This window comes from Maribacter spongiicola (assembly GCF_004364165.1).
In the GTDB taxonomy this organism is placed as follows: Bacteria; Bacteroidota; Bacteroidia; order Flavobacteriales; family Flavobacteriaceae; genus Maribacter; species Maribacter spongiicola.
The window spans coordinates 461,098-518,768 of sequence record NZ_SOAY01000010.1 but is presented as its reverse complement, the minus strand read 5'-3'; the positions used below and the strand labels follow the sequence as shown (position 1 = coordinate 518,768).

General features: G+C 34.9%; 48 protein-coding genes and 1 pseudogene (1 of these 49 running past the window's edge). 22 read left to right on the top strand and 27 right to left on the bottom strand.

The window, feature by feature from the left end:
* Nucleotides 1–90 carry the 3' portion of a DUF6503 family protein gene (locus CLV90_RS02890; protein ID WP_133686012.1) on the top strand. It extends 630 nt beyond the left edge of the window, so only the last 90 of its 720 coding nucleotides appear in the window; its start codon lies beyond the left edge, outside the window; the stop codon is at nucleotides 88–90.
* Here the strand turns inward: CLV90_RS02890 and nadD are convergent.
* From nadD to CLV90_RS02860, 6 genes are all read right to left on the bottom strand, one after another.
* Nucleotides 87–671, bottom strand: coding sequence for a nicotinate (nicotinamide) nucleotide adenylyltransferase (gene nadD / locus CLV90_RS02885; protein WP_133686011.1), 585 nt, complete (start codon nucleotides 669–671; stop codon nucleotides 87–89). The genes CLV90_RS02890 and nadD overlap by 4 nt on opposite strands.
* Before the next feature lie 6 nt (nucleotides 672–677).
* Nucleotides 678–1,259 (bottom strand): guanylate kinase, encoded by a 582-nt coding sequence (gene gmk / locus CLV90_RS02880; RefSeq protein WP_133686010.1) that lies wholly within the window; start codon nucleotides 1,257–1,259, stop codon nucleotides 678–680.
* Entirely contained in the window at nucleotides 1,260–2,117 is an 858-nt protein-coding gene (locus CLV90_RS02875) for a YicC/YloC family endoribonuclease (protein WP_133686009.1), read from the bottom strand.
* A 131-nt stretch (nucleotides 2,118–2,248) separates the two neighbouring features.
* On the bottom strand, nucleotides 2,249–3,073 hold the full coding sequence (locus CLV90_RS02870; RefSeq protein WP_133686008.1) for a 3-keto-disaccharide hydrolase: 825 nt from the start codon (nucleotides 3,071–3,073) through the stop codon (nucleotides 2,249–2,251).
* Between the two features lie 12 nt (nucleotides 3,074–3,085).
* Nucleotides 3,086–3,826: a 3-keto-disaccharide hydrolase gene (locus CLV90_RS02865; RefSeq protein WP_133686007.1), complete on the bottom strand. Its 741-nt coding sequence runs from the start codon at nucleotides 3,824–3,826 to the stop codon at nucleotides 3,086–3,088.
* Between the two features lie 9 nt (nucleotides 3,827–3,835).
* A complete protein-coding gene (locus tag CLV90_RS02860) occupies nucleotides 3,836–4,888 on the bottom strand; it encodes a sugar phosphate isomerase/epimerase family protein (RefSeq protein WP_133686006.1) in 1,053 nt (350 codons plus the stop codon).
* Between the two features lie 161 nt (nucleotides 4,889–5,049).
* Here CLV90_RS02860 and CLV90_RS02855 point away from each other — a divergent pair, with 161 nt between their 5' ends.
* Nucleotides 5,050–6,753 (top strand): GMC oxidoreductase, encoded by a 1,704-nt coding sequence (locus tag CLV90_RS02855; protein WP_133686005.1) that lies wholly within the window; start codon nucleotides 5,050–5,052, stop codon nucleotides 6,751–6,753.
* A 64-nt stretch (nucleotides 6,754–6,817) separates the two neighbouring features.
* Nucleotides 6,818–7,279 carry an ASCH domain-containing protein gene (locus CLV90_RS02850; protein ID WP_133686004.1) on the top strand — a complete coding sequence of 154 codons (462 nt, stop codon included), beginning with the start codon at nucleotides 6,818–6,820 and terminating at the stop codon, nucleotides 7,277–7,279.
* A 70-nt stretch (nucleotides 7,280–7,349) separates the two neighbouring features.
* Here the strand turns inward: CLV90_RS02850 and CLV90_RS02845 are convergent, their stop codons facing one another.
* From CLV90_RS02845 to CLV90_RS02830, 4 genes are all read right to left on the bottom strand, one after another.
* Nucleotides 7,350–8,489, bottom strand: a complete 1,140-nt coding sequence (locus tag CLV90_RS02845; RefSeq protein WP_133686003.1) for a Gfo/Idh/MocA family protein — start codon at nucleotides 8,487–8,489, stop codon at nucleotides 7,350–7,352.
* Between the two features lie 165 nt (nucleotides 8,490–8,654).
* Complete coding sequence (locus CLV90_RS02840) at nucleotides 8,655–9,884, bottom strand: nucleoside permease (protein ID WP_133686002.1); 1,230 nt, start codon at nucleotides 9,882–9,884, stop codon at nucleotides 8,655–8,657.
* Nucleotides 9,885–10,328: a DinB family protein gene (locus CLV90_RS02835; protein WP_133686001.1), complete on the bottom strand. Its 444-nt coding sequence runs from the start codon at nucleotides 10,326–10,328 to the stop codon at nucleotides 9,885–9,887.
* A 15-nt stretch (nucleotides 10,329–10,343) separates the two neighbouring features.
* Nucleotides 10,344–11,336: a sugar phosphate isomerase/epimerase family protein gene (locus CLV90_RS02830; RefSeq protein WP_133686000.1), complete on the bottom strand. Its 993-nt coding sequence runs from the start codon at nucleotides 11,334–11,336 to the stop codon at nucleotides 10,344–10,346.
* Nucleotides 11,337–11,508: 172 nt separating this feature from the next.
* Here CLV90_RS02830 and CLV90_RS02825 point away from each other — a divergent pair, with 172 nt between their 5' ends.
* From CLV90_RS02825 to CLV90_RS02815, 3 genes are all read left to right on the top strand, one after another.
* Nucleotides 11,509–13,218: a GMC oxidoreductase gene (locus CLV90_RS02825; protein ID WP_133685999.1), complete on the top strand. Its 1,710-nt coding sequence runs from the start codon at nucleotides 11,509–11,511 to the stop codon at nucleotides 13,216–13,218.
* Nucleotides 13,218–13,865, top strand: coding sequence for a gluconate 2-dehydrogenase subunit 3 family protein (locus CLV90_RS02820; RefSeq protein WP_133685998.1), 648 nt, complete (start codon nucleotides 13,218–13,220; stop codon nucleotides 13,863–13,865). Before CLV90_RS02825 ends, CLV90_RS02820 begins: the two co-directional genes overlap by 1 nt.
* A gap of 78 nt (nucleotides 13,866–13,943) precedes the next feature.
* Nucleotides 13,944–14,864 (top strand): hydroxypyruvate isomerase family protein, encoded by a 921-nt coding sequence (locus CLV90_RS02815; protein ID WP_133685997.1) that lies wholly within the window; start codon nucleotides 13,944–13,946, stop codon nucleotides 14,862–14,864.
* Between the two features lie 1,008 nt (nucleotides 14,865–15,872).
* Here the strand turns inward: CLV90_RS02815 and CLV90_RS02810 are convergent.
* Nucleotides 15,873–16,430 (bottom strand): hypothetical protein, encoded by a 558-nt coding sequence (locus CLV90_RS02810; protein WP_133685996.1) that lies wholly within the window; start codon nucleotides 16,428–16,430, stop codon nucleotides 15,873–15,875.
* A 21-nt stretch (nucleotides 16,431–16,451) separates the two neighbouring features.
* Entirely contained in the window at nucleotides 16,452–16,574 is a 123-nt protein-coding gene (locus tag CLV90_RS19510; RefSeq protein WP_279586539.1) for a hypothetical protein, read from the bottom strand.
* Between the two features lie 325 nt (nucleotides 16,575–16,899).
* Between CLV90_RS19510 and CLV90_RS02805 the strand changes: the two genes are divergently transcribed.
* Both CLV90_RS02805 and CLV90_RS02800 read left to right on the top strand, forming a co-directional pair.
* Nucleotides 16,900–17,634 carry a LytR/AlgR family response regulator transcription factor gene (locus CLV90_RS02805; protein WP_133685995.1) on the top strand — a complete coding sequence of 245 codons (735 nt, stop codon included), beginning with the start codon at nucleotides 16,900–16,902 and terminating at the stop codon, nucleotides 17,632–17,634.
* A gap of 89 nt (nucleotides 17,635–17,723) precedes the next feature.
* On the top strand, nucleotides 17,724–19,625 hold the full coding sequence (locus tag CLV90_RS02800) for a tetratricopeptide repeat-containing sensor histidine kinase (RefSeq protein WP_243835250.1): 1,902 nt from the start codon (nucleotides 17,724–17,726) through the stop codon (nucleotides 19,623–19,625).
* On the opposite strand, the gene CLV90_RS02795 is transcribed toward CLV90_RS02800, so the two are convergent.
* The gene (locus CLV90_RS02795) at nucleotides 19,618–20,187 is read right to left on the bottom strand and encodes a DUF3109 family protein (RefSeq protein WP_133685994.1); all 570 of its coding nucleotides are present in this window, start codon (nucleotides 20,185–20,187) and stop codon (nucleotides 19,618–19,620) included. The two genes, CLV90_RS02800 and CLV90_RS02795, sit on opposite strands and share 8 nt — an antisense overlap.
* A 115-nt stretch (nucleotides 20,188–20,302) precedes the next feature.
* On the opposite strand from CLV90_RS02795, the gene CLV90_RS02790 reads away from it, so the two are divergent.
* Together CLV90_RS02790 and CLV90_RS02785 are read left to right on the top strand one after the other, a co-directional pair.
* Complete coding sequence (locus tag CLV90_RS02790) at nucleotides 20,303–20,881, top strand: MarC family protein (RefSeq protein ID WP_133685993.1); 579 nt, start codon at nucleotides 20,303–20,305, stop codon at nucleotides 20,879–20,881.
* Between the two features lie 35 nt (nucleotides 20,882–20,916).
* Nucleotides 20,917–21,120: a hypothetical protein gene (locus CLV90_RS02785; protein WP_133685992.1), complete on the top strand. Its 204-nt coding sequence runs from the start codon at nucleotides 20,917–20,919 to the stop codon at nucleotides 21,118–21,120.
* Here CLV90_RS02785 and CLV90_RS02780 read toward each other — a convergent pair.
* The 4 genes from CLV90_RS02780 to CLV90_RS02765 all read right to left on the bottom strand — a co-directional run bounded on the left by CLV90_RS02780 (nucleotide 21,117) and on the right by CLV90_RS02765 (nucleotide 24,630).
* Nucleotides 21,117–22,742, bottom strand: a complete 1,626-nt coding sequence (locus tag CLV90_RS02780; protein WP_133687003.1) for a S41 family peptidase — start codon at nucleotides 22,740–22,742, stop codon at nucleotides 21,117–21,119. The two genes, CLV90_RS02785 and CLV90_RS02780, sit on opposite strands and share 4 nt — an antisense overlap.
* 14 nt (nucleotides 22,743–22,756) lie before the next feature.
* Complete coding sequence (locus CLV90_RS02775) at nucleotides 22,757–23,194, bottom strand: deoxycytidylate deaminase (RefSeq protein WP_133685991.1); 438 nt, start codon at nucleotides 23,192–23,194, stop codon at nucleotides 22,757–22,759.
* Between the two features lie 85 nt (nucleotides 23,195–23,279).
* On the bottom strand, nucleotides 23,280–23,864 hold the full coding sequence (locus tag CLV90_RS02770) for a HupE/UreJ family protein (protein ID WP_133685990.1): 585 nt from the start codon (nucleotides 23,862–23,864) through the stop codon (nucleotides 23,280–23,282).
* Nucleotides 23,865–23,889: 25 nt separating this feature from the next.
* A complete protein-coding gene (locus CLV90_RS02765; RefSeq protein ID WP_133685989.1) occupies nucleotides 23,890–24,630 on the bottom strand; it encodes a TerB family tellurite resistance protein in 741 nt (246 codons plus the stop codon).
* A 130-nt stretch (nucleotides 24,631–24,760) separates the two neighbouring features.
* Between CLV90_RS02765 and CLV90_RS02760 the strand changes: the two genes are divergently transcribed.
* The 3 genes from CLV90_RS02760 (at nucleotide 24,761) to CLV90_RS02750 (ending at nucleotide 26,666) form a co-directional block, all read left to right on the top strand.
* A complete protein-coding gene (locus CLV90_RS02760) occupies nucleotides 24,761–25,171 on the top strand; it encodes a BrxA/BrxB family bacilliredoxin (protein WP_133685988.1) in 411 nt (136 codons plus the stop codon).
* A gap of 233 nt (nucleotides 25,172–25,404) precedes the next feature.
* Nucleotides 25,405–25,989: a lysophospholipid acyltransferase family protein gene (locus CLV90_RS02755; protein ID WP_341777672.1), complete on the top strand. Its 585-nt coding sequence runs from the start codon at nucleotides 25,405–25,407 to the stop codon at nucleotides 25,987–25,989.
* A complete protein-coding gene (locus tag CLV90_RS02750) occupies nucleotides 25,986–26,666 on the top strand; it encodes an HD domain-containing protein (protein WP_133685986.1) in 681 nt (226 codons plus the stop codon). The genes CLV90_RS02755 and CLV90_RS02750 overlap by 4 nt, the downstream gene beginning before the upstream one ends.
* 88 nt (nucleotides 26,667–26,754) lie before the next feature.
* Here CLV90_RS02750 and CLV90_RS02745 read toward each other — a convergent pair whose 3' ends face one another.
* The gene (locus CLV90_RS02745) at nucleotides 26,755–28,155 is read right to left on the bottom strand and encodes a glycosyltransferase (RefSeq protein ID WP_133685985.1); all 1,401 of its coding nucleotides are present in this window, start codon (nucleotides 28,153–28,155) and stop codon (nucleotides 26,755–26,757) included.
* A gap of 280 nt (nucleotides 28,156–28,435) precedes the next feature.
* Between CLV90_RS02745 and CLV90_RS02740 the strand changes: the two genes are divergently transcribed.
* Nucleotides 28,436–28,870 carry an endo-arabinase gene (locus tag CLV90_RS02740; protein ID WP_133685984.1) on the top strand — a complete coding sequence of 145 codons (435 nt, stop codon included), beginning with the start codon at nucleotides 28,436–28,438 and terminating at the stop codon, nucleotides 28,868–28,870.
* A gap of 2 nt (nucleotides 28,871–28,872) precedes the next feature.
* Here the strand turns inward: CLV90_RS02740 and CLV90_RS02735 are convergent, their stop codons facing one another.
* Genes CLV90_RS02735 through CLV90_RS02720 form a run of 4 tightly spaced genes read right to left on the bottom strand, consistent with a single transcriptional unit; the run spans nucleotide 28,873 to nucleotide 33,778 of the window.
* Nucleotides 28,873–29,946: a PA0069 family radical SAM protein gene (locus CLV90_RS02735; RefSeq protein ID WP_133685983.1), complete on the bottom strand. Its 1,074-nt coding sequence runs from the start codon at nucleotides 29,944–29,946 to the stop codon at nucleotides 28,873–28,875.
* A gap of 47 nt (nucleotides 29,947–29,993) precedes the next feature.
* Nucleotides 29,994–31,547: a hypothetical protein gene (locus CLV90_RS02730; RefSeq protein ID WP_133685982.1), complete on the bottom strand. Its 1,554-nt coding sequence runs from the start codon at nucleotides 31,545–31,547 to the stop codon at nucleotides 29,994–29,996.
* Between the two features lie 17 nt (nucleotides 31,548–31,564).
* On the bottom strand, nucleotides 31,565–32,347 hold the full coding sequence (locus CLV90_RS02725) for an enoyl-CoA hydratase/isomerase family protein (protein WP_133685981.1): 783 nt from the start codon (nucleotides 32,345–32,347) through the stop codon (nucleotides 31,565–31,567).
* Nucleotides 32,348–32,365: 18 nt separating this feature from the next.
* Nucleotides 32,366–33,778 (bottom strand): sensor histidine kinase, encoded by a 1,413-nt coding sequence (locus CLV90_RS02720; protein WP_133687002.1) that lies wholly within the window; start codon nucleotides 33,776–33,778, stop codon nucleotides 32,366–32,368.
* Nucleotides 33,779–34,015: 237 nt separating this feature from the next.
* Between CLV90_RS02720 and CLV90_RS02715 the strand changes: the two genes are divergently transcribed.
* A complete protein-coding gene (locus tag CLV90_RS02715) occupies nucleotides 34,016–37,267 on the top strand; it encodes a ligand-binding sensor domain-containing protein (RefSeq protein WP_133685980.1) in 3,252 nt (1,083 codons plus the stop codon).
* Between the two features lie 39 nt (nucleotides 37,268–37,306).
* Here the strand turns inward: CLV90_RS02715 and CLV90_RS02710 are convergent, their stop codons facing one another.
* From CLV90_RS02710 to CLV90_RS02700, 3 genes are all read right to left on the bottom strand, one after another.
* Nucleotides 37,307–37,858: a CopD family protein gene (locus CLV90_RS02710; protein WP_133685979.1), complete on the bottom strand. Its 552-nt coding sequence runs from the start codon at nucleotides 37,856–37,858 to the stop codon at nucleotides 37,307–37,309.
* A 181-nt stretch (nucleotides 37,859–38,039) separates the two neighbouring features.
* Nucleotides 38,040–41,165 carry a VPS10 domain-containing protein gene (locus CLV90_RS02705; RefSeq protein WP_133685978.1) on the bottom strand — a complete coding sequence of 1,042 codons (3,126 nt, stop codon included), beginning with the start codon at nucleotides 41,163–41,165 and terminating at the stop codon, nucleotides 38,040–38,042.
* A 169-nt stretch (nucleotides 41,166–41,334) separates the two neighbouring features.
* Nucleotides 41,335–44,478, bottom strand: coding sequence for a WD40/YVTN/BNR-like repeat-containing protein (locus CLV90_RS02700; protein WP_407943368.1), 3,144 nt, complete (start codon nucleotides 44,476–44,478; stop codon nucleotides 41,335–41,337).
* Between the two features lie 274 nt (nucleotides 44,479–44,752).
* Here CLV90_RS02700 and CLV90_RS02695 point away from each other — a divergent pair, with 274 nt between their 5' ends.
* Nucleotides 44,753–46,057 carry an alpha/beta hydrolase family protein gene (locus CLV90_RS02695; protein ID WP_133685977.1) on the top strand — a complete coding sequence of 435 codons (1,305 nt, stop codon included), beginning with the start codon at nucleotides 44,753–44,755 and terminating at the stop codon, nucleotides 46,055–46,057.
* Here CLV90_RS02695 and CLV90_RS19175 read toward each other — a convergent pair.
* Together CLV90_RS19175 and CLV90_RS02690 are read right to left on the bottom strand one after the other, a co-directional pair.
* The gene (locus CLV90_RS19175) at nucleotides 46,054–46,194 is read right to left on the bottom strand and encodes a hypothetical protein (RefSeq protein WP_166638524.1); all 141 of its coding nucleotides are present in this window, start codon (nucleotides 46,192–46,194) and stop codon (nucleotides 46,054–46,056) included. The genes CLV90_RS02695 and CLV90_RS19175 overlap by 4 nt on opposite strands.
* Before the next feature lie 72 nt (nucleotides 46,195–46,266).
* A pseudogene (locus tag CLV90_RS02690) lies at nucleotides 46,267–47,091 on the bottom strand (MATE family efflux transporter); the annotation flags it as partial.
* Between the two features lie 404 nt (nucleotides 47,092–47,495).
* Between CLV90_RS02690 and CLV90_RS02685 the strand changes: the two are divergent.
* The 6 genes from CLV90_RS02685 to CLV90_RS02660 all read left to right on the top strand — a co-directional run.
* Complete coding sequence (locus CLV90_RS02685) at nucleotides 47,496–48,236, top strand: hypothetical protein (protein ID WP_133685976.1); 741 nt, start codon at nucleotides 47,496–47,498, stop codon at nucleotides 48,234–48,236.
* A 3-nt stretch (nucleotides 48,237–48,239) separates the two neighbouring features.
* Nucleotides 48,240–50,087 (top strand): ATP-binding protein, encoded by a 1,848-nt coding sequence (locus CLV90_RS02680; RefSeq protein WP_133685975.1) that lies wholly within the window; start codon nucleotides 48,240–48,242, stop codon nucleotides 50,085–50,087.
* On the top strand, nucleotides 50,084–50,707 hold the full coding sequence (locus tag CLV90_RS02675) for a response regulator (RefSeq protein WP_133685974.1): 624 nt from the start codon (nucleotides 50,084–50,086) through the stop codon (nucleotides 50,705–50,707). The genes CLV90_RS02680 and CLV90_RS02675 overlap by 4 nt, the downstream gene beginning before the upstream one ends.
* Nucleotides 50,708–50,986: 279 nt before the next feature.
* Nucleotides 50,987–52,324, top strand: a complete 1,338-nt coding sequence (locus tag CLV90_RS02670; protein ID WP_133685973.1) for a DUF5723 family protein — start codon at nucleotides 50,987–50,989, stop codon at nucleotides 52,322–52,324.
* 276 nt (nucleotides 52,325–52,600) lie between these two features.
* Complete coding sequence (locus CLV90_RS02665; protein ID WP_133685972.1) at nucleotides 52,601–53,959, top strand: DUF5723 family protein; 1,359 nt, start codon at nucleotides 52,601–52,603, stop codon at nucleotides 53,957–53,959.
* 51 nt (nucleotides 53,960–54,010) lie between these two features.
* A partial coding sequence (locus tag CLV90_RS02660) for a receptor L domain-containing protein (RefSeq protein WP_166638523.1) occupies nucleotides 54,011–57,671 on the top strand: 3,661 nt, incomplete at its 3' end.

The window sequence follows — 57,671 nt, the reverse complement described above, 5'->3', positions numbered from 1 at the left end:
AAAATACCTAAAATACGTAAGTGGTATTATAACAAAGGTGATGTATTTCTTGCTACCGATGTTTTACGTAAAGCCAGCGTTTTAGATTAGCGGTAAAAATTCATTTCGTCCATATATTTCCACACTTCTGGTGGCAATAAAGGTTTAATGTTTTTACCCTTCTTATGCTCTCTTCTAATAAAAGTAGAGGAGATTTCCATAATGGGTGCATTTACACGATGAATCTTTTCATGAACCTTGAATTGGTGCTCAATAACACCTTCAGATATTCTTGGATAAACGTATAGATGATGAAGATCCAAGATAGCTTCATAGTTCTTCCACTTATGAAGTCCTTTCAAATTATCCTCGCCCATTATCAAAGAAAAATCATATCCGTCAGGATATTTTTCGCCTAAATGTACCAAGGTGTTTATGGTATAATTTGGTTGTGGAAGTTTGAACTCGATATTACTTGGCTTCAACTTCTGATAGTCTTTAGTAGCCTCGTATACCATTTCGAACCTTTGGTGATTGTCTAGAAGCGTTTTCTTGGTCTTAAACGGACTTTGAGGTGTTACTACAAACCAAACCTCATCTAAGTCTGAAAACTCTACCATATGGTTCGCGATAACCAAATGACCGATATGAATAGGGTTAAAGGTGCCAAAGTATAATCCTACCTTTTTCATACGTACTTATTCCTTATCATCTGAAACGAAATCGGCGACCAGATCTACTGCTTCTTGTAAAGCAACATCAAGGTCATAATTCTTAATAATCTTATCAAATTGTGGTGCTGTTGCCAATTCTACAGATGCTTTAGCAATACGCATGTTTATTTTGTCTTCGTTTTCGGTGCTTCGTTTTTTAAGTCTGATCTTAAGCTCGTCAACACTTGGTGGTTTTACAAAAACAGCTAAGGTCTGATCAGGAAACTTCTTTTTAATTCTTAAACCTCCAACAACATCAATATCAAAAATAACGTTCTTACCTTCAGCCCAAAGTCGTTCTACCTCACTTTTTAAAGTGCCGTAAAAGTTATCTCTATAAACTTCTTCCCACTCTAAAAAATCATCATTTTTAATATGATTCTTAAACTCGGATACCGACATGAAATAATAGTGCTCTTTATTCTTTTCTTTACCTCTTCTAGGGCGCGAAGTTGCAGAAACAGAAAAAGCTAGATTTAATTCTGGTTGTGCCAATAAATGGCGTACAATGGTTGTTTTTCCACTACCTGAGGGTGCAGAAAAAATGATTAGTTTTCCACCTTTCATCTATAGTACGTTTAACATTTGTTCTTTAATCTTTTCTAACTCATCTTTCATTTGCACTACAATTTGTTGCATTGGCGCAAAGTTAGCTTTAGAGCCGATCGTATTTATTTCACGACCAATTTCTTGAGATATAAAGCCTAATTTTTTTCCATTACTATCGTCTGACATTAATGTTTTACTGAAATAATCTAAATGATTTGCCAAGCGAACCTTTTCTTCGGTAATGTCATACTTCTCTAAATAGTATATAAGTTCTTGCTCAAATCTGTTAGCATCAACATCTGCCTTTAAATCTTGTACTGCTTTTTCTAGACGTTCGCGAATGGTAGCTTGCCTATCGGGATCAATACTTAAAACCTCTTCTAATAATTTTTTCAAAGAAGATATTCTGTCCAAAAAATCTTTTTCTAATACACTACCTTCTTCTGATCTAAACTCATTAATTTCTACCAAAGCACCTTGCAGTGCTTCTTTGATAGCCTCATATTCAGATTCATCAATATCTTCCTTATCGGTTTTCATCGCATCAGGAAAACGCAATGCCATTTCTAGCAACCTTAAATCATCGCCATCTGCAATACTTTTTAATTGGCTCATGTATTGTTTTACAGCAACTTCGTTTACTTGAGTAGAAGTTGTATCGCCTGTAAGCTCAACGTATAGGTTAAAATCTACCTTACCTCTCAACAATGAATTAGCCACCAACTTTCTTAATTCTAATTCCTTTTCACGATAACTTGATGGCATACGTGCATTTAAATCAATGCTCTTACTATTAAGGGATTTTATTTCTACCGTAATTTTTTTATTAGGTAATTGAACTACATGCTTTCCAAAGCCGGTCATTGATTGAATCATAAATACATTTTAGATTAAGGCAAAGGTAAGGTAAATGAAAATTTCAAGGTTAATCATCTCACCTTACGTAATTAATAAAGGAGCAAACAAAAAATATCTTGTTTACTCCTTAAATTCTAATTGATAAAATATTAAAGTTCTCTAACCCAAATATTTCTAAAACTAACACGGCTATCATCGCCGTGATCTTGTAACATTAACGGTCCTTTACCATGAGCCGGGTTTTTAGGCCAACCAACATAAGGTGTCGTACCTTTTAACTCCACATGATCTTGTACTAAGATGCCATTATGAATTACGGTAATATCGCCTGATTTTATCTTGCCGCCATCAACATTAAATTCTGGTGCATGATAAATAATATCATACGTATTCCACTCGCCTGTTGGCACAGAAGCCATTGCTAAGGGTACATGTTGCTTATAAATAGAGCCCACTTGCCCATTAACATAGGTAGGATTATCATTTTGATCCAGAATTTGTACTTCATAAATTCCATTTAGAAATACACCGCTATTTGCTCTATTCTGATTATCTCTCTGCACTGGTAAAGGAGATTTCCATTCTATATGCAACTGAACGTCTCCAAAATTTTGCTTGGTCTGTATATTACCGGTTTTATCATTTACCGTCATACTCCCATCTTTGTTCAAATGCCATTTGGCAGCTGTACTATCATTTGTACTGATCCAATTCTCTAAGCTAGTACCATTAAAAAGTACCACAGCATCACTTGGTGCATTACTAGCGGTAGCAGGTTTAACAAAGGCAACTTTAGGCTCATAAAACTCAGTTTCTTCGGGCGTAGTTGGTTCTTCGCCCATGTATTCCTCATGAACGATTACACTATCCTTAACAGCTTCTAACTCTCCCTCAGTAGCTACAGTTACTTTTTCTTGACAAGAAATTACTCCTAAAGAAGCAACTACCAATAGTAATGAATATCTATTTTTCATACGTAAATGCTATTAAAGTTGTTTGATTTTTATGTTTCTAAAAGCTACTACATTATGGTGATCTTGTAGTCCGATTTTTCCGGTTGTATATTTTCCGAATCCATCCCAACCTGCAAATTTAGATCTTGCTACCATAGCATCCCATTCTTCATTTGCTACAGGGAAAGTTACCATTACAGTGCCATTTAAGGTAACACTACCTACATGCGCATTGTGATCTACTGTAATTACCATTGTGTTCCACTCCCCAACTGGGTTCGTAACATCTTTAGCCGGTGAAACCATATCATACAAAGCACCCGCTTGGTGTGTAGTTCCTGCCTTTGCATCTGGATGTTTATCATTATCTAAAATTTGAATCTCCGGACCAGTTTGATAGCCTGTTCCAAATTTCTCATCCTCACTAACTCCCCAAAAGACACCACTATTGCCAGCCTCAGATATTTTCCAATCTAAGCTTAACACAAAATTGGTATACTCCTGTCTTGTTACAAGGTCATGGTTTTGATTCTCTTCACCTTCAGCAGGTGGTGTGTAAACCAATGCATCCCCATCTATTTTCCAAGCATCACTTACTCCGTCGGTTTTGAATTCTTTCCATTGATCTAAAGAAGTACCGTCAAACAATACTTCCCAATCATTTTCTACTACGGCAACTTCTTCGACAACGGCTGTTTCGGTGGTCTCTTTTTTCTCTTGCTTACATGCAACGAATGCTAATATACATGCTAAACTTACTATATATTTCTTCATCATCTAATTTTAAAGTCCCAACATTTTCTTCAACATTTCTTTATCGATTTCAGCACCTGCAAAATCATCAAAAGTCTTTTCTGTCGCTTCGATAATATGATCAGAAATGAATTTAGCTCCTTCACGAGCACCTTGCTCCGGACTCTTAATACAACATTCCCATTCCATAACCGCCCAAACATCACAACCATATTGTGTCAATTTAGAAAATATGGTTTTGAAATCTATTTGTCCGTCACCTAATGAACGATATCTACCAGCCCTATTGCCCCAATCGTTATAACCACCAAAAGCACCTTTTTTACCTGTAGGGTTAAATTCAGAATCTTTCACGTGAAAAGATTTTATAAACTCATGATAATGGTCTATGTACGTGATATAATCTAACTGTTGCAGTACAAAATGGCTTGGGTCATAAAGAATATTTACTCTTTTATGGTTGCCGGTTGCTTCTAAAAAACGCTCAAAAGTATCACCATCATGTAAATCTTCACCTGGGTGAATCTCATAGCACACATCAACACCTTCTTTATCAAAATGATTTAAAATCGGAGTCCATCTTTTCGCCAATTCTTCAAAACCCATTTCCACTAAACCAGCTGGTCTTTGTGGCCAAGGGTGCATGGTATGCCATAATAATGATCCAGAAAAAGTAGCATGAGCTTTTAACCCAAGCCTTCTACTTGCAGTTGCTGCTTTTTTTACGGTTTCTATTGCCCATTCTGTTCTAGCTTTTGGATTGCCATGAACATTTTTTGGAGCAAAAGAATCGAACATTAAGTCATATGCAGGATTAACAGCAACTAATTGCCCTTGTAAGTGTGTAGAAAGTTCTGTGATCTCTAAACCGTAAGAGTTTACTTTGGCTTTCAGCTCATCGCAGTAGGTCTGACTTTCAGCTGCTTTGTCTAAATCGATTAAAAAAGTTTCCCACGTCGGAATTTGAATTCCTTTATATCCTAAATCAGCAGCCCATTTACACATTCCGTCCAAGGAATTAAATGGAGCTTTACTGTCTACAAACTGTGCCAAAAATACGGCTGGTCCTTTGATTGTTTTCATAAAAATATACTATCTGTTGTTGTTTGAATTTGTTGTTGCATTTGAGATGTCACATCTCTCAAAAAATCTTATATTTAAGAATTGTATCAGGTTCTTCTCAATACTTTGGAGATTTGCTATAAATATAGGGATTACCATCAGAAAAAGATAAAATTTCAAGCATGAATCAAGATGAAATATTCGACGCAATTGTTGTCGGAACAGGAATAAGTGGCGGCTGGGCAGCTAAGGAATTAACAGAGAACGGCTTAAAAACTCTTGTTTTAGAACGTGGTCCTATGGTAAAACATATTGAAGATTACCCTACCATGAACGATGACCCATGGGATTATCCTCTAAAAGGTAAATTATCTAAGGAAGATGAGAAAAAATATCACATACAAAAACGCGTAAATTGGGCTCCGACAGAAGACTCAAAGCACTTTTTCGTAAACGATCTTGATCACCCGTATGTTGAAACAAAACGTTTTGACTGGATTCGTGGCTATCAAGTTGGTGGCAGATCACTTACTTGGGGGCGTCAAAGTTACCGATGGAGCGATATTGATTTTGAAGCAAATAAAAAAGAAGGTATTGGTGTAGACTGGCCTGTTCGTTATAAAGATATTTCGCCTTGGTATGATAAAGTCGAGGAATATATTGGAGTAAGTGGCGAGGCATTAGGCTTAGATGTATTGCCCGATGGCATATTTCAACCAGCCATGAAATTGAATTGTGTTGAAGAGGATTTTAAGAAAACAACTGCCGATAAGTTTGACGACGGACGTTTAGTTACCATCGGTAGAGCAGCACACATTACAGACCCTAATGCAACTTTTGAAGGTCGTGGCACATGCCAAAATAGAGACCGGTGCTGGCGCGGATGCCCGTTTGGCGGTTATTTCAGTAGTAACTCATCTACATTACCAGCAGCAGAACGTACCGGAAATATGACCTTGAGACCAAACTCTATAGTGCATGAAATCATCTATGATGATATTACAAAAAAAGCAACAGGCGTACGTATTATTGATGCTGAAACCAATGAGAAAATAGAATTTAAGGCAAAGGTAATTTTTCTATGTGCATCGGCAATGGCATCGGTTGGCATCTTGCTACAATCTAAATCTGAACGCTTCCCTAACGGATTAGGAAATGATTCTGATGCTTTAGGAAGGGGTATTATGGACCACCATTACAAACTTGGAGCAACTGCTAAAGTTGATGGGTACTTAGATAAGTATTATAAAGGAAGACGTGCGAACGGATTTTACATACCTCGCTTTGTAAACCTGAACGAGAATACAAAGCGCGAAGGTTATTTACGTGGTTTCGGTTACCAAGGTACTGCAAGTAGAGGAGATTGGTCTAAAGAAATTGGCGAGTTAGGTTATGGAAAAGAGCTAAAAGAATCTGTACTAAAACCAGGAAATTGGACAATAGGTGTAACAGGATTTGGTGAATTCTTACCTTATGACGATAACCGAGTTACCCTAAGCCCTACTGAAAAAGACAAATGGGGATTACCACAATTGGCTTTTGACGTTGAGTTTAAAGAGAACGAGTATAAAATGCGCGAAGACATTAAAAAGGAAATTGTAACGATGTTCGAAAAAGCTGGTTTTAAAGATGTTTCTTCTTATGATGAACCTAGCGGACCAGGCTTAGGCATTCATGAAATGGGTGGCGCAAGAATGGGGCACAGTGCAAAGACTTCGATTATAAATAAAAATAATCAAGTACATTTGGTGCCGAATGTTTACGTGACCGATGGTGCTTTTATGTCATCATCTAGCTGTGTAAATCCATCATTAACCTATATGGCTTTTACGGCAAGAGCTGCAAACCATGCAGCTGAACAATTAAAAGCAGGAAAATTCGCATAACGTTAAAATTAATTAGGGATTATAACGTTTATTAAATCCTATAGCTTAAAGAAAATAACTACTTATGGAAAATGCTTCAGCCAGAAATATGTGGGGTGACTATTTAAAAAATCACCTCGAAGATGTCTTTCACGAGGCACCTAAAACAATGTATTTTGGCGACAATGAACAAGATGCCAACGAAAACGCCAGATTAATACAGAGTGGAGCGAAAAAGGCAATTTCACATTCTTTACTAGGTTTACAAAACCGAAATGAAGCTTTACCAAAAATAGGAGATTATATAGTAGTCACAAATTGGAGTGGTGAAGCACAATGTATAGTAGCTACAACCGCCGTTTCTCTTAAACCGTATTTTAGTATTGATTCTACCTATGCTCAATTAGAGGCAAATGGAGACAAATCATTGGACAGCTGGAAAAAATATCATTGGGACTTTTTTACCAGAGAATTACAAAAATTCAAAAGAGAACCAAGAGAAAGTATGATTGTTGTATGCCAACATTTTAAAGTGGTAAATTCTTAATTATCACTTAAAATTTATAAAACAAAAAGAGCCGCAAATTGCGGCTCTTTTTATACCTAATAATTACTTTTTAGTTCTCTAAAGCTACCCAAATATTTCCGCTTTTATGCGAATCTACGGTTGCTTCAATAAAGTTCATACCACGAACACCGTCTGCCATAGTTGGGAATTCGCCGTCATTGTATTTTTCACCTCTAATTGCTCTTGCAACACCTTTATAGATGTTCGCCATAGAATCAAATATCCCTTCTGGGTGACCAGCTGGAAGTTTTGTACCATCTAAAGACAATTCAGAATTATAGGCATGACCTGGCTTGTAAATTTGTGTTGGTTCAGTATCGCTTAATTTGTATAAGAAGTTGGGGCGTTCTTGCTCCCAACGAAAAGCACCTTTTTCGCCATAAATAGAAATGGCTAATCCGTTTTCTTCACCCGTAGCTACTTGACTACCTCTAATAACACCTTTTACATGGTCACCCATACGTATTAGCACGGTACCATCAACATCCATCTGGTTATCTTCATAAAGGTAGTTGAAGTCGCAAAGTAATTCGTTCACTTTAAGTCCCGTAGTATATTCAACCATATTAAAGGCATGAACACCAATATCGCCCATACAAGAACTAATACCAGCTTTTTTAGGATCTAATCTCCAAACAGAAGATCTCTTTTCCTTGTCATGAATAATCGTATTAATCCACCCTTGGTAATAGACTGCATCTACCTTATGAATTTTACCTAAAGCACCAGCTTTGATCATTTCACGCATTTGGCGTACCATTGGGTAACCTGTATAGGTGTGGGTTAAAGCGAAAACAGTACCTGCTTTCTCATGAGCTTTCTGTAAATCTTTCGCTTCCTCTAAAGTAGTAGTCATCGGCTTTTCACAGATAACGCTAAAACCATTATCCAATAACTTCTTTGCCATTGGGTAGTGCAAAAAGTTTGGGGTAAGAATAGAACATACTTGAATACGCTCATCTTCTGGCAACTTTAATTCCTCTTCAATTAAAGTATCAAAATCTTTATATATTCTATTTAACGGAACATCTATTTCTTTGGCGAATTCTATGTTAGCATCATAATCAGGATTAAAAACAGCACCTGTTATTTCATAATTATCATTAATAAATGATGCTACTCTGTGCAACACTCCTATTAAAGAATCTCCACCTCCACCTAATATTCCTAATCGTATTTTCTTTGGCATCTTGTTGTTGTTTTTGTTGTTTGTTTTTGAAAATAGTATTGTTTAAAATCCCTTCGGATTTATATTTGTTTTAATTTTTGAAAAAATCTCCCTATTTATCTTTTAAAGAACAGCTAAAGCATTTTACGAGTCACAATTTTCAGGCGTTTAAATTAAAGAATTTATCTAAGACTGATATTCTATTTTCTCTGTTTTAAATAAAATGGCGAACAAAATAAATACAGCCAGTGCAAAACCAGCCGGATACATCCAAATGGTTTCCCACAAATGTTTACCGTCTTCTAAAAGATATGCGGCAGATATTTTACCTGCGACCCAAAACCCAATTAACATACCCACACCATAGGTTGCCAGTGTTATAAGACCTTGTGCCGAGCTTTTGAACTTTTCACCCGCTTTACTGTCAGTATATATTTGCCCAGAGACAAAGAAAAAATCATAACATATACCATGCAGTGCTATACCGATGATGAGCATAAACCCAAGTTCGTTGACATCACCAAATGCAAATAATAAATAGCGCACGACCCAAGCCGCCATAGCAACAAGAATAGTTTTCTTAAAGCCGAATTTGGTAAAGAAATAAGGCAGTAATAACATAAAGGCAATCTCAGAAATTTGTCCTAATGTCATTTTGCCTGTTGGATTATCCATCCCGATTTCAACAAGAAACGGATTTGCATTCTGATAGTAAAATGCCAGCGGAATACATATTAAAACCGAAGAGATAAAGAATATTAAAAAATTCTTATCCTTAAATAAACTCAAGGAATCTAAGCCTAAAATATTTTTCAATCCTAGTTTTTCTGAACTAGCGGCTTTTGGTGGTGTTTTAGGTAACGTAAAGCTAAAAAAACCTAAAATCAAGGAGGCTATCGCAGTCATTAAAAAAGTATTTTTCAATAGACCTTGCCCAATATTTTCCCCTTGGTCCCAGCTAAAAACATAGCTGATTGAGAGTCCCGCAATAATCCATCCTGCAGTTCCAAATACCCTAACCATTGAAAACTCTTTCGCTGGGTTCTTCATCTGATTAAAGGATACCGAGTTTACCAAAGCCAAAGTGGGCATATATAAAATCATATAAACCAAAACCAACATATAAAAATCATCGAAAGCAGCACTTTGGTACATGAAATACATAAGTACCGCACCAAAAAGATGCAAAATCCCTAAAATTCTTTCTGCATTAAAGTATCTGTCCGCTATTATACCGATAACAAAGGGAGCAATAATAGCTCCCCATGATTGTGTTGAAAATGCCAAGGCTATTTCACCGTCTGTTGCTTTTAAATTGTTTCCTAAAAATGTACCTAGTGTCACGAACCACGCACCCCAAATAAAAAATTCTAAAAACATCATAAAGCAAAGCTGGGCTCTGACTTTATTTTTCATCTATCTTTTGTAATACACATAATCTGAACTTATAGGTGTTTCATCATTATTTCTAAAATCTACAGCAATTTGCCCTCTATGATTTGTTGAATGATTGATGATATGAAACAGAATATCTTGCAAGGTATTGGTAAACAATCGCCCTTCGGTATTCTCATAGTCAATACGCCTATCAAAATTATCTGCATTAGTGACTATCTCGAACGAATTACGTTGATTTTCATAATGAATATCTGCCCATTTTTTAACATCATGTTCTTGCCAAACCTCGTAATCACTAGGTTTATTTAAAATTCTAGCGTTCCAAAGATGATGCGCATTTAATATATGACTGAATAAACGCATGGTTTCTGGTGGTACTGCATCTAGCGCCAAACACTGTTCTATCAGCTTTTTATTACAGTGAAAATTATAATCGAATATTTCATTAAAAAAAGTCTCCATAAATCATACTCTTGATTATTCTATTTCTTGTGCTGCTTTCAACAAAAGATCTCTAGTAGCAATTATACCTGCCTCTTCACTAATTTCAGAGCCTTCATATTCCACACCGATAAATCCGGTATATCCAGCATCTTTCACAATTTTCAGCATTTGAACGTAATCAATACCTGTATCATATCCGTCAGCATCAAAATTGTTAGATTTTGCACTTACAGCCTTAGCATATGGCATTAATTCTTTAACACCCTTGTATTTATCATACTCCTTTAAACAATCCCAACTCTCTGGCTTACGTTCCATACAGAAATTACCAAAATCAGGCAAGCTCCCACAGTTATCCATATTTACGGTTTTCATCACCTGAGCGTGTAACTCTCCATTAGACGATAATCCACCATGATTTTCAACTAAAACATTAATATTCTTAGTTTTCGCGTAAGTCGCTAATTTGGTAAGTCCGTCAACAGAATTCTTGATCCATTCTTCAGGCACGTTACTCCCGTTAAGGTTCACTCTAATGGCATGACAACCCATAGCTGCAGCGGCATCTACCCATTTTTTATGCTTCTCTACAGTTTCGTTTCTTTCGGTTTCATCATTAACCGCTAAATTTCCTTGACCATCGATCATGATCAAAACATTCTTCATTCCGTATTTTTCAGCTTCGGCATTAGATTTTGCTACGAAATTTGACATAGCCTCTTCAGAGTAACCTGCTTCTTCTAATTCAGGATTATACAGCTGACTTACATATTCTAGTCCTGTAAATCCCCAGTTTTTAGCTTTTTTAGCAAAAGAATATGGATCAACGCCATCTTCTCTGATCATTTTATGCATTGACCATTGTGCTAGAGATAATTTAAAAAATGGAGCAACATTACTGTCTTTTGCTACGACTTCAGAATTTTCCACTTTTTCTTTTTTAGCTTCCTTACACGCGTAAGTTCCTAATAACGAGATTCCAATGCCCACAATAGAAGCAATTCGAATAAAACTTTTTCTTTTCATTTTTGGTGGTTTGCTGTTGTTTGAAATATAACCCTAACTGTTGACGTTAAAATTATGAATTGATTCATTATTCTAGCATAATGTTAGTAATAGCGAATTTCGCAAGAATAATGGACTTTAAATGTATAGAATTAATTTTATATTTAATAAATTTAGAGATTAAACAACTTTTATGAGCAAATTTTATTATAACGAAGAACAAGAGTCGTATGACGCAATTGTCGTAGGTACTGGAATAAGTGGTGGTTGGGCCGCAAAAGAATTATGTGAGGCAGGCCTTAAAACCCTAGTTTTAGAACGTGGTAGAATGGTCAAACACATTGATGACTATGAGACTGCTAATATGGACCCATGGGATTTCCCGAATGCGGGTGAACCGACAAAAGAAATTATAGCGCAACAACCAAAGCAGCATAGAACAGGTTACACTACAAACCAAGCAAGTAATATGTGGTTTGTAAACGACCTAAAACACCCATATAACGAAACAAAGAGATTCGATTGGATGCGAGGATATCATCTAGGTGGTCGCTCTTTGCAATGGGGGCGTCAAAGTTACCGTTTAAGCGATATTGATTTTGAAGCAAACAAAAAAGAAGGTATTGCCGTAGATTGGCCTGTTCGTTATAAGGATATAGCACCTTGGTACGATAAAGTAGAAACATTTATTGGAGTAAGTGGTGAAAACCTAGGTTTGGATCAATTGCCAGATGGTCAATTTTTACCAATGATGGATCTAAATTGTGTAGAACAAGTTTTTAGAGAAAAAGTAGCTGAGAATTTTGATGGGCGAGTAGTTACTGCTGGTAGAGTAGCACACCTTACAGGAACAAAACAATTTGATGGCAGAAGTAAATGTCAATTTAGAAACAGATGCATTAGAGGTTGTCCTTTTGGAGCTTACTTCAGTAGTTTATCATCTACATTACCAGCAGCGGAGGCGACAGGTAATATGACCCTAAGACCAGATTCGATCGTACATGAGGTTATGTATGACCCTAAGACAAAGAAAGCTACAGGTGTAAAGGTAATTGATGCTAATACTAAAGAAAACTTTGAATTTAAGGCGAAGGTTATATTTTTATGTGCTTCTGCAATTGCATCTACTTCAATTTTAATGCAATCAAAATCTGAAACGTTCCCCAATGGTATGGGTAATGAATCTGACCAATTAGGCCGAAACATAATGGATCATCAATTAAAAGTTGGTGCTTCTGGTAAATTTGATGGATTCGATGATAAGTACTATAAAGGAAGAAAGCCTAATGGAATCTATATCCCTAGATTTAGAAACTTAGGTGGAGATACTGATAGAGAATATAAGAGAGGATTTGGATACCAAGGTGGTGCCTCTAGAGGTAACTGGGAAGAATCCATTGCAGAACTATCTCACGGTAAAGAATTAAAAAATGCTGTTATTAAACCAGGCGGATGGACGTTTGGCATGATGGGCTTCGGTGAAGTATTACCATACGAAAACAACAGATTTACATTAGACTACGATAAATTAGATGATTGGGGTCTACCAACGGTTACTTTTGATGCCGAGCTTCAAGAAAACGAACTTAAAATGCGTAAAGACATTTTAGAATCGGCTGTTGATATGTTAGAAAAAGCCGGACTTAGAGATGTAAAAGGTTATGATGAAGAAAGTGCATTGGGTTTAGGTATACATGAAATGGGTACGGCCCGTATGGGAAGAGATAGAAAAACCTCTGTTTTGAACGGAAATAACCAATTGCACGATGTACGAAATGTATATGTAACAGATGGATCGTTTATGACCTCTGCTAGTTGTGTAAACCCATCACTAACTTATATGGCCTTTACGGCCAGAGCTGCAAATCACGCGGTTAATGAACTTAAAAAAGGAAACATATAATGGATAGAAGACGCGTATTAAAAAATATGGGTATGTCACTTGGATATATGGTGGCCACCCCAACTTTATTATCAATAGTACAAAGTTGTAAAAGTGAACCAGCAATTACTTGGACTCCTGAATTTTTATCTCAAAACGAAGGGTCGGTACTTTCTAAATTGGTAGATATTATTTTGCCTAAAACCGATACACCTTCTGCCACCGAAGTACAAGTTGATATTTTTATTGACAAATTTGCCAAAGACGTAATGGAAACGGAACAACAAGATTTCCTTAAAATGTCTATGAACAAATTTATAAATAAAGCCTTAGCTGATTCTGGCAAAGATAAAGCTGAAGATTTAACCGCAGAAGATTTAGAACCAGTTTTAGCAAGTTCTTTGAAATATACCAAAGAGCAGCAAACAGAAATGTCTAAATCTATAAATAGCTACACAGAAGCTATTGCTGAAGGCGGCACTGCACAGTTAGATGATGAGGTCTCTAGATTTGCTTTTGCAAACAATTTAAGAGGCATGACTATTTGGGGCTATAAAGCTTCTGAATATGTTGGTGAAGAAGTTTTAGCTTACTTGCCTGTACCTGGCGAATATGTACCATGTGGAGATCTACAAGAGCTTTCAGGTGGTAAGGCATGGTCCTTATAACCTAATAACAGTTTAATCTAATAGCCAAGGGCAAGATAATGTATCGCTCTTGGCTATTTTTATTTAAAAACACTACATATGAAAAGAAGAAGTTTTATTCAAAAAACAGCCTTAAGTACTGGCGCACTTTCTGTAGCGAGTAACGTAACATTCGCCAATACGCTAACAAATTCTACCACACATTCATACAATTTAAAGTATGCTCCGCACTTGGGTATGTTCAAAAACCTTGCTGGTGACGACCCCATAGACCAATTAAACTATATGGCTGATCAAGGATTTACCGCTTTTGAGGATAACGAGATGCGTAAACGCCCAGTAGAACAGCAAGAAAAAATGGCGGCAACAATGATAAAACGGGGTATTGAAATGGGTGTTTTTGTTGCCCATGAAATTCATTGGACAACACCGAACCTAGCCTCTGGAGATTTATCTAAAAGAGAAGAGTTTTTAAATGATATAAAAAACTCCATTGAAGTAGCCAAACGCGTAAATGCAAAATGGATGACCGTAGTACCAGGTCATTTAGACCTTAAATTAAAAATGGGCTACCAAACTGCCAATGTTGTAGAAAGCCTTAGACAAGCATCTGCCCTATTAGAACCACATAATATTACCATGGTTTTAGAGCCATTGAATTTCAGAAATCACCCAGGGTTATTTTTGACCGATTCGCCTCAAGCCTTTGAAATTTGCAGAGCGGTTAATTCACCTTCATGTAAAATTTTATTTGATATCTATCACCAACAAATTCAAGAGGGGAATCTGATCCCGAATATGGAAGCTTCTTGGCCAGAGATTGCATATATACAAATTGGCGATAACCCAGGCCGAAAGGAACCAACTACTGGTGAAATAAATTACTATAACGTATTTAAATGGATACATGAGCAAGGTTATACTGGAATACTCGGTATGGAGCATGGTAATTCTAGAAATGGTGAAGAAGGTGAGCTTGCAGTAATTGAAGCCTACCAAAAAGTAGATGGTTTTCTTTAATAGAATCTATAGTTTACACACATAACAAAAGCACAAAAAATGTATTTCATCGAATAGTTATCACTTTTTCGATGAAATACATTTTAATATGTAAGAATTTACTTACTTATTCGTTCTTTTGTATATGTCCCAATACCTACAAACATTACTCGTCTATGCCGGCTTGCTTCTGGCCTCAAAATTAGCTTTTTATATCTATAAAAAGGTAAAGTCCAATTCATTTGAATTATTTCAAATGAAACTAAGTTATAAATGGTTTAACATTAAAAATACTATGAAACTAACGTATCACAGTATTTTTAACGATACCATAAAATTTCCATAATCCAAAAAGGATTTTGCTACGTATATAACTTACACTCCAATACTTAAGCTATGGAAAATTACATCACCTTACTAATGATATATGCTGCAGCGTTGTTATTTACGACTGTATTGAAGCCATATATCAATAAAGATAAATAAGAATCCCCTTACTTAACCTAGGCTTAGCCGCATATAAAAAAGATCCCTATTCGGGGTCTTTTTTATTCTCTATATTAAATAATATTTGAAAAAAGTCATATTAAGAATCTTTATCTGCTAGTCATTACTTAGCTCGCGACATCATTTTTTTTATTTCTTGAGGAAATTTTAGCCCAAGACCTAATGAGGCGAAAGTTATTTTATAAGACCATATTCCAAGTAATTAAAATACCACATCTAAAGTATTAGAAAAAAAATTATTGATACAGAGTTTAAGTTAGAGAGTACAAAAACATTATTATGCTTTTCGAAATTGCCACTGAAGATAAAAAATTGGCAATTAAATTATTAATTAAAATAAAAAATGTACGGCCCCACTAATGCTTCTATTATGAAAAATGCCCACCAAGTCTAATAAAGGTAGTTCCCCCGAAACCTTTTCTTAGAATGTAATTCTACGACGAATCGTAGTTATACTATTTTGGCGCTCAAACATTAGATATAAGATAACATACACTATCCTATAAAGAACCGTACTAAATTTTAAACTTTTATATCCGCATTAAAAAAACCTTTGACATTCAAAGATTCTCCGTTTGCATTTTCTAATTGCACTTCTAACCTACCATCGACATGGTCGGAATAATATTCAGTGATAATTATATCACCAGATTTTATAAAGAAAGGTAATTCGCTAATACTACCTAAATCTGCAAAACCATACACTCCGCTAAACTTATTCAGTAAACGGTCTAAATTTTTTATTTTATGTACACCTACCGGCACACCGTGATGCTTTTTTATTTTAGAAGCTATAATAAATTCTAAATTTTGCATCTTCACATGATCACCAGAAGTAAAATTCAATAATAATTTGTTCATCGAATTACCGAATTTATCTTCCTCAATACTATTTTCAAAGGTTGCCAAACCTTCTAATTGCAAACTTAACTGACCATTAATGGTAAAACTATAAGTGCCATTTTCAACTTTTAATGTATCTAAATCACCTTTAGACCCACCAGCAAGTAAAAAAAAAGGTACAATCCCAAAACAAAACATTTTCAATGATTTGCCTATAACCTGAAATATCTTAAACATAGTTGTAAGAATTAGTTAGAGTCATGGTCTATCAATATTTTGATTCTGAACCTCTATCGCTACCGTCATATTTTCATTTAAAACGGCTTCATCTTTCATAAACTGCGAAGCGACCAATAAAGCCACTATAAATAATGCTAACATTATACCGCACTTTTTCATGTTAATTTTATTTATAACATATTGAAGTTCTTTGCTAAAGATAATTTTAAGCTGAAAAAGCATAGGTCTATATTGTATAACCTGTATCTTTTTATGTATAATCGGAAAACGAAATTCTCACAAGATTGAAGGAGAATGAATTTTGTAATCTTTTTCCTTCTAAAAGTGATGGTTCGAAAAGCTAACACACCTTTAACTCTTTATATACCGATTACACTAAAATTAGATCCATTGACACAAAATAGTAGTGGAAAGCCCCACATACCCGTAAATTTTCATAACTTTCTAACTTGATACCCGATCTTTTATGCTACAAGCTGTTATCGTTGATGATGAAATTAAAGCACTACAAAGCTTAACCTGGGAGCTTACAAATTTCAGCGATGAAATAAATGTAATAGCATCGTTTACCAACCCAAACGAAGCACTTTCATATTTAGACAAAAATACTCCTGATTGTCTTTTTTTAGATATCGAAATGCCTACTATGGATGGTTTTCAGTTCATTAGAAAGCTCACCAACAAGAATTTTCCTGTTGTAATTACTACTGCCTATAATCAATATGCCTTAAAAGCAATCAAAAGCCAAGCGCTAGATTATCTTTTAAAACCAATTGATACAGACGATTTAGAAGAAACAATTGTAAAAATCAAAAAATTCAATAGCAAAAATTTTTCAGTCGAAAAATTAGAAAAGGCGCTATTAAATTATAACTCTAAGTCAACACATAAACGTATTACGCTTAATACCGATGGTAAATTGTTATTTTTAGAAAGTGATGAAATTTTATATGCCGAATCTGATGGTAATTACAGTACCATATTTTTAACCGACGGTCAAAAAATAGTACTTACCAAAAAATTAAAGGAAGTCAACGAATTACTCCCGGCAGATTCTTTTTTTAGAATTCATAATTCGTACATTATCAATCTCAATAAAATAAAAGAATTCTTGAAAACAGATGGTTATGTGGTATTAAAATCCAATCATAAAATACCAGTATCTAGACAAAAGAAATCTGATTTCTTAGACATGCTTTAGTCCTTTCAAAGACCTATGGCGTATAAATCTTAAGCTTACTTTTAAAAATTATAGTGTATATATTAAAGTTCAAATTTCTATTATTATTCTTGTACTTTTTAGTGCTATCACACCATAGTTACTCTCAAGATATACCCGAAAATTTAAAAGGAATAGTAGATAGCCTGCTTTCAAAAACTCCGAAAGACTATCAACAGATACAAACGATATTAGCTCCATTTAGTAATGACAGCACTGCTTTGCGCTACATAGAACAAATAAGCACAACTAAAAAGTATCTTCCTGGCGAAACCTACGCATTAATTAAATTAGGTAATATATATAGAGAGTTAGCTATTTATCCGAAAGCCCTTGAACTATATCAAAAAGCACTAGAAAGATCTACTGAAGCTGATAATATTGAATTAAGAATCTATGCTTTAAATATGTTAAGCACGGTTTACAGACGTACAGATGCCATAAAATCGGCATTAGATTACAGCCAAGAAGCATTAGAATTAGCCGAAACTATTACTGAACCTAATATCGAATTAAAAAAAAGCATCACCATTTCGTTAAATAGTATCGGCGGAATATACCAAATGCTAGAACAGTACGATTTGGCCATTGAGAAATATGAAAGATCAATGACTCTTCAAAAAGAATCGGAAGATAAACAAGGGCTTGCCATTAGCCATCAAAATTTAGGCGAATGTTATGAGTTTCAGGGAAAGCTTGAACCCGCTTTAAAAAATTTTAGAAAAGCACTTGTTTACAATGAAATAATTGATTCTAATCGAGGAAAAATCATATGTAATTATAGTATAGCACATGTCTATGTTCACATGGGAAAGGTCCAAGAGGCAATCACAATTTTAGAGAATAATCTACTAAAAGCTATTTCTCTTAGTGATCAAAAAATTATAACCACTATCTATATAAATTTAGGATGGGCATTAATACGCTTAGGAGATTATGATGCAGCAGAAACAAATTTAGAGTCTGGTTTGGACCTGGCAACATCAAATGAATTCAATTCAGAAATAGCGGAAGCTAACAAATTCTTATCTGAACTTTGGATAAAACGAGATGACTACCAGAAAGGTATGCTTTATTTTAAAGAATCTAGAAAATACGAAGAACGCATTACCAACTCTCTAAATCTACGTTATGTAAATGACATGATTTTGCGTTACGAATCTCAGATAAGAGCTAATCAGCTAGAGCGATTAGCTGAAGAAAATGAATCTGTAAGGTTAAAGTTAAAGAATAACAGAACCATGCTTCTTATCATTGGTATCTTCTTAATCTTACTTGTGGGCATTTTGTATATTCTATATAGACAAAATCAATTAAATGCCGAGAAAAAACTGTTGACATTAGAGCAGAGTATGTTGCGCAGTCAAATGAATCCTCATTTTTTGTTCAATTCATTAAATTCGATAAAATTATATATCATTAATAATGAGAAAAAGAATGCTGTACACTACCTAAACAAGTTCTCTAAGTTGGTTAGAAAAATTTTAGAAGCATCATCGCAACGAGAAATCTCATTAGCAGAAGAATTAGAAACAGTAGCACTCTATATGAACATTGAAAATATTAGATTTTCAAATGAAATCAATTTCGTTATTGAAATAAAAGATGAAATCGATACTCATAATATAAAAATCCCTTCATTAATTCTTCAACCATTTTTAGAAAATGCCCTGTGGCATGGGTTATCATCTAAAGATGGAGCAAAAAATATTGACTTAGTCGTAAAAAAAGGTAAAAGTGGCTTTATTGAAATAATCATTACCGACAATGGTGTGGGTCGAGATGCCGCAGAAAAAATAAAGGACGGTAAATTTCTTAAGAGAAAGTCAGTAGGTATTGATATTACCAAAGAGCGATTAGCAAATTTTTCTCGTGATTATGAAAACTTTTTTCATGTAGACATCATTGATAAATTTGATGACGATACTAACGCTATAGGTACGCAGATCGTTATATATATCCCGACTATTTGAGATGATCTTTTGCGACCTCTTCTAATTCACTATACCAAGGTTCACCGAATTTTCTAATTAAGGCTTCTTTTACAAATTTGTAAACAGGCACCTTTAATTCTTCACCTAAAGCACATGCAGGATCACATATTTGCCACTTATGATAATTAACTGCAGTTAGTTCGGTATATTCTCGCACTCGAATAGGGTATAAATGACAAGACACGGGTTTTTTCCACTTAATTTTACCATGGTTGTAAGCCTCTTCAATACCGCATTTGGCAATCTTTTTATCATCAAAAATGACATAAGCACACTCGCTGCCATTTACTAGCGGTGTTTCCCATTCACCGTCTTCACCCTTAACAAAAGCACCTTCTTTTTCAATAACGGCAATACCTTCTGGTCTCAAAAATGGTCTTACTTTGGCGTAAATATCCACCATGATTTCGGTTTCAGCATCTTCGACAGGTGCACCCGCCTCACCATCAACACAACAGCCACCTTTACAAGCGCTAAGGTTGCAAACAAAATCTCTCTCGATTATTTCTTCAGATACTATGGTTTTCCCTAATTGAAACATGACCTAATTTAAAGGGCGCAAGATACATTTTTTAAAAGGCATTGGACTTAGAATATTTTAAGAATAAACATCTAAGTGCATATTTATAAACGTAAATTTGCAAAAAATTTGAAGGATGGAGTTTCATTTTGATTTAAGAGAGATCGCTACCGCTAGTATGGTACTATTTGCCGTTATTGATATTTTGGGAAGTATTCCTATTATCATTGGGCTTAGAAAAAAAGTAGGTCACATTCAATCTGAAAAGGCATCTGTTGTCGCAGCCGTTATTATGGTAGCGTTTTTATTTCTTGGAGAAGAAATCTTAAACCTAATAGGCATCGATGTAAATTCATTTGCTGTTGCCGGTGCATTCATCATATTCTTTTTAGCTATTGAAATGATTTTAGGTATTCAATTATACAAAGATGATGAGCCGGAAAGTGCTTCTATTGTACCTATTGCCTTCCCGTTAATTGCAGGTGCTGGTACACTTACATCTTTACTGTCGTTAAGAGCAGAATATTTTGTGGAAAATATTATTGTGGCTATCATCATTAACATCATCTTCGTTTTTATAGTTCTAAAATCATCTGTAAAAATTGAAAAGATGTTAGGTAAAAACGGAGTAAACGTAATTAGAAAAGTATTCGGTGTTATTCTTATGGCAATCGCTGTTAAATTATTCGCAGCTAACATTAATCAGCTTTTTTAGACCACTAGAAGGTTGTATTTTTATAAAAAAAGTTTATGAGCAAGACATTATCCATAATATTTATAATAGTTGCAATAGCACTTATAGCCTATAATGTAACACTGGTGAATTTTGCCGACCCTTTTGAGAAAAATAGCACTATCGCATTGATTGGTATAATGGCTTCTTTATGCGCTATTGTACTTCTATTGGTATTCGTTACCAGCAAGAAGATTCAAGATAAGATGAAAAATGATTAATTATTGGCTTTAATTTTGCTAGATACCTGTTGCTGAATTCCAGCACCATCCAATTCCAATACTTTTTGAAGCATTAAATCATCATCTGCCTTTATTTTTGCGTGAATATTTGTATTGAACAACTGTTCGGCAATGTTCGCTTTTAGATATCTCTTTATGCTTTGCTCATAATCGTAGAAATTCATTCTTAGATTTCTATCTACAGAGTATTGTACAAACCTTTCAAAAAGAATATCATCTACCTTAAAATCGTTTACAAATTCTTCTTGAGTGTATTGAGTATATCTTTCTCTATCCTCGTCTAAATGTTCAAATACGAAAAAGGATAAAAACCCTAAATTATCCATACTTTCTACAGCTTCCTCCTCATTACTTCCGATCGGTACAAATACATCTGGTATAATACCGCCACCGCCATATACCACTTTTCCTTTCGGAGTGGTAAACTTCAATGAATCTGCTACTTTAATGCTATCAACAGAAATCATTTCTCCACTATGAAATCTATCTGTAAAACGTTGGTAGTAATCTTTGGTGCCGTTAGCATACGTTTTTTGAATACTTCTACCAGTTGGTGTGTAATATCTAGAAACCGTAAGTCTAACTGCCGAACCATCGCCTAAAGCCATTTCTCGTTGTACTAGACCTTTACCGAACGAACGTCTACCAACAATGGTTCCTACATCATTATCTTGCAAAGCACCCGCTACAATTTCACTAGCAGAGGCAGACCTTTCATTGATGAGCACATAAATTGGTTTATCTTCAAAACTACCATCATCGGTCGCAAAGCTCTTATTAATTTTTCCTTTTTTGTTCTTGGTAAATAAGATAAGCTTGCCATCTTCAAGAAATTCATCTGCCATTTCTTCGGCCATACCTAAATAGCCACCGGGGTTATCCCTTAAATCGAGCACCAATTTCTTAGCGCCGCGTTTCTGTAAATTCACCAAGGCATCTTTAAACTCTTTATAGGTAGACTCTGCAAAGCGGTTTACTTTTATATACCCAATATCTTTGGTAAGCATATAATAAGCATCAACACTTTTTAAAGGAACAATACCGCGCTTTACCTTAACCTTGAATGTGCGATTTTCAGACTTTCTAAAAACAGTAAGGTCTACAGATGTTCCCTCTTGGCCTTTTAGTTTCTCTACGATAACCTCGCTGGGGAAATCTTTACCGTAAAGCGTATCGTTATCAGCCATTAGAATACGATCACCAGGTAAAATTCCTTTAAGGAAACTAGGACCGTCTTTGACCGTTTTTATAACGGCAATAGTATCTTGATAGGCATAAAAGTTAATACCTATACCCACAAAATCGCCCTTCATATTTTCGGTTACCCCAGACATTTCTTTTTCAGAAATATATACGGAATGCGGATCGAGTTTTTCTAGAATGCTATTAACGGTAACATCAACAATACTATCTGTGTTTACATCATCAACATATTCATAATCGATGTAATCTATAAGTCTATTGAGTTTATCTTTTTTAGAATTCGTAGAAAATAAACGTTCTGGAGAGTCATTAAAATTCAGTTTTCCGCCTATAAAAAACCCTAATGCAAGCGCAATAGCGATAATTAAAGGAAATAGAGCACTGTATTTTTTATTCATCATTAGTGTAAACGTTAGATAGTAACATTTATTTCTGGCATATGTTGTAATTCAACCCCCGCCTTTGCTAAAAATTGTAATCCCGAATCATCTTTGTATCCTACTTGGTACACTACACGTTTAATGCCAGACTGATGAATTAACTTACTACATTCTCTACAAGGCGATAACGTAATGTATAAAGTAGCTCCTTGGCAAGATTGGGTAGAACCCGCTACTTTTAAAATAGCATTGGCCTCGGCATGTAAAACATACCATTTCGTGTATCCTTCTTCATCTTCACAATAATTTTCGAATCCCGTTGGTGTGCCATTGTATCCGTCAGAAATAATCATTCTATCTTTTACGATGATAGCACCTACTTGTTTACGCTTACATGATGAAAGCTTACCCCATTCTTTAGCCATTCTTAAATAGGCCCTATCATACTTTAATTGTTTTTCTTTCTTCATTTACAGTACGCTTTATATAGGCACTTAACCCTAAGGTACCTGCTTTGATTAATACCAACTATATCTTAGGGTAAACTTTAACAATCTAAAAAGGAAATGTTTCATATAACAACGGTAGCGTAATCAGTATTATGATAATGCTACCGACCGTAATAAATAAGCTTTGCTTGACTTTTAAAATGTTTTGAACTACATAAGCCAAAATCAATACTAATAAAACAATAACTACCTGAGACAATTCGATACCGCCAGCGAACCCTAATAAAGGTGCTAATTTATCTTCCTCTCCCATAATCATCATTTTAAAATAATTGGAGAAGCCGAACCCGTGTACTAGCCCAAAAATAGCAGTGGCCATTACATGAAACCATATTGTATTATCTTCATTTTGATCATTACTATCGACTAAATTAAATAGCGCGGTACTTACTATGGTAACAGGTATCAAAAACTCGATCCAACTAGCTTCTATCAACATAATTTCATACACAGAGAACACCAATGCCAAGCAATGAGTAAAGGTAAAAACGGTTGCTAAAAGCAACACATTCTTCCAGCTTTTAAATGTAAAAGGAAGCGCCAGTGCAGTTAAAAATAATATATGATCATACGCATTTATGTCTAAAACATGATGTAGACCCAATTCTATATAAAACCAAAATTCTTGCATGCTAATACATCTAAATTATTCCCCTCTAATTCAATCCGCGTTCTTTCTGAATAGTCTCATAAGCGGCTTGTACCTGCTTAAACTTTTCTTCAGCACCTTTTTTAATGGCTTCATCTTTGGTATTCACCCTGTCCGGATGATACTTTTTAGCCATTTCTCTATACGCTTTCTTTACCTCAGCATCGGTTGCCGACTTCTCAATATCTAAAATTTTATAAGAATTGTTCGCCGATTTCACGAACATGGCTTTTATACTTTCAAATTCATTTAGCGAAACTCGAAGGTAACCAGCAATTTCACGAATTTTTTGAATTTCGGGATTACTGATACTACCATCTGCCTGAGCAATACCGAATAAAAAGTGCAATAACTGCAGACGGACTTCATAACGGGTGCGTTGAGCTAAAAACGTACAAACGTTTTGTGCAGATATTTGTCCTTTCTTATTTATTTCATTGAAACTTCTAAAAATAGCATTCGCCTTGTCTTTACCATAAGTGCTAACAAAATACTGACGTACATAATCCATTTCTGACTGGCTCACTTGCCCGTCTGCCTTAATAACAAGTGAACATAACGATAGTAAGTTCAGCTCAAAATCTGCCGCCGTTACATTTGGTCGTGTATAATCTTCGAACACACTACGCGCGCTGCCTTTACTAGACCCAAAAAAGCTGTCTATAACACTACCGGCAAAGAAGCCTAAAACTGCTCCAGATAAACCTCTTAAAAAAAAGCCGACTACAGCCCCTAACCATTTAATCATTTCGTATTCTCAATTTTGCCAAAGATAAAATATTACCATTAGAAAGTTAGGCCAATGAAAAGTTAAGGTCTGAAGCACTGCTGCGACTAATTGATTATCTTTGTAATAGTTTAATTAAAATAATAAGAATATGTACCCTGCGGAATTAGTAAAACCAATGAGAGATGATCTGGCTTCTGCCGGATTTGAAGAATTATATACAGCAGATGCAGTAGCAAATGCCATCAATAAAGAAGGAACAACTTTAGTAGTTGTTAATTCTGTTTGTGGTTGTGCAGCGGCAAACGCAAGACCTGCTGCTAAAATGAGCTTGCAGAACGATAAAAAACCAGACTTTGCAGTAACTGTATTTGCTGGTGTGGATAAAGAAGCAGTTGACGCGGCAAGAAACCTTATGATTCCTTTCCCTCCATCTTCTCCTTCTATGGCTTTATTCAAAAATGGCGAGTTAGTTCATATGATTGAACGTCACCATATTGAAGGTAGACCAGCTGAAATGATTGCTCAGAATTTAGCACAGGCTTACAACGAGTTTTGCTAGATTTTATAGCTTAAGCTATTTTCTTACAAAATAATAGGATTAAAAAACCGCTCTAATTGAGCGGTTTTTTATTTTTGTATATGCAGAAGTTGCTTTCTTACATTATAACCCCCTTTTTTTTCGTCGCATTTGGGCTATGCCTCCTTATTTTTCACCCCATTCAATGGATCGGATTTAAGATATTTGGATACAGCGGATTAAAACCGTCTGTTAGCAAATTGAACTTTTGTTTAATGCGTAGCACCAATATTTTAGGTACAACTTACCGCTTTACAAATAACTTTGACTTACCAACAGACAGACCATTGATTATTGTAACCAATCATCAAAGTATGTACGATATACCACCACTTATTTGGTATATGCGTAAATACCACCCAAAATTTGTTAGCAAGAAAGAATTAGGAAAAGGCATACCTAGTGTATCATTTAACCTCGTTCATGGTGGCTCTGTTTTAATTGACAGAAACGATGGTAAATCGGCAATAATGGAAATAGGAAAACTGGGCACCTATATAGAAGAACATAAAAGAAGTGCCGTAATTTTTCCGGAAGGGACCAGAAGTAGAGATGGACACCCAAAGCCATTTAAACCAATGGGACTTAAGATGCTACTTAAAAAGGCTCCGTCTGCATTGATTGTTCCTATTAGTATCAATAATTCATGGAAATTAGTTCGCTTTGGGCAATTTCCGATGGGATTAGGTGCCAAGGTTCGACTAGAGGTGCAACAACCTCTAGAGAACGAAGGCAACTTAGATGAACTGATCCAACAAATAGAAGCATCCGTAGTTAGCGGGATAAATTCCTTTAAATGACCAATTCAGAAATTGTAGAAGAAACCATCACCTTTGTCAAAGAAACTTTAAAAAATGCCGAAGGTGGGCACGATTGGTTTCATATTCAACGTGTATTTAATAATAGCATGTTAATTGCAAAAGATGAAGATGATGTAAACTTGCTAGTCGTTAGTCTTGGTGCGCTACTTCATGATATTGCAGATGCTAAATTTAATAATGGTGATGAAGCCTTGGGCCCGAAAATGGCAGAAAATTTTTTGTTAAGTCTTGCTGTACCAAAAAGAACCATCAACCATGTTACCAACATCATCAAATACAGCTCGTTTAAAGCCAGTTTAACCGATGGTAAGATGAAGAAGAAACTCTTTACTTCAAAAGAGCTGAAAGTGGTTCAAGATGCCGACCGTTTAGATGCCATAGGCGCTATTGGTATTGCACGCGCATTCAATTATGGCGGATTCAAAAATCGCGCTCTTTATGACCCAAGTATCCCGCCAAATTTAGAAATGAGTAAAGAAGAATACAAAAAATCTGAAGCACCTTCTTTAAATCATTTCTATGAAAAACTCCTACTACTTAAAGATAAAATGAACACAGAAACGGGCAAGCGATTGGCTGAAGAAAGACACCAATATATGATTGATTTTCTAGAACAATTTTATCAAGAATGGAATCCTTTAAAAAATTTAAGTTAAGCTTACAGATCTATACAACAACATCACACCATTAAAAAAGGGTCTCCATTTACACGGAGACCCTTTTTGCATTTTATATATTTTACTACTATTTCTGTGGCAACTCTCTTGTTAACCAACCGCTTCTACTTGCCGTTACAATTGCATATGGCGTAATCCAAAAAAGACCGAACGTAAAAAGTACGCTGTAAGCATATGCCCATATAGATTCTGAAAAAGAATATCTTTTTGCATAGAATATTACAGGAAAAGTTGATAAAACCAATATACTTACAAAAGTAGAACTTAAGAATAATAATGGGTGTGTTACTACAAATACCAACATGAACAATACAAATGGGTAGCATAATACGATTCTTGAAAATTGGCTAAAGAACAATAATCTTGTACCAGCTTTTGGTCCTTTTCTAAAGTTAGTAAATACATACTTAGACATTTGAATGTTCTCACGCACATTACTTCTACCCCATCTAATGAACATTTTATAAAGTCCTTTATATTTTTCAGGAACATTAGTATAGGCAAATGCATTTCTTTGAAACAATACGTGAAAACCTTGCTTTAAAATCATATTCGTCATAGCTCTATCTTCACCAATATCTGAAGCTTGACCCATAAAGGTTTGATTGATCCACTGGTCTAAACAACCGAATACTGCAGTAGCTCTGTAGGCTGCTAAAGCACCAGGAGTACATAAAACTGAATTTAAAGTACTTTCAGAAGAACGAACGAACTCAAAACTTAATGCGAAACTTACGTCTAACATTTTAGGTAGAATCTTGTCGTTATTCAATACACGAATATTACCTGCAACAGCGCCACAGTTTTCATCAACGATGAAAGGGCTAACTAAATTTCTTAAAGTGTCTTTATCTACAATAGAATCACTATCAACAGTAACAAATATCTCACCAGTACCTTCATTAAAACCTCTGTACAATGCGTGACGTTTACCCATGTTCTTAGGTTGCTGGCAAATAGAAACTCTATCACCTAATTCTTTCTTAGCTTCTTTCATCCAGTTCCAAGTATCATCTTTACTACCATCATCGATAGCCAATAATTGAATTTTGTGCTCTGGATAATCACTATCGGCTAAACTTTTCAATGTTGCCCATACTTGTTTGCCTTCATTATATGCTGGTACAATTACCGTAACTGTTGGCAATTCTTCATCAGAAACCGATGGTATTGCCTTGTACTTTAAAAACCTTATAAAAGTATAAATGAAAAAAGTCAATTTAAAAACGAAAAAAGCAGCGGCTACAATCATAAAAATTAATCCGATCATGGTACTTCTTCTCTCTAAATGTAGTTGCGTAAAATCATTTTGCAAGATGTATGCTAAATAAGCTGAACCAAACATGAGCACAAAAGTGCTACCCATTATAAAAATGCCCCACGCATTGGCATTATCTATTAAATGTTTGATTCTGGAGAAGAAAGACTTCTTCTCTGTTTTCTCTGTATTGTTTTTTAATGTTTTCATTTCGTTTTTGGTAGTGTTCTTGGTTTTCAGAAATAATGTTCTTGTTTATTTCTTCTCCCTATCTACGCTTAGAAGTATCTTTTGGATTTTATTTTAACAAAACTTTTTAAAGAAAATTTTTACCTGTAACTATTGCACGATTTTTAAAAATCATCTAATATCCTAAAACCTTAAATTTTTGACTTATTTACAATATTTATCTCGTTTTCATATAGTTACATCGATAAATTAAGAAATAGCCATATTTAACCTATATTTAAATAACATAAATTAATTTCTAATGAAATACGCTTTTCTACTCCTACTTTTCTCCATGACTTATAGCTATTCGCAAACCGATGAGGAGGCAATTATTTCACTTTTAGAAAAAGAATCTTCCACATGGCGTTCAGGCGATGTTGAAGCACACGCTTCTTGCTGGTCAATTCAACCCTATAGTAGAATTTTTGTTTCCATGGCAAATGGAAATAGTATTGATGTACCACCGACAATGATGATCAATCCTCCTGAATATATGGTTGGTAAAGGCGGAACATCTAAAAATTCGAATTATAAGATGAATATAAGTGACAACCACGCTTGGGTTACTCACGATGAGGAATCTACCAATACTGACGGAGTTACCAATTATACTTACGAAATGCGGATTCTAGAAAAAATTGATGGCAGCTGGAAACTCGTAGGGCAATCCATACACCCGCGTAATATGGATTAAGCTTATAATAATTTCAACTGCCCATCTTTATAAGATTCATGCAGCGTAGTATTAAGTTTTGGGAATGTTTTGCCTTCAAAATATTTACGCTTTGCCAAACGTACCATATCATGAATTTGGGTAGCTATAATACCATCACCCCTACTTCTTAAACCGAACCTACTATCATTTAATCTACCACCATGGCATTCTTGAATTTGATGTAATACCTTCTCTGCTTTGTCGGGCAATGTTTTACGAATCCAATCTGTAAATATTTCACCAGTTGCTCCGTTTAATCTTACCACGGTAAATGCCATAGATAAAGCACCATGCTCTGACACCGCCTTTGCCAAATTCAAAATCTCGTGACTATTAATACCTGGTATAATTGGCGCTAGCATTGCATTTACAGGAATTCCATTTTCAGACAAAACACGTATAGCTTCCAGTCTTTTTTTAATGGTTGTAGTTCTAGGCTCTAATATTCTTCTTGTTTCTTCAGATAATGAAGTGACAGAAATGTTGACACCGATTAAGCCATATTCATTCAGTTCTTTTAGAATATCTAAATCACGCAAAATCAAAGCGTTTTTAGTTATGATACCCACCGGGTGCCTATATTTTAAGAAGATTTCTAAACACTTACGGGTAATCTGAAATTCTTTCTCTGCAGGTTGATAGCAATCTGTGTTGCCCGACATGACTACGGTACTAGCCTTCCAGCTTTTACTTCTTAATTTAGCTTCTAACAGTTTTGGAGCATCATGCTTTACCAGAATTTTTCGTTCAAAATCTAATCCGGCACTATATCCCCAAAACTCGTGTGCATTTCTGGCATAGCAATAAATACAACCATGCTCACAACCTTGGTACATGTTCATAGAATAACTCATACCCACATCTGGACTAGTAACTTTATTGACTATCGTTTTTGGAAAAATTGGAAGGTATTGGGTCTTATTTCTATCGGCAACTTCGCCTTCTACACGGCAGAATTCGAGAAAATCGTCTCTTGTTTCGTAACTATATGCAGAAAATTTATTGCTGGTATTTTTTTGGGCACCTCTTCCTTTCACTGAAGAATTAGAATTCATTAAATAGGATTTAATCCAAAATTATGGAAATAATCCTAAATATAATTTTATTTAACACCCACTTGAACCAATTGCTTTTTTGTACCTCTTTTAGCATAGAATCTCAATTCATCTTTCTGGTGATTAATGTATGGTACAGATACCATTAAAGGTAAACGAACTTCGGTATCATCAATTACCTTGTTGTACTTCATATGACCGTTTTCATCCAAACGAATTAAGAATACATTTCGGTTTCTACTTAAGCCCTGCTTGAACATAATACGATCATCGCTCAGTTGCTGCGGGTTTTCAGAAGACGTGCTTATAAAAAAGTATGTAGTATTGTTTTTGGTATATGAGCTATAAGATGCATAAGCACCATCGCCTTGTGTAACCTCTGTTTTATTTATATTACGAGCCCAAACAACATCTCCGGTGGCGTTTAACTTTGCACTAATAATATCATTATGGTGATATCTAGTAACCATAACACGCCCACCGCTAGAGTTAGATTGTACGCTGTTACTCGTAAAATATTCTTCTGCATTAAATAGAATGTTCCCCTCTTTGGTGATATCCATTCCTTTAAACACTAAATCTTTTATCGCCTTATCATCTTCACGCCCAAACTTATCCATCATAAATTGCTCAGAAAACGGATTGAATTTTTCAGTCTTCATCTCTAAAGTTTTCGGGTCTAAGTTGAAATAAGAAATTCCGTTATAACGATTATCCTTTCTATCCGCATAAAAACCGATACAAAGCAATTCGTTATCTCTAAAAATTGGTTTCAAAGATTCCGGAAATTTACCTGGCGTGTAAAAAGACTGAACACTTCTACTGCTGTTAGAAATTCGAACCATTTCATATTGAAACTTACGCTCAGTAGCATTAAAACGTTTCTTTTTAAAGTATGCCTTACCCACCAAATAAACATTCTGCAAATCTTTCGAGAAGGCTATATTTTCAAATGCATAATTTTTTTCTTCTACCTCATCAGAAAAATCATGTTCCATCAACTTATTTAAGTTGGCATTGAATACATGAATTGTATGCTGATCAACCTTTCTTTTCTTATAATGCGTAGTTATGGCAAAAGCCGATTTATCATCATTGAATAAAATTGAGGTAGTAAAGCCAGATGAAAAGTTTCTATTATAGAAATTTCGATCTAAAGGTTGCTCTACAGGGTCAGATGCTATAGAAAGAATTGTTTCTTTTGTAAACTGAAATTGTGAAAACGGACTTCTATGCACCTCATACTGGTAACTCTTATTTCTATAGCTATACTCTAAAAACAACAAATACACTTGACCGTTACGCACGTAAGCATCTATAAAGTTGGCATCTTTCAACTTATAATTATATTCAGATACCAACTCTAAATCTTTATTATAATGTTCAATAAAATATCCTTTTGGTCTTAGTATAATACCTGTGTAATAGGCACGTACCACAACAGTACCATCGCTACCATCATCTGCGATGGCAAGCATATTAGAGTATCTATATTTATCGTGAAATTTTTCGCCAATAGTATATGATACAAGTTCTTCTTGCGCAAAAGAACTAACTACATTGATGAGGAACAAGAATAAGAATGCGCTACGTTTAAACATAACCAATTTGGTTTATGTCATGAACCCGGAAAATTTGCCTTTCTTTTTTCTAAAAATGCAGTAGTACCTTCGGCAAAATCATCTGTACCGAAGCAAGCACCAAAGGCTTCAATTTCCTGCTCATAACCATTTACAGTATTCTTAAAACCAGCATTTACTGCTTTTATTGCATGAGCAATGGCTACAGATGAGTTATTGGTTATTCTAGATATAATTTTATGGCATAAAGGCAATAATTCTTCTTGGGTAGTTACATGGTTTACCAAACCGTAAGCATGTGCTTGTTCTGCGGTAATCATACCTGCGGTCATAATCATTTCCATAGCTCGTCCTTTACCAACTAACTGCGGCAAACGTTGTGTACCACCATAACCGGGTATAACACCTAAAGAAACTTCTGGCAGTCCCATTTTAGCATTATCACTTGCTACTCTAAAGTGGCATGCCATTGCCAATTCTAATCCGCCGCCAAGAGCGAAACCATTTACTGCAGCAATAACGGGAGTATCTAATTTCTCTACAAAATCGAATAATTGTTTTTGACCTTTTGCGGCTAATTTCTTTCCTTCTTTTTCACTAAAATCAGAAAACTCAGAAATATCTGCACCAGCTACGAATGCCTTTTCTCCGCTACCAGTTAAAATGATAGCTTTAACACTTTTATCTTTTTGTAAATCTTTAAAAACCTCATGTAATTCACCAATGGTTTCTTTATTTAAAGCATTTAATTTATTCGGACGATTAATCGTCACGATTGCCGTTGTCTCTTCTCTATCTATAAGAATTGTATTGTATGACATATTTGTTGATTTGTTGATTTATGTATTCTCTCTCGGAAACTTTACACAGAATACCGTACCCTTACCTAAATGAGAAGTGAAATTGATAGACCCCTTATAAGTTTCCACAATATTTTTTACCATTCCTAATCCTAATCCCATACCACTCGTTTTCGTAGTAAATTTAGGTTCAAATATTTTTTCTTCATTATCCTTTTCAATGCCGTAACCATTATCTGCCACTGATATTTTAACCATATCACCTTCAGATGCTACACTGACCAAAACTCTAGGCGATTCAACATCTGGTACAGCTTGTATGGCATTTTTTACCAAATTGGTTACAACACGTATTAACTGCGTACGGTCTAATTTCGCAATTATTTCCTCTTCATCGGCTATAAAATGTATATAATCTTCATTGAAAATATCTATCGCCAATTTTACAATTTTGACCACATTTAAAGTTTCGTTCTGTTGCGCCGGCATTTCAGCAAAATTTGAAAAAGCAGAGGCTATACTACTCATGGTATCTATTTGCTGAATTAAGGTATTGGAATATTCCTTTAATTTTTCATGAATGTGAGGGTCGTTAGGGTCAAATTTGCGTTCAAAACTTTGTACCGTTAATCGCATAGGTGTTAGCGGGTTTTTAATTTCATGCGCCACCTGTTTTGCCATTTCGCGCCATGCCTGTTCACGTTCGCTACGCGCCAATTTTGCAGCACTTTGTCCAAGTTCATCGATCATACCATTGTAGGCTGCAATTAACTTTTCTATCTCTTCCCCAGGGTTGTCTATATAAATCTTCTTGTTCTGTTTATTTAAATTGGTTCGACCCATCATCGTAGAAATTGTTTCTAATGATCGGGTAATATATTTTGAAATAAAAAAAGCAAATGAGATTGCCATAAGTAACATCAACAAGTATACACCCGATAGGCGTATTAGAAATTCCTTTAACTCATAGTCGTTGAATGAATTATCTTCAAAATAAGGTAGATTAAGAATACCAATAGGCTTAAATTTTTGATCTGCGATATAAGAGAAAGATGCTTTATATTTATCTCCTGCCAAAGCGTTTTCGCGTATATAATGCTTATTTGGGCTAATCTCCAAATTATTCAAAACTTCTGCATCTAAACACATTGAGATAGAATCATTGGCAAATTTTGGACGCGAACTTTTTATAAGTTCCCCATCTAAGCTGTAGATATTAAAATTCATGTTTTGCACTACGGCAATCTCATAAATTTCATTTTTAAAAATAAGGTCTAGATTTTCGGTAGTAACCGGATAGGTCGTTTTCTGAATGGCAAGGTCTATACTTTGGCGTATTTGCTCTTCTTTACGCTCCATTCTATTCTCATGGTAATCTTTAGACTGCTCACGATACTGATATACCGTAACACCCGCAATCAAAACCGATGCAATAAGCACCAAAAATATCATGGAAAGGAAAATACGTGACCGTAAAGATACTCTTGTTAGCAAGATTCAATTATTTCGTTTAAAGTTAACAAATATCGAACCAAAAGCTTCAATTTTAATAATCAAGTCCAAACTAAAGGTTAGAAACTATTTTATACCTTAAACTAGTTTCTCAAAAAAATAATGTTTGGAAGTAATTTCTTACATTTATTTACGTTAATACTATGTTGTAATTTATTTATTATATCAAATTCAGGCATGCTATATAAGTCACTTTTAACGTTATTCACGATATTCATTGCCCTTTGCACCCCTATAACGCTTCATTCTCAATACGCAGAATCGCTTACATTTCAGCATATTCAAGACGGTATGTCTCAAAGTAGTGCTACCGTTTTCTTAGAGGATAGTTTTGGTTTTATTTGGATAGGCACCAGAAATGGACTTAACAGATATGATGGAAAAGATTTTGAAATCTACACCAAAAGTCTTGATGGTAAAACTGGGCTCAACCATGAATATATTGTGGCATTATATGAAGATGGTCAAAATATTATTATTGGCACAAATGAAGGAATTAGTCTTTATGATCGTAGTTTAAATATTATAACTCCTTACCCGTTAATCAATGAAGGTGAAACTATCAAAAATGAAGTATTTGAGACTATAGCAAAAAGAAATGGCATACTTTGGTTAGGATCGGAATCTAGTGGTCTTTATAGTTACGAAATAGAAACCGGAAAAGTAAAACATTTTTCTCCACCTAATGAAAATATTAAAGTTGAAAACCCACGACTTAACAAAGTTGTTAAAGTTGATGTTTTAGATGACAACCGCATTCTTGCAGTATTCACTTATAATACCCTACTACTAAATTATGAAATGGATATTATTAGTGAAGTATTACAAACAGAAGAGATGGTTACTAGTATAAATTCATCAGAAAATTCTTTTTTAGTAGGATCAGGCAAGGGCTCGCTATTCAAATTGGCCATTGAAAAAAATTCAATTAGTATTACCAAAGAAAAAGATGTTAGTCCAGGTTTTGGGATACGTTCTTTAGAAAAAACGTTAGATAACGAATTGTGGATAGGCACCGAAAATAACGGTTTATATATTTACGATGAAAATCTAGATTTTATAAGACATATTGAGTACAGTGTTACCAAACCTAATTCCATTTCTGGAAATTCTATATGGGCATTGTTATGTACACGAGATGGTACAATGTGGATAGCCCCCTATAAAAGCGGACTAAATATTTATGATAAACAATATTTTAAATTTAAACACATAAATTCTGACCCTTTCAACCCTAAATCGCTTAGTAACAAATTAGTTAATTGCTTTAGCGAAGATGAGAACGGCAACCTTTGGATTGGCACAGATGGCGGAGGAATTGATTACTGGGACCGTTCTTCAGATACATTTGAAAACTATTCACTAACTAACAAAACATTTGCAAGTAATGTGGTTCTATCCATATTACAGACCAAAGATGATGAATTATGGGCGGGCACATGGACAAATGGTATAGCCATTCTCAACACAAAAACTAAAAAAACCAGTGTTCTTACTTCTGAGAATTCATTTTTAAAATCAAATATAATTATTGATCTTTTAAAGGATAAAAAAGAAAGAATTTGGATAGTTAATTACTTTTCAGGAGTTCAAGTGTATGATCCCAAAACAAAAACTCACCAAAATATAATACTCAATTCAGAAGTTGATGGCAGTATAATAAACTCTATATACCAAATTTTTGAAGATAACCAGGGCAATATATGGGTAGGAACATTGAACACTGGTTTATTTAAATTAACAAAAAATAATGGTGAATGGTCAGCTGTTCATTATCATACCAAAAATTCTTTAAGCAATAATTTCATCAATGCCATCATTCAAGATGATGAAGATACTATTTGGGTAGGTACCCAAGGCGGACTTAACAAATATAACCCAGAAACCAATTCATTTTTAGTAATTGCCAAGGCTGATGGTTTAAAAAACGACGCCATTAAAGGTATTATAGATGATCAAAACACCCATTTATGGTTAAGCACCGAAGAAGGTATTATAAGATATAACACCAATACCGGAGAAACAATTAATTATGATGTAGGCGATGGCCTTCAGTCAAAAGAATTTATTGCAAGTTCAACAATAACCACTAAAAAAGGCGAATATATATTTGGTGGCATTAACGGTTTTAATGTTTTTACTGCAAGTGATGTTGAAAAACGAAAAGACACACTTACCCTATTTGTCTCTGGATTGAAACTTTTCAATCAACCAGTTTTACCGAATGATGATTTTGGTATATTAAAAAAAGATATTAGTCAAGTAGACTCTCTAACATTTAACTATGACCAATCTGTAATTAATATAGACTTTAAGGCCCTGACTTTTAGACATCCAGAAAGCGTTAATTATGCTTTTTATCTTGAAGGATTTGAAAAAGACTGGAATTATGTTGGAAACAATCCAACTGCAACATACACAAACTTAAATCCTGGGGAATATATTTTACGAATGAAATCAACCAATTCCGATGGTGTATGGGTCGACAACGAAATAGATCTCTATATTACGGTAACCCCACCTTATTGGCAAACTTGGTGGTTCAAAACATTAATGATTGCGCTTGTTTTAATATTATTCTATATCGCGCAACATATTAAATTACTAAATATTCGAAAAAATCAACGAAGATTAGAGTTAAAAGTCGATGAACGTACCAAAGAATTACAATTTCAGAAAAACAAACTAATAGAAGCAGCAGACAACTTGGCATCTAAAAACGAGGAAATTCAACGATTTACATATGCCGTTTCTCATGATTTAAAAAGTCCGTTAGGTAACATTAGAGGTCTTGCCAGTCTTATACCTTTAGAAGTACCTTTAGAAGACCATCCAGGTCTAGCCGAATACTTGAGCCTTATCGATGTTTCTTGCAACAATATGAACGAATTAATTTCTGATATTACAGAAATTGCCAGACTAGGCAAAATAGACAACAAAAATGAGTTACTAAAAACCAACGAACTATTAGATCTATCAAGAAATTTAATTAAAGGCAAATTGAAACAGCTCAATATAGAGCTTACGATTACTGAAAATATGCCCGATATTTTTGGAGACCGTAATAGAATAATTCAAGTTTTTGGTAATTTCTTAGATAATGCCATTAAGTATATGGGCGACCAAGAAAGCCCCAAAATAATAGTCACATACGAAGATAATGGTGACACGAACAGCTTTATGGTTATCGATAATGGGTCAGGTATGCATGAGGGAGCTCTAAAAAAGCTTTTTACACCTTTCGAACGTTTTCACGATAATGTAAAAGGTACAGGTTTGGGGCTCTATATGGTAAAACAAATAGCGATTTCACATGGCGGTACCATTATCGCAGAATCAGAAGGAGAAGGCAAAGGAGCTACTTTTAAACTAATTCTTCCAAAGGCTAAAATTGCAGCACAAAATGCTAGAAAATCACTTATTTCCTAAATTCCAAAAAATTAGAATCATACCTTAATTTTCAAGTAGTTATGCTTCCGGATTTTTATTTCGAATTCTCTTATATAGTTTTATCCCCAGCATTAAAAGTATACCTAAAACTATAATACCTACCACTCCGAAAATCCAATTAAAGGAGCTTTTCAAAATCACTAAAAACACAATAGCAAATAGAATCAGCGTAGCACCTTCATTCCATATACGCATGAATTTAGAGGTGTATTGAATATCATCTTTTTGAAACTTCTTGAATATTTGATGATTTTTAAGGTGATACAAAATCAGTAACAATACGAAACCTAGTTTTATATGCATCCACGGTTGGGTAAGCCAACCAGGGTAAATAACAAGCAACCAAATGGCAAATAACACTGCCAATACAGCCGATGGCCAAGTGATAATATACCACAACCGTTTGGTCATCAATTTCAATTGCTTAGAAAGAATTTCTTTATCAGGTGATGATTTTTGGTTCGCTTCTATATGGTAAATGAATAATCTAGGAATATAAAAAAGCCCTGCAAACCACGTTATTACGAAGATGAGATGCAGGGATTTTATATAATTGTAATATTCTGTCATAGGCTTATAAAAACAAACTCAAGTTTAAGTGCAAAATTCAAGTTCAAGAGACAAACTCAAGTTCAAGCTCAAATTCAAGCTCAAATTCAAGCACAAAACTAAACTCTCAGTTCTATTTTCTATTTTCTAAACTCTAATCTTAAACTTAGCCCAAAGTTAGCAAAAGCGGACAGAACTTTTCTTATAATCTTATCGCACCAACTCCCGCTTCCCATAACGTTTTATTATAAGCAGGTATAGCAGTGTTGATAAATTGCTTTCCTTTGGCTTTTAAACCGGTCCATTGCGCGTCTAATTCAGCCTTACGATCTTTGCTAGCCTTGTTCAATCTTGGAATACCACTATTCGTCTGATTAATCATAAATATGTACTCGGCAGAAAACTTATTCGGAAAATTCTCTACATCATCATACGCTTGAGACTTACGCTGTACCATATCACCATCCCACGCTTTCATATCTGCAAGTAACTTCCCACCAGCAGCTTTCACGTTAGGATCGGTCACCTTTTTCAACACTTCGGTTAAATCGTTTTGAGCGGTATATAATTGATTGATCATATTGTGCATTTCGGTTAACTCTGCTTCTGCAGTCGTCATAAAAGCATCATATTCTTCGTACTGACCAGGTTTTGTTTCATAGGTAGGCACTTCATTAATTGTACCTGTAGTAGAAACTGTTTGCCCATCAACATTTAATTTAAAAGTATATGTACCAGGAGATACTTTATGTCCGCTGAAACCTGCTTCAATATAAACACCCGGTATACCTGGCATTATCGCATTTTTCAAATCCCATACAAAGCGGTTCAACCCTGTCTTCTTACTCAACACTGGTGCTGGTGGCGCACTACCACCATTATGTGGTTTGTATGTGGGGTCTTTTTCTGAACTAATGGTTCTGATCACCTTTCCTTTAGCATCAGAAACTTCTAAAGTTATAGCCGTACTATCTGCTAATTTTGGGAGCTCATAATATAACACCACCCCGTTAGCAGGGTTAATACCCTCAAAAGTATCGCTACCGGTAAATTTATCAGAATTACCACTCAGTGGGCTACCCCATGAACCATTATAAGCATCTTTTGGTTTTAGAATTTGGAGTCCCGTTTTAGAAGGCTGATACTGCCCAAGAGCAACCACATCATCAAGAATCCAAAAAGAACGACCAGAAGTAGCAACCACCATATCGCCTTTATGCATTTTTAAATCTGTAATAGGTGTTTTCGGTAAATTCAATTGAAAAGGCTCCCAAGATTTACCACCGTTCCAAGATGCATAGATTCCTTTTTCCGTTCCTGCATATAATAGGTCTTTCTTAAATTTATCTTCACGCACTACACGCGTAAAAGCACCATATGGAATACCGGAGTTTATAGCCGTCCAAGTTTTACCGTAGTCGGTTGTTTTGTAAAAACCAGGCGTGTAGTCATTGAACTTATATCTTGTTGTAGCAATGTAAGCCGTTGCAGGGTCATGCGGAGAAACTTCTATGGCATTAATCAAGCATTCTTTTAATCCTTTAGGGGTTACATTTTCCCAAGTTTCGCCTCCGTTTTTGGTCAAGTGTACCAATCCGTCATCACTACCGGTCCAGATATATCCTTTTTCATGCGGAGATTCTAAAATATAAGCCAGTGTACCGTAGTTTTCAGCACCCACAGCTTCGTTCGTATATGGTCCACCACCATTGCCTTGTTTTGCATCGATATCTCGGGTAAGATCATCAGATATTTTATCCCAAGTAAGACCCATATCACGAGTTCTAAATACATATTGCGCTCCGTGATAAAAGGTGCCCAATTCATGTGTAGAAGCAATAATTGGTGCATTCCAGTTAAACAAATACCTCATATCTCTAGCCTGGCGACCTAAATATTGAATTGGCGCCTGCATAATCTGAGTTGCTGCCTTAGACTCCATATCCATTACCTCAACCGTACCCAAATATTGACCTCCCATTACATACCTTGGGTTATCGGGATCAAAGGCTAAAAAGGCACTTTCGCCACCAGCAGAATCTGTCCAGTCCCTAGAGGTAATACTACCGCTACCTGCAGAAAGGCTAGCGATTTTAACTGACCTATTATCTTGCTGACCTCCATAAATATTATAAGGAAACAGATTATCTACACTAATACGGTAAAATTGTGCAGTAGGCATGTTACTTTGTGTTGACCATGTATTACCATAATCAAAAGAAACAGATGCGCCACCATCATCTGCCAAAATCATGTTTTTAGAATTTGCAGGGTTAATCCATAAATCGTGCGTATCGCCATGGGCAACCTCAACATTTTCCCATGTTTTACCGCCATCTTCAGAACGTAGTGCTGGTGCACTTAAAACATAAACGGTATCCTCATCATTAGGATCTACGAAAACCTCAATATAATACCACGCACGTTGCACTAATCGGTTATCTCCACTAACCATTGTCCAAGATCCGCCTGCATCGTTAGAAACGAATAAGCCACCTTTATCGGCATCGGAATCACTTTCTATCAAAGCATAGACTTTGTTGGAATTCGAAGCACTAACAGCTATGGCCATTTTCCCTTTTTCTTCAGGTAGTCCTTTATGTATCTTTTTCCAAGTTTCTCCGGCATCGGTAGACTTATATAGTCCACTACCTTCACCCCCACTGACTACCATATTCGGTTTACGTTGATGTTCCCACATGGCAGCATACATTATTTCAGGATAGCTAGCATCCATAGAAAGTTCAGAAGCTCCGGTAAGATTGTTTACAAACAGTGTGTTTTTCCAAGTCTTACCACCATCTACCGATTTGTAGATTCCGCGTTCAGCATTCCCTTCAAAAAGAGCCCCTTGTGCCGCAACATAGACAATATCAGGATTTGTAGGATGGATGATAATTCGTGAAATATGTTGGGTTTTTTCAAGTCCCATTTTCTTCCATGTTTTACCAGCATCTGTAGATTTATATACTCCGTCTCCGTAAGATGTCATAACCCCACGTGGCGCATGTTCGCCCATACCCACATAAACAATATTCGGATTCGATGCCGATACCGAAACAGCACCAACCGATCCTAATTCAAAAAAGCCATCAGAAATATTCTCCCAGCGTTGCCCTGCAGATTCTGTTTTCCAAACTCCGCCACCGGTTGTACCCATATAGTAGGTCATAGGGTCACCGATAACCCCCGTAGCAGTTACAGAACGCCCACCTCTAAACGGACCAATATTTCTAAATTTTAAAGGTTCAAAATAATCGTTCGCTGTCTGCGCAAAAGTTATGGTGGTTGCCAGTACCGCCATAAAAAAGAGTAGTTGTTTTTTCATTATAGTTTGTTTGGTTGTTGTTTTGGTGTTTAAATGGTCAGTTCGAGTGGTTTTTCTTGGAGTAAAACGTAAAGAAAAATTGTATCGAGAACTATTTGGAACACAAAAGGATTCTCGATACTAATTTTTTCATATTTCAAAAATTCACTCAAAATAACTGTATTGCACTTTACTTACTTTCATCAATGAACAAGTAATTCAAATTCAACTCATTAAAACCTTTATTAAATTCTTGAAGCTCTGATGATATTACGCTATCAAATATTTGAAGCTCTTTATTGATCTTAGCTGTCAATTCGTTCTTTACAGCAACATCTTGCTCCGTAGGCGGGAAATCACCTATAGAAACCAAACTATTTAAATGACCCAATTTATTCGTCAATTTAATAGGGAAATTCAAAGGATCTTGACCACTTCTGTTCTGAGTTTGGTACAATGCTTTTTCTACTTCACCAAGTTTGTCTTTCATGGCTTTTGCCTTTTCTACCAAATCTTTGGTTCTGTCATCATCTTTATACTGTTCAGTAAACGAATTCAGTTGCGCAGTTACGTTTCTAATCTTCTTAATAGATTGATGCGCATGTTCAATGGTTGTATTGATATCAGTAATAAAATCGAACTGCTCTTGCATTTCAGCTACAGAACTTTCTGCTCTTGGGTCTGGTAAAATGGTGAACGTTTTGCTACTATTTGTTCCGTTCACATTTAAATGAACTTTATAATCACCAGGTACTGCTTTTGCACCGTCTAAACTTGCCCACCAGAAAATCATTCCTTCTAGTTTTTCAGCCCCTTTACCGCGTGTATCCCAGACGAAAGTATTCCCGCCTTTTTTAACCTCTAACTTTTTATCTTTTTTCTTAGCCGCAGAACTGTAGTTAGCCAATGTATCGCCAGCCATGCTCGTATACGTCAACTGAACCGTGTCTTTCTCAGAATAGTTTTTCATTAGAAAATGAGTAATTACACCGTTCTCTAAATTCTGTCCTGAAGTTTTAGAAGGTTTTTTAGAAGCCCTACCTTTTGTGCGGTAAGAATCTTTTGGTTTGAACAAAACAGTATTCGCGTTCTTTTTACTGTCATCTAATTGATGAAGCACCGTTAAATCATCAATAATCCACAGACTACGACCTTGTGTAGCTACAATTAAATTATCATCTTTAATCGTTAAATCGGTAATAGGTACAATTGGTAAGTTCATTTGAAAAGGAGACCAACTAGCACCGTCGTTAAAAGAAACATACATACCTGTTTCTGTACCTGCGTATAATAAACCTTTCTTTTTAGGATCTTCACGAACTACCCTTGTAAAATGTTCTGAAGGAATACCGTTCGTTATTTTTGTCCACGTTTTACCGTAATCAGTCGTTTTATATAAGTATGGTTGAAAATCACCTAACTTATATCTAGTAGCGGCTACATAACATGTACCCTCATCAAAATTAGAAGGCTCGATACTGTTTATCATATTCCATTCTGGCATATTTGCAGGCGTAACATTATCCCAAGTAGCACCAGAATCTTTAGAAACATGAATTAATCCGTCATCACTACCTACCCAAAGAATGCCCTCTTTCAACGGACTCTCATTTGCCGTAAAAATGGTACAGTAATATTCAACACTCGTATTATCTTGCGTAATTGGTCCGCCACTAGAACCTAATTTTGTTGGGTCGTTTCTAGTCAAATCTCCACTTAAAACCTCCCAGCTTTGTCCTTCATTTTCGGTAACATGCACGTAGTTAGAAAAAGTGTATAATTTCTTCGGATTATGTCTACTGAACAGAATAGGGAAATTCCATTGAAAACGATATTTCATTGCTTCTGCACCAGCACCCATTGGGTTGTCTGGCCAAACATTTATACCTCTTACAGTACCTGTTTTATGATTTACTCTAGTTAAGAATCCGTCATAACTACCACCATATACTATATCGTTGTCTTTAGGGTCAACGGCTATCCAAGCAGATTCACCACCGGCAGTTTCTTCCCAATTACCATCACCAATACTATTTTCATCACTTCTGTGATCAATACGTAATGTAGAATTATCTTGTTGAGCTACATAAATTCTGTACGGGAAAGAGTTGTCTGTAGTTACTCTATAAAATTGTGCTGTAGGTTGATTGTAGTAGGTACTCCAAGTTTCGCCACCATCATAAGAAATTTGGGCACCACCATCATCGCCAATGATCATACGTTGCGAATCTTCAGGCGAAATCCATAAATCATGATGATCACCATGTGGGGCGTTGAAGGTATTGAATGACTTACCGCCATCGGTAGACTTATGATAATTTACGTTCAGCACATAAACTATATCTTCATCTTGTGTATCGGCATATACTCTAGTGTAATACCAAGCACGTTGGCGAATTTTACGTTCCTCGTTTACAACAGACCATGTTTTACCACCATCTTCTGAGCGGTATAAACCACCTTTTTCTTTATTTTCAACGATTGCCCAAACCTTTTCAGAGTTTTTAGGTGACACAGCTACGCCTATAATACCTAAAGTATCTTTAGGGAAACCTTCATTTTTCGAAATCTCTGTCCAAGTTTCACCGCTGTCCATACTCTTCCAAAGTGCAGAACCGTCGCCACCACTAATTAAGCTGTAAGGCGTACGTTGTGCATGCCATGTAGAAGCATATAAAATTCTTGGATTGTTAGGGTCAAAAGTTAAATCAACAGCACCTGCTTGTTCATTTACAAACAAAACCTGCTTCCAATTCTTACCACCGTCTGTACTTTTATAAATACCACGGTCTTTCGTTGGCTTATAAATATCACCAAGTACGGCAGCGTAAACCGTATTATAATCTGTAGGATGTACGCGAAGTCTTGGTACATGCCTACTATTCTTCAATCCGGCAGAAATCCATGTTTTACCACCATCTTCGGTTTTCCAAACTCCGTAACCAGAAGACACATTACCTCTTAATGTCTTTTCACCACCACCAACGTAGATAACATTCGGGTCGCTTTTAGCAACCTCCACGGCACCAATACTTCCTCCGAAATATCCATCAGATATATTATCCCAAGTACGTCCGCCATCTAGTGTTTTCCAGACTCCGCCACCAGCTGCGCCGAAGTAAAATAAATTAGGTTCACCGGGTACACCAGTAACAGCAGCAGAACGCCCACCACGATAAGGACCTATGGAACGATATTCTAAACTAGAGTATAATTCTTCTGGGTAGGTTGGTGTTGTACTTTGAGATTTACTTCTTCTTTGAGAAAGTAACGCTAATGGCAATAGAAAAAATACCAGCATAAGAATGCCAGCATTGGTAAGATGCTTTTTCATTTTGATAGTTTGATGTTAGTCTTCACTAAAATTAAACATTTTGTTGTGTAAATGTTGATTTTAAGATTTTATTAGCATTTCTAAACAAGCATAATTATCAAATTCAGAATCAGTTATACATTTCAATATTTAATTCTCATTAGTGGTCGATAATTCTATGTATTAAAGAACAAGCAAGAGCAGTATCCTAAGAGAAAATACTTATTCAACATATTAAACAGAAAGTGCTAATTATTTAAAGTATTCATATATTTAAGCCAACAAACTAACAATTATGAAATTTAGAACGCTTTTATTTTCGGCATCGTTAATTGCCTTTCTTTTTAACGGATTGACAATTAATACTGTAAATGCCCAAACCCAAGATTTTTTATACGGAGACCAAATGCCCGATGCACCTGAATTAAGTGCTAGAGGCGAATATAAAGTTGGCGTACAAACCGTAAACCTAGTGAACCCAAATCAAGTTGATATTTTAAACTCAAAAGAAGGCAAAGATCCAACTTACGACAGACCAATTACTATTGAGGTTTGGTATCCTGCAAGTTTAAGTGCTGATGCAAAAACGGTAGTTTATGACGAAGTAATGGGTACAAGAGGAGATTCACTTAGGCCATTAACACCATTTACTTTTAAAGGAAGAGCCTATAGAGGTGCAGAAGCATTGAAAGGCAAGAAATTTCCTTTAGTAGTTGTGTCTCACGGTTATGTAGGTTCTAGATATTTAATGACCTACTTAACAGAGAATTTAGCGTCTAAGGGATACATTGTTGCGGCAATCGACCATACAGATTCTACTTTTAAAGATGCCAACGCGTTTCAAAGCACACTTCTGAACAGACCAAAAGATATTCGTTTTGTTATCAATGAAATGGAAAAATTAGGCGCCAAAGGTTCTAAGAATAAAATCGAAGGATTAGTAGATGCTAACAACACCGCAATTATAGGGTATTCTATGGGAGGCTACGGAGTATTAAATGTTGGCGGAGCCGGATATAGCGCAGGTTTAGGGCAGTTCTTTACAGGTATGACAGGTGGTAGTACTGCAATTTCGGTAAATACAGCAGGTAATGCAGAATATGAAAAATTAGCTGATGCTAGAATTAAGGCCATCGTAGCTTTTGCCCCATGGGGGATGGAACGTGGTGTTTGGGATGCTGAAGGCTTAAAAGGATTAAAAACTCCCACTTTCTTCATTGCCGGAAGCCAAGATGATATTTCAGGCTATGAAAAAGGTATTAAAGCAATATACGAAGGTGCAGTAAATGCAGATAGATATATACTAACGTACCAAAACGCAAGACATAATGTAGCCCCTAACCCACCACCAGCAGAAGCATTAGCACCAGGTTTACATATAGATGAATACTATAGATATGCAGAGCCATCATGGGATCAACGTAAAATAAACAACATAAATCAGCACTTTGTAACTGCATTTATAGGCAAGCATCTTAAAAACCAAGACAACGCTCAATTTTTAGATGTACAAGAAAATTCAAATGAAAAAGACTGGACAGGTTTTAAGCCAAGGTCATCTACCGGAATGGAGTTATTACATGCACAACCAGCTAATTAATATTTAACCTTAGATACTTTAACAGCATTTTCCTTAAGTAGCTTTACATAGGTGTTTTGATTGTTTATCAATTCTTTAAGTTTCCATGCTAATAGAAATATAGCAACGGCAATTAATTGTGATAAGATAAAATTCATAACAGTATTCTTTAGTGTTTCTAAAGCTACTTACGGAAAATGTTTTTTGAGGTTTGTTTTTTTTTAGAAAGATTAAACCAAATTTTTATTGATCTCTTTTCTCAAGTAATACCCAGTAACAATAGTTGCAAGTACATCTGCAATGGGAAAGGAAATCCACACCCCTAATTCGCCAAGATAATTAGGTAGTATTAAAATTAAAGGAATAAAGAAAAAGCCTTGTCGACATAATGTTAATAGCAAAGCTGGTACAGCCTTACCAATTGCCTGAAAGTAAGCAGCACCTATAAGCTGAAGTGCAATAATCGGTGTAGCGGCAAATACCCAGCGCATGGCTGACGGAGTATTTTGCATAACAAAGGCATTCGTAGCAAGTTCTAGCGCAGTCATATCTGGTTTGTTACTTAAAAAGAGTCCCGCTATTTCTGCAGGGAAAATCATGAGTCCCGCGAAAACGATCGTCGCCAAAATTGCGGCATATTTTATAGCGGTATATATAGACTCTTTTACCCTATCATATTTTTGGGCACCGTAATTAAAACCTGCAATTGGCAAGAAGCCTTGCGTAACGCCGAATACCGGAAAAAGAGCGAACATCAACATTCTGCCTATTATAGCGTAAACAGCTACCATAGCCTCACCTCCTAAATCAAAAAGAATATTGTTCATCAACAGATAAATGACACTTACCACTGCTTGGCGAGATAGTGTCACTATACCTAGCGAGCTAATTTCTTTTATAATCGAAAAGTCGATACTGAAATACTGGGCATTCAGTTTTAATTCAGAATTTTTAGACAGAAAAAAATATAAGATATAGCTAAAACAAAGAAAATAACTGATTGTAGTTGCCCATGCAGCACCTGCCATTCCATAGTCAAATACATTATTAAACAAATTGTGATTTGAATTATAAATTGATAAAAGAGAATCGATTTATATAAATAATAATCTCAATCTTATTACAGATACCTTATGAATTAAGAGCAAAGACCATAGTGAATATTGACCAATTTCGTATAATTAGCTTGACAAAACCGCTATCAGTTTTGGCTTAAAATTGGGATTTTTAATGTTGGTTTAAGGTAGATTCATCGCTCCTCTACTTTCTAAAATAGCAAAAACTACTAAAATATTTTGGGGCTTAAGAATATGAAAATTGTAAGACCTTCTATTGAGTAAAATCTTGACTTTTACAGTTTTCCCTCAATTATTCTTACTTTTAGATTACCCGTTAAAGGGTATTTTTTAATGCAATAATTTACGCGAAATTTGAGATTATGACCAAAACACACAAAATAATGAACATTTTAAAAAACATTACCCCTTATGTAATTGCCCTTTGCTTTTCATTTTCAACACTCTTCATAAATGCTCAAGACAGAAAAATGGGCGTTGTAGATGATGCCGTCAAAATGATTGTAAAAAGAGTGGACGGACTAGAAGAATATAGCTCCACAATAGATTTTAATGACAATCGCAAGCAATTATTAATGGCAGGTCAAAACTATCAAACAAATTACGGCATCTATGCTTCTATTAAAATGGGAGAGTCCTCTTTAGGATCAAATTACAAAACCCTTAAAAATGTAGAATTTGAAATTGTCAATTATAAACCCACCTATTTCATTGGCATTGATTCAATTGTTGTAGCTGAAAGTAGAATGAAAAACGGACTTACTTTTAAAATATATACACGTGCCCTAAGCGATACCAATACATATACATTAAATGAAACCACTTTGAAAAACATTCATTTTGAAAATGGCAGTTATTTACATTCAGAAAGATACCTAAACCCTATGTTTCCTAAAAAAGACAGTGCAGGTAATGTGATTTTTGATTCAGACGGTCGTGTAAGTTGTGAACCTGATAATAGGAAGGCTTTTGATTTTGAATTTTTCTATAAGGATGGGCGACATATAGTAAGAAAAGAAGATTATGATCAAGAAAAAGAAAACCCACAAACATATATGAATGAAATCGCTTCTACATTACCAGGAAAAAGATGCTTTCATAGTTTTAACAAAGTCATGTTCTAATAAATGAGTAAAGTAATTAGCCTCTTTCTTTTTTTTGTTGTTTTTAATGTTTGGTCAAACACCATAGAATTAGAAACGTTTTTTTACTTAACAAAATATCAAGATTTTGAAGAAGCAAAGAAAGTAGCTGCTAAATTTGAGGATGAAGAATTAAAAATCGGCCTCATAAACTTGGCCGATATTTTATCTGATAGAACAAGTATAAATTTTGTTTCACTTGATGCAAATGATGCAAATGAGCTTCGATTTGTAAAACTATTGATTCTAGGGTATCAAAACGCATATGCATCCAAACGAAATAGTTTAAAGGCATATAACAATTTTTCTGATGCCCTTAAATTGAGTGAAATTATTGGCAAACCCAATTTAATAAAAGCATCCTTAATTGCTTTATTAGATTTATTTGGTTCTGAAATTTTTATCGGAAGCAAACAATATGAATCTTACTTAGAACGATTTATAGAACTAAAATCTGACAAGACTGATGAAGCCCTAATAATATTGTACAATCTGGTATTTTTCACAAAAGCGGATGACGACATAAATGATATAGATGCCCAGTACTATAACTACATAGAAAAACTAGATTCAATATTTGCGAAATTTCCTAAATCTCATAATTTATTTACTAGATATTATTATGAAAAAGGAATGTATTATAAGATTGAGGAAGATAACGAGAAAGCAGAAGATTTTTTCTTAAAGGCAGACAGTTTAGCTGCTCAGAATTCTGACCTACAATATTTGAGAGTTGTAAATGCTTGGCAGTTAGCGGCCATTAATTACCAGAAGAACGACTTGGAAAAAGCCAAAAGATATTTAAAAGTCTCGCAAAAACTTGCTAGAAAGCTAAGAGATTCATTCTACATCAGTCGTTTAAATTCTTTAATCTTTAAAAAAGAGGGTGTCAATGACTCTGCCTATCATTATTTAAGAAAATCTATAGATATAGAATACCAATTAGGTTATAAAAACAATACTCTAGAGTCTTCCATATTAACCGTTCAAAACCAAACCGATAAACTAAAACTAGACAAACTAGAACTTGATGCCCAAAGTCGAAAAAATCGAAATTGGGCAACTTTTTTAGTGGTGCTTTTAATATTGGGTACGGCCATTGCTTTTTTGGTTTATAGCAATACGAAGCGCAAACAGTTATTAGCAGAACAACAAAAAAGGTTGCAGGAGCAAAAAGTTACTACACTATTAAAAGAACAAGAACTTAGTACTATCGACGCCATGATCGAAGGTCAAGAAAAAGAACGGCAACGTATTGCCAATGATTTACATGATGATTTGGGTGGGCTGATGGCAACTGTTAAATTGCACTTTAACTCATTACATTCTAAAGTCAAAGATGACAAAGATGACATGTATGAAAAAACCAATAATTTACTTGATGAGGCATATCATAAGATAAGAACGATTGCACATGCAAAAAATTCTGGAGTTATTGCAAAACAGGGCCTTTTAAAGGCTATAGAACAAATGGCTGAAAAAGTATCTGTTGCGAATGCTATTTCAATTCAAGTTAAAGATTTTGGTCTTGATAACCGATTAGAGAATAGTTTACAATTGACCCTTTTTAGAATTATACAAGAACTCATCACGAATACTATTAAACATGCTAAAGCAACAAAAGTAAACATCCATTTAACCAATCATGGTGACTCACTAAACATATTAATTGAAGATAATGGTATTGGTTTTGAATCTAATATAGTAATAGCCGCATCAAACGGCATGGGGCTTAAAAGCATTGATAAAAGAATAACCCATTTAGACGGTACTTTACATATAGAATCTGAACCAGGTAAGGGTTCTACAATCATTATTGACATACCCATATGATACGATTAGCCATAGCAGAAGATCATCAGTCCTTAATAGATGGGCTGGAACTTCTTTTAAAATATGAAGAGGAAATAGAAATTGTTGGTACAGCAAATGATGGTGAGGAACTATTAAAAATTGTACAAAAAAAAGAACCAAACGTTATTGTAACTGATATACGCATGCCAAAAATGGATGGTATTCAAGCGACTAGACTTATAAAGAAGGAGTATCCGCATATTAACGTATTAGCTTTTAGCATGTTTGACCAAGATGAAGCCGTAATGCAAATGTTAGATGCGGGTGCTTCTGGTTATATTTTAAAAAATACATCACTTAATGAGGTTTTAAAAGCAATTTTGACTGTTGCCGAAGGAAAAACTTATTTTGATAGTAATATTAATGCAAGCCGCTTGGGTAAAGAAAGTAAAAAATCTAAAAAAGGAGTATTGACCAAACGCCAAAAGGAAATTTTAGCACTCATTGCTCAAGGTAAAACTTCTCGTGAAATTGGCGAAGAATTATTCATAGGCATTCATACGGTTGACACACATCGTAAAAATATGATTCGTATATTAGGTATCAAGGGTAAGGGAGAATTGTTACGCTATGCCCTAGAGAAAAAATATGACTTTTAAACAAAGGCTTATAGGGTTCAACCAAACCATTTACGCAATAAGTCACTTATTTTCTATCTTAATCTTTTTAATACATACTATAATTTTTATTCGCTCTTTAAAATAAGATTAAAGAGCGACTAAGAAAATTACATTTTTGCATAAGCCCATGAATCATAAATATATGGCTTGGGCTTTTTTTATAATAAAATATACCCTCCAAAGGGTATACTCTACTCTAGGATTAACCAATAGATTTGATTTCTTGCATTTTACAGCAAATTTAAAATTAAATTAATCATGAAAAATTCTATTCTAATCATACTACTATTTTCAGCATACATATCATTTTCTCAATCTTATATAGGCTATAATACAGATAATTGCAATGGTCTACATGGAGTACTTTATAACCCAGGTGCACTAGCAGATTCTAGAACCAAAGTGGACATTAACTTGTTTTCAGCAAGTGGTTTGTTAGCAACAGATTATACCTACCTTACTTTAGATAATATAAGTAACATCTTAGGTGATGGAGGTTTTGATGAATTAGATAAAAATCCATCAAATAGCAATGAAATTTTAGCCAATCTTGATATTTTGGGTCCTTCCTTTATGTTTTCCTTGAATGAAAGGAGCAGCTTTGCTTTAATTACAAGAGTACGGCTAGCCAGTAATTTTAATAATATAAATGGAGAATTGTTCCAATCCATCTACGACGGTTTTCCTGTGGATGATTTTAATTTTGAACAAGAGAACTTAGATTTTACCACCCATGCTTGGGCAGAGATTGGCCTTTCTTACGGTCGTGTTTTATTTGAAGATTCAAAAAATCTATTTAAAGGAGGTGTCATCTTAAAATATCTAATTGGTGGCGGTGCTTTGCAAGGAAGTTCAAATTCCTTATCAGGAAACTACACCAACAACAACGATCAGGTTTCCTTAAATGGTGATTTTTCATATGCTATAAGTTATGATGATGAAGATTCTGATAGTTACTTTAATGAATTGTCACCCGGTTTTGGAACCGATATAGGTTTCGTATATGAATATAGGACCAATGAAACCTTAGCTTCTTCAAATGCCAACAACCCAAGAGCTTTTAATCAATATAAATTAAAAATTGGTCTATCAATATTAGATATAGGTAGCATTAACTACAAAAATTCAGCCATTACAGATTATACCATTAATGCCAATTTAGATGCGCGAGACCTAGAAGATGATTTTATTGAGGAGCTTGATAATAACAGTACCGAAACTACAACTACGGCAGACATAAAAATTTCCTTACCGACATCTATGCGTTTAAATATTGACTACAATATTCACAATAAATTTTATATTAATCTCGACTTGAACCAAGGTTTGGTCTCTAAGGATAACTTCTTTAATAATAACCGCTTAAACTTAATCACCTTAACACCAAGATTTGAAACTAGGGTTTTTGGTGCCTACCTTCCTATATCTCATAGCAGCTTGAGCAAAACAAATCTAGGCCTTGGCTTGCGTATTGGACCTCTATTTTTAGGCTCTGGCACCTTATTTTCTAACTTATCAAAAAAAGCAAATGCTGCTAACTTTTACGTTGGTGTAAAAATTCTTGTGTATCATAAAAGAGCTTTGAAGGGGGAATAACTATTTAGACCAAAATGAAATGAAATTAAGTATAATGAAAAATTGTACCGTTAATCTAATATTTTTGTCACAAGACTAAATCTTGCTAACTAAAGAGGTATATTAGAATATCTTTCATATTTCAAAGCACTATGAATTAAAAAATTCAACTATTTAATTTTAAGTACTTTATAATTTTTTATATTGCCCCTTCCTTATCTACCTAATACGTTTCCCCCAACGGTTCTTTAGTAGCTATTGTTCATATTTTTTGAACGGCTATGGAAAATGTATAAGATGAAAATAAAATTATTCTTCCTTTTAATTACCCAATGTTGGTTGTACTCCACTTGGGCACAATCTTTTCCTGGTTTTTCTGGAGATAATTTTAATGGCACCATAGGTTTAATAACGAATCCTGCAAATAGTGCAGATTCGCGTATTAAAATGGACATTAATCTATTTTCAGGAAATTTTACCGGTAGTACAGACTATATCTCGCTCAATCAAAAAAACGTTTTAAGCTTTTTAAATGATTTCAACTTTGAAAATGGCATACCAAGAAATACCGCTAATCAAAATGAAATATTAGCAAATGAAGATTATCTAGGCCCTTCTGTTTTATATATTATTGATAACTTAAATAGTGTTGGTTTTTTCACCAGATTTAGAAGATACCGTAATTATAATGGTGTCAATGGGCAATTATTTGAAAATACGCTACAAAAGAATTTTGAAAATGATTACACTTTTTCCTTAACTAATTTAGATACTTCTGTTCATATGTGGGGAGAAATAGGGTTTTCATATGCTCGAGTACTATTAAATGAAGGCAATCACTTTTTTAAAGTAGGAGCTACTATCAAATATTTATTAGGTGGTGGAAGTGCCCAAAGCGAGTCTACGCAATTGAATGGCAGGTATAATGCCCAACTAGAACAAATTGAACTTGAAGGAAACCTATCCTACGTAACAACTTTTGAAAATGGTGAGCCTCCAAAATTAAATATAAACAGTTTTGGTATCAATGGCGCCTTTGATGTTGGTTTTGTCTATGAATTTAGAACAGATGCCGCACGTTCTATGGCTGCCTATGAAGGAGAAAGGGAAAGAAGTAAATACAAGGTTAGAATAGGAGTTTCACTACTTGATTATGGCCAGATAACTTATAAAGATCAAGGTAGAACAGAATATACAGATTTGAATGGAAGTATTCTTGTTGGTAATTTTGCCAATAGAAACCTAAATGAGATTCTATCACAAGACTTCGAAAGTAATGGTGTTACAAGAGAAGGAGATTTAACAGTAGCATTACCCACCTCTTTACAATTTAATATTGATTATAAGGCCTATAGAGATCTTTATTTAAACATTGAATACAACCAAACTATGGTTGAAAAGGAAGATTCGTTTAATAATAATAGAATTAACCATTTAACTATAACCCCAAGGTTTGAAAGGAAAAATATTGCGGCATTTTTACCTGTTAGCTTTAGCCCTTTAGGGGGCACGGCCATTGGCACAGGTATTAGGGTTGGGCCCATCATGTTAGGCTCAGGCAGTATTTTGTCTAACCTATTTTTAAAAGAACCAAAAAATATTAACTTCTTTGCTGCGCTACGTATTGTAACCCATCACGTGGGTAGAAGACGTTGATGATATTATAAAAAATAACGGTTTAGAACGCTGTTGTTTAAATATTTAAATATGAAAAAGAAATTATCTATTTTATTCTTTCTTGTCACCATACTTTATGGTTATGCACAGGATGAAGTTAGTTTTGTTTCAGATATAAACCCAGGAATAGCAAACAGTAACCCTAGAGAATTTTTAGTTGCTGAGGATTTTCTTTGGTTTATCGCTGATAATGAAAATGGCTTTGTTGGTGCACATAGAATGGACCAACAAGAGAATATACTTGAATTTACTTCCGGTGTTGATGCTTATGGCCTAGAAAGTTTTCAAGGGGCAGAATACGTTATTCTTGGCGATCCATTTGGCCGAGATTTTGGAAGTCTTTACGGATTAAATAGCAGTCCAGCGGGTGGATTGTTATCAAATACAACGATTTGGGGAAAAGAACTCTTCGCATATGGAAATCAACTATATTTTAGTGGCGAAATAGATAATCCTGATGTAAACAACTTCAGATCTGCAAATTTAATTTCATATGACGGCACTAATGCTCAACAAATTCCAAATCCTGTAGGTTTTCCCGTAGGACTTAATTTAGAGCCTAGAGATTTTACATTAGGGTCTGATGGAAAGATTTACTTTATAGGCAATGACACCAACTCTACCTTAGCCATTTATTCTTTTGATGGTATTCAAATAAACTCAGAAGTTGATAATATTTTAATATCTGATTATTATGTAAGTAGTTTAACAAGTTTTAGTAATTATGTCTGCTATTATGACTTTGCTTTCGTGGATTATGACCTAAAATCCTTTAACATTTTAAATAAAGAAAATAACACAATAGGGTCATTTGCGTATAATCCAGAAGCCGGGTTGTATGATTTCAATGATTATATGTATAGTGGTGGGTCAGGTGGGTTAGCTTCATGGAATTCTGATTTTACCTCTAACAATCTCTATGGTGCAACTTACGATTTAAAGAAAATATTAGGCAGTTTTAATAATCAACTTTTACAGTCCTCTACATTCGACAATATTTCTTTTTTTCCTTCTAAATTCTTTGAATGTGGGGATTTCAACACTATCCGCGAACCTGTTAATAATTCAACATCTGATTTTAATCCGCTTACCGGTATTGAATTTAACAACAAATTTTATTTTTCAGCAAATGATGAAAATTCCGCTATTGGTCAAGAGCTGTATTCCTATAGAACCAATTATTATTGTGGTGATATCTTTCTTTCTACCCAACAAGAAGTGGAAGAATTTGGCGCATATAATTATATTGAAATTGATGGACAGGTTTCAATAGGAGGAGATGATATTGTAGATTTAACATCACTAACATCCTGGCAGACTATCTCTGGAGGTCTAATCATTGGTAACAATATAAACCTAAGCAATTTATCCGGCTTAAATAATTTAAATGAGATAGGGTCATTTAATAATGACTATGACATAAGCTTAATTTTAGCGGACAATCAAAATCTAAATGACCTTTCGGCATTTCAAAATCTTACACAAATTGATGGGCTAATTATCGAAAATAATCCTGTCCTTGCTTCGCTTGAAGGCCTTCATAATTTAGTAAGTACAAGAGATTTTTTTGTAATACAAAATAATGATGCTCTTACAGATTTTTCAGGGTTGAGAGGATTGAATGGTAATGGTTTTATAAACGTTTTTGTCATTGAATCGAATGATAATTTGACTAGTTTGAATGGTTTGCAAAATTTCAGTCCTGTAGTACAAACTCTTAGTATTTCCAACAATTTAAAAATAAGAAGTTTAGCACCATTAAGTGGTTTTACCAACGAAATAGGAAATGGAGTCTCTGATTTAATTAACAATTCTAAACTAACTAGTTTTTGTGGAGCATTTGGACTTAGTTCGGAGCCTATGACCATAACTGGCAACGCCCAAAACCCAACACAAGCTGAAATTGTTAGTGCTGGCCCGTGTATTTACACGTCAATACCTGATGATAACTTTGAAGCTTACCTAATTGCCCAAAATATTGACAATGAGCAAATTGCAGATAATCGTATTCTAACTTCTGATGCAACAGATGCCTTATTATTAGACTTATCAGGTTTTGACGTTTCTAATTTCGAAGGATTACAAGCTTTTTCAAATATTACCAGCTTTTCATTAATAAATAACCAAGCCGCTATCGTACAGGAGGTAAATTTTAGCGGCAATTTACTATTAGAAACTCTTACTATTATTAATGCGCCTAATGTACCCTCTATAGATATCTCACAAAATAACTTAATTAATGACTTGGCTATAGTAACTAGAGGTAATTTATTCTCTGAAATTGATTTGGCCGGCAAAAACTCTATTACCACCTTAGAATTGGCAGACAATCAGATTTCAACTATTGACTTAAACGGTACACCTAACCTTACTTATTTAAGTCTTGCGATAAATCCACTTACCCAAATAGATGTTACATCATTATCCGCCTTAGAATCAATTAGCACCTATGAATCTCAAATTACTACTCTAGATGTATCTCAAAATTCGAACTTAACAAGTATAAATAGTGACAATGGAGCTCTTACATCCGTAAATATCAAAAATGGATTCAATAATTTATTGGAATTTGTTGAATTTAATGGAAATCCTGGCCTAAACTGTATTCTAGTAGATGATGTGGCTTTTGCAGAAGGTCAAACCATTAGTGTTACTAATCCTACAGGCACTTGGAATAAAGATAATTCTTCAAGTTATAATGAGGTTTCTTGTAATCCCATAACCGTAGAGTTTTTAGATGATGATATAATAGGAGTAGAAAGTGAGCAAACAGATCAGCAATTTGTTGGGCTTTTAGTTAATGGTACTATAACAAGCAATACTACAGTAACAGTTTCCTTTATTTCCGGTGATGCCATAGCAAGTCCAAACACAAATGCAGATTTTTCTCTTGGCACTAATGGCCAAGTAACAATAGATATACCACTAGGAAATTATGATGGCTTTAGCAACCCTATTTTTCTATCTGGATTCATAGATGATAATGATCCATTCGAAATCATTGATGATGCTATTTATGAAGGTAATGAAAACCTAGTACTAGGAATTACTGACTTTACAGGAGATATAACTGCTGTAGGAACTAGCAGTCAATTACAATATGAAATTATTGACGACGATTATGTACCAAGAATAAGAGTGGTTGATGGTATCGCAAGCGAATCAGCAACAATTGATACTGCCGAGTTTATTTTTGAACTGACCGATGGTCAAGGAAATTTGGTGCCAAATGATTTTTATCAAGATCTCTTTATAGAATACGCAATTACAGGTTCTGCAGTAGAAACAGATGATTATCAAAATCTAGAACAAGTATTGCTGACGGGTGTCAATGCACAGTCAATTTTCATATTTCCAGAAGATGACGAACTTACAGAGCTTACTGAGGATGTAATCTTAACGGTTACTAGAACTGGTGTATTACCTTTTTACCAATTAGGTACAACAGCATCAACAGCCACAGTACAAATTCTAGACAATGAAATACCTGGGTTTACACTTTCAACAATTATTGTGACAACTTCTGAACCTAATAATTCAGATAGTTTTACAGTTGTTTTAAATGCACAACCTGTAAGTGACGTTGTTATAGATATCGCTTCAAACAACACAGCCGAAGCCGTTACAACACCCACTTCCCTAACATTTACCAACGCAAACTGGGATATTCCCCAGACAGTGACCGTAAACG

What these genes read in the sequence shown, in the direction of transcription:
- nadD (WP_133686011.1), bottom strand. Translation starts at nt 671, where the DNA reads ATGAAAAAGGTAGGATTATACTTTGGCACCTTTAACCCTATTCATATC.
- gmk (WP_133686010.1), bottom strand. Translation starts at nt 1,259, where the DNA reads ATGAAAGGTGGAAAACTAATCATTTTTTCTGCACCCTCAGGTAGTGGA.
- CLV90_RS02875 (WP_133686009.1), bottom strand. Translation starts at nt 2,117, where the DNA reads ATGATTCAATCAATGACCGGCTTTGGAAAGCATGTAGTTCAATTACCT.
- CLV90_RS02870 (WP_133686008.1), bottom strand. Translation starts at nt 3,073, where the DNA reads ATGAAAAATAGATATTCATTACTATTGGTAGTTGCTTCTTTAGGAGTA.
- CLV90_RS02865 (WP_133686007.1), bottom strand. Translation starts at nt 3,826, where the DNA reads ATGAAGAAATATATAGTAAGTTTAGCATGTATATTAGCATTCGTTGCA.
- CLV90_RS02860 (WP_133686006.1), bottom strand. Translation starts at nt 4,888, where the DNA reads ATGAAAACAATCAAAGGACCAGCCGTATTTTTGGCACAGTTTGTAGAC.
- CLV90_RS02855 (WP_133686005.1), top strand. Translation starts at nt 5,050, where the DNA reads ATGAATCAAGATGAAATATTCGACGCAATTGTTGTCGGAACAGGAATA.
- CLV90_RS02850 (WP_133686004.1), top strand. Translation starts at nt 6,818, where the DNA reads ATGGAAAATGCTTCAGCCAGAAATATGTGGGGTGACTATTTAAAAAAT.
- CLV90_RS02845 (WP_133686003.1), bottom strand. Translation starts at nt 8,489, where the DNA reads ATGCCAAAGAAAATACGATTAGGAATATTAGGTGGAGGTGGAGATTCT.
- CLV90_RS02840 (WP_133686002.1), bottom strand. Translation starts at nt 9,884, where the DNA reads ATGAAAAATAAAGTCAGAGCCCAGCTTTGCTTTATGATGTTTTTAGAA.
- CLV90_RS02835 (WP_133686001.1), bottom strand. Translation starts at nt 10,328, where the DNA reads ATGGAGACTTTTTTTAATGAAATATTCGATTATAATTTTCACTGTAAT.
- CLV90_RS02830 (WP_133686000.1), bottom strand. Translation starts at nt 11,336, where the DNA reads ATGAAAAGAAAAAGTTTTATTCGAATTGCTTCTATTGTGGGCATTGGA.
- CLV90_RS02825 (WP_133685999.1), top strand. Translation starts at nt 11,509, where the DNA reads ATGAGCAAATTTTATTATAACGAAGAACAAGAGTCGTATGACGCAATT.
- CLV90_RS02820 (WP_133685998.1), top strand. Translation starts at nt 13,218, where the DNA reads ATGGATAGAAGACGCGTATTAAAAAATATGGGTATGTCACTTGGATAT.
- CLV90_RS02815 (WP_133685997.1), top strand. Translation starts at nt 13,944, where the DNA reads ATGAAAAGAAGAAGTTTTATTCAAAAAACAGCCTTAAGTACTGGCGCA.
- CLV90_RS02810 (WP_133685996.1), bottom strand. Translation starts at nt 16,430, where the DNA reads ATGTTTAAGATATTTCAGGTTATAGGCAAATCATTGAAAATGTTTTGT.
- CLV90_RS19510 (WP_279586539.1), bottom strand. Translation starts at nt 16,574, where the DNA reads ATGTTAGCATTATTTATAGTGGCTTTATTGGTCGCTTCGCAGTTTATG.
- CLV90_RS02805 (WP_133685995.1), top strand. Translation starts at nt 16,900, where the DNA reads ATGCTACAAGCTGTTATCGTTGATGATGAAATTAAAGCACTACAAAGC.
- CLV90_RS02795 (WP_133685994.1), bottom strand. Translation starts at nt 20,187, where the DNA reads ATGTTTCAATTAGGGAAAACCATAGTATCTGAAGAAATAATCGAGAGA.
- CLV90_RS02790 (WP_133685993.1), top strand. Translation starts at nt 20,303, where the DNA reads ATGGAGTTTCATTTTGATTTAAGAGAGATCGCTACCGCTAGTATGGTA.
- CLV90_RS02785 (WP_133685992.1), top strand. Translation starts at nt 20,917, where the DNA reads ATGAGCAAGACATTATCCATAATATTTATAATAGTTGCAATAGCACTT.
- CLV90_RS02780 (WP_133687003.1), bottom strand. Translation starts at nt 22,742, where the DNA reads ATGAATAAAAAATACAGTGCTCTATTTCCTTTAATTATCGCTATTGCG.
- CLV90_RS02775 (WP_133685991.1), bottom strand. Translation starts at nt 23,194, where the DNA reads ATGAAGAAAGAAAAACAATTAAAGTATGATAGGGCCTATTTAAGAATG.
- CLV90_RS02770 (WP_133685990.1), bottom strand. Translation starts at nt 23,864, where the DNA reads ATGCAAGAATTTTGGTTTTATATAGAATTGGGTCTACATCATGTTTTA.
- CLV90_RS02765 (WP_133685989.1), bottom strand. Translation starts at nt 24,630, where the DNA reads ATGATTAAATGGTTAGGGGCTGTAGTCGGCTTTTTTTTAAGAGGTTTA.
- CLV90_RS02760 (WP_133685988.1), top strand. Translation starts at nt 24,761, where the DNA reads ATGTACCCTGCGGAATTAGTAAAACCAATGAGAGATGATCTGGCTTCT.
- CLV90_RS02755 (WP_341777672.1), top strand. Translation starts at nt 25,405, where the DNA reads ATGCGTAGCACCAATATTTTAGGTACAACTTACCGCTTTACAAATAAC.
- CLV90_RS02750 (WP_133685986.1), top strand. Translation starts at nt 25,986, where the DNA reads ATGACCAATTCAGAAATTGTAGAAGAAACCATCACCTTTGTCAAAGAA.
- CLV90_RS02745 (WP_133685985.1), bottom strand. Translation starts at nt 28,155, where the DNA reads ATGAAAACATTAAAAAACAATACAGAGAAAACAGAGAAGAAGTCTTTC.
- CLV90_RS02740 (WP_133685984.1), top strand. Translation starts at nt 28,436, where the DNA reads ATGAAATACGCTTTTCTACTCCTACTTTTCTCCATGACTTATAGCTAT.
- CLV90_RS02735 (WP_133685983.1), bottom strand. Translation starts at nt 29,946, where the DNA reads ATGAATTCTAATTCTTCAGTGAAAGGAAGAGGTGCCCAAAAAAATACC.
- CLV90_RS02730 (WP_133685982.1), bottom strand. Translation starts at nt 31,547, where the DNA reads ATGTTTAAACGTAGCGCATTCTTATTCTTGTTCCTCATCAATGTAGTT.
- CLV90_RS02725 (WP_133685981.1), bottom strand. Translation starts at nt 32,347, where the DNA reads ATGTCATACAATACAATTCTTATAGATAGAGAAGAGACAACGGCAATC.
- CLV90_RS02720 (WP_133687002.1), bottom strand. Translation starts at nt 33,778, where the DNA reads ATGATATTTTTGGTGCTTATTGCATCGGTTTTGATTGCGGGTGTTACG.
- CLV90_RS02715 (WP_133685980.1), top strand. Translation starts at nt 34,016, where the DNA reads ATGCTATATAAGTCACTTTTAACGTTATTCACGATATTCATTGCCCTT.
- CLV90_RS02710 (WP_133685979.1), bottom strand. Translation starts at nt 37,858, where the DNA reads ATGACAGAATATTACAATTATATAAAATCCCTGCATCTCATCTTCGTA.
- CLV90_RS02705 (WP_133685978.1), bottom strand. Translation starts at nt 41,165, where the DNA reads ATGAAAAAACAACTACTCTTTTTTATGGCGGTACTGGCAACCACCATA.
- CLV90_RS02700 (WP_407943368.1), bottom strand. Translation starts at nt 44,478, where the DNA reads ATGAAAAAGCATCTTACCAATGCTGGCATTCTTATGCTGGTATTTTTT.
- CLV90_RS02695 (WP_133685977.1), top strand. Translation starts at nt 44,753, where the DNA reads ATGAAATTTAGAACGCTTTTATTTTCGGCATCGTTAATTGCCTTTCTT.
- CLV90_RS19175 (WP_166638524.1), bottom strand. Translation starts at nt 46,194, where the DNA reads ATGAATTTTATCTTATCACAATTAATTGCCGTTGCTATATTTCTATTA.
- CLV90_RS02685 (WP_133685976.1), top strand. Translation starts at nt 47,496, where the DNA reads ATGAACATTTTAAAAAACATTACCCCTTATGTAATTGCCCTTTGCTTT.
- CLV90_RS02680 (WP_133685975.1), top strand. Translation starts at nt 48,240, where the DNA reads ATGAGTAAAGTAATTAGCCTCTTTCTTTTTTTTGTTGTTTTTAATGTT.
- CLV90_RS02675 (WP_133685974.1), top strand. Translation starts at nt 50,084, where the DNA reads ATGATACGATTAGCCATAGCAGAAGATCATCAGTCCTTAATAGATGGG.
- CLV90_RS02670 (WP_133685973.1), top strand. Translation starts at nt 50,987, where the DNA reads ATGAAAAATTCTATTCTAATCATACTACTATTTTCAGCATACATATCA.
- CLV90_RS02665 (WP_133685972.1), top strand. Translation starts at nt 52,601, where the DNA reads ATGAAAATAAAATTATTCTTCCTTTTAATTACCCAATGTTGGTTGTAC.